Origin of the sequence: Curtobacterium sp. 9128 (assembly GCF_007673775.1) — a bacterium.
GTDB lineage: Bacteria > Actinomycetota > Actinomycetes > Actinomycetales > Microbacteriaceae > Curtobacterium.
Genome location: NZ_VEAF01000004.1, coordinates 400,713 through 458,162 on the forward strand (window position 1 = coordinate 400,713; position 57,450 = coordinate 458,162).

The 57,450-nt window shown below is 71.8% G+C and carries 54 protein-coding genes (1 of these 54 cut by a window edge); 35 read left to right on the forward strand and 19 right to left on the reverse strand.

Translation table 11 applies throughout. The features are described from left to right. Positions 1-109: the 3' portion of a M48 family metallopeptidase gene (locus FS641_RS10780; protein ID WP_144763571.1), read on the forward strand. 983 nt of this gene lie to the left of the window's left edge; only the last 109 of its 1,092 coding nucleotides appear in the window; its start codon lies beyond the left edge, outside the window; the stop codon is at positions 107-109. Positions 110-194: 85 nt separating this feature from the next. On the opposite strand, the gene FS641_RS10785 is transcribed toward FS641_RS10780, so the two are convergent. Next, complete coding sequence (locus FS641_RS10785) at positions 195-467, reverse strand: HPr family phosphocarrier protein (protein WP_144763573.1); 273 nt, start codon at positions 465-467, stop codon at positions 195-197. A 71-nt stretch (positions 468-538) separates the two neighbouring features. Then, positions 539-1,309 carry a DeoR/GlpR family DNA-binding transcription regulator gene (locus FS641_RS10790; RefSeq protein ID WP_144763575.1) on the reverse strand — a complete coding sequence of 257 codons (771 nt, stop codon included), beginning with the start codon at positions 1,307-1,309 and terminating at the stop codon, positions 539-541. Positions 1,310-1,601: 292 nt separating this feature from the next. Between FS641_RS10790 and ptsP the strand changes: the two genes are divergently transcribed. The 4 genes from ptsP (at position 1,602) to FS641_RS10810 (ending at position 6,559) form a co-directional block, all read left to right on the forward strand. Continuing rightward, positions 1,602-3,257: a phosphoenolpyruvate--protein phosphotransferase gene (ptsP, locus tag FS641_RS10795; protein ID WP_144763577.1), complete on the forward strand. Its 1,656-nt coding sequence runs from the start codon at positions 1,602-1,604 to the stop codon at positions 3,255-3,257. 74 nt (positions 3,258-3,331) lie between these two features. Beyond that, positions 3,332-4,891 (forward strand): PTS mannitol transporter subunit IICB, encoded by a 1,560-nt coding sequence (locus FS641_RS10800; protein WP_186317698.1) that lies wholly within the window; start codon positions 3,332-3,334, stop codon positions 4,889-4,891. Positions 4,892-4,964: 73 nt separating this feature from the next. Continuing rightward, positions 4,965-5,402 carry a PTS sugar transporter subunit IIA gene (locus FS641_RS10805; protein ID WP_144763579.1) on the forward strand — a complete coding sequence of 146 codons (438 nt, stop codon included), beginning with the start codon at positions 4,965-4,967 and terminating at the stop codon, positions 5,400-5,402. Then, positions 5,399-6,559 carry a mannitol-1-phosphate 5-dehydrogenase gene (locus tag FS641_RS10810; RefSeq protein ID WP_144763581.1) on the forward strand — a complete coding sequence of 387 codons (1,161 nt, stop codon included), beginning with the start codon at positions 5,399-5,401 and terminating at the stop codon, positions 6,557-6,559. Before FS641_RS10805 ends, FS641_RS10810 begins: the two co-directional genes overlap by 4 nt. Before the next feature lie 67 nt (positions 6,560-6,626). Here the strand turns inward: FS641_RS10810 and FS641_RS10815 are convergent, their stop codons facing one another. Further along, positions 6,627-7,607: a diacylglycerol kinase family protein gene (locus FS641_RS10815; RefSeq protein ID WP_260855785.1), complete on the reverse strand. Its 981-nt coding sequence runs from the start codon at positions 7,605-7,607 to the stop codon at positions 6,627-6,629. A gap of 39 nt (positions 7,608-7,646) precedes the next feature. On the opposite strand from FS641_RS10815, the gene FS641_RS10820 reads away from it, so the two are divergent. Then, on the forward strand, positions 7,647-8,579 hold the full coding sequence (locus FS641_RS10820; RefSeq protein WP_144763583.1) for an NADP-dependent oxidoreductase: 933 nt from the start codon (positions 7,647-7,649) through the stop codon (positions 8,577-8,579). A gap of 87 nt (positions 8,580-8,666) precedes the next feature. Further along, positions 8,667-9,296, forward strand: coding sequence for a DUF805 domain-containing protein (locus tag FS641_RS10825; protein WP_144763585.1), 630 nt, complete (start codon positions 8,667-8,669; stop codon positions 9,294-9,296). 71 nt (positions 9,297-9,367) lie between these two features. Here the strand turns inward: FS641_RS10825 and FS641_RS10830 are convergent, their stop codons facing one another. The 6 genes from FS641_RS10830 to FS641_RS10855 form a co-directional block, all read right to left on the reverse strand. Continuing rightward, entirely contained in the window at positions 9,368-10,012 is a 645-nt protein-coding gene (locus tag FS641_RS10830) for a TNT domain-containing protein (protein ID WP_144763587.1), read from the reverse strand. Between the two features lie 51 nt (positions 10,013-10,063). Continuing rightward, positions 10,064-10,834, reverse strand: a complete 771-nt coding sequence (locus FS641_RS10835; protein ID WP_144763589.1) for a succinate dehydrogenase iron-sulfur subunit — start codon at positions 10,832-10,834, stop codon at positions 10,064-10,066. Beyond that, the gene (sdhA, locus tag FS641_RS10840; RefSeq protein ID WP_144763591.1) at positions 10,834-12,627 is read right to left on the reverse strand and encodes a succinate dehydrogenase flavoprotein subunit; all 1,794 of its coding nucleotides are present in this window, start codon (positions 12,625-12,627) and stop codon (positions 10,834-10,836) included. Before sdhA ends, FS641_RS10835 begins: the two co-directional genes overlap by 1 nt. A gap of 75 nt (positions 12,628-12,702) precedes the next feature. Beyond that, a complete protein-coding gene (gene sdhD / locus FS641_RS10845; RefSeq protein ID WP_144763593.1) occupies positions 12,703-13,149 on the reverse strand; it encodes a succinate dehydrogenase, hydrophobic membrane anchor protein in 447 nt (148 codons plus the stop codon). A gap of 13 nt (positions 13,150-13,162) precedes the next feature. Further along, entirely contained in the window at positions 13,163-13,627 is a 465-nt protein-coding gene (gene sdhC, locus FS641_RS10850) for a succinate dehydrogenase, cytochrome b556 subunit (RefSeq protein WP_144763595.1), read from the reverse strand. Between the two features lie 75 nt (positions 13,628-13,702). Next, positions 13,703-14,941: a glycosyltransferase family 1 protein gene (locus FS641_RS10855; RefSeq protein ID WP_260855786.1), complete on the reverse strand. Its 1,239-nt coding sequence runs from the start codon at positions 14,939-14,941 to the stop codon at positions 13,703-13,705. Between the two features lie 163 nt (positions 14,942-15,104). On the opposite strand from FS641_RS10855, the gene FS641_RS10860 reads away from it, so the two are divergent. From FS641_RS10860 to FS641_RS10920, 13 genes are all read left to right on the forward strand, one after another. Continuing rightward, on the forward strand, positions 15,105-16,217 hold the full coding sequence (locus FS641_RS10860) for a mannose-1-phosphate guanylyltransferase (RefSeq protein WP_260855787.1): 1,113 nt from the start codon (positions 15,105-15,107) through the stop codon (positions 16,215-16,217). A gap of 270 nt (positions 16,218-16,487) precedes the next feature. Continuing rightward, entirely contained in the window at positions 16,488-17,561 is a 1,074-nt protein-coding gene (locus FS641_RS10865) for a BMP family protein (RefSeq protein ID WP_144763599.1), read from the forward strand. Positions 17,562-17,642: 81 nt separating this feature from the next. Next, positions 17,643-19,163, forward strand: coding sequence for an ABC transporter ATP-binding protein (locus FS641_RS10870; protein ID WP_144763601.1), 1,521 nt, complete (start codon positions 17,643-17,645; stop codon positions 19,161-19,163). Beyond that, entirely contained in the window at positions 19,160-20,509 is a 1,350-nt protein-coding gene (locus FS641_RS10875) for an ABC transporter permease (protein WP_395879404.1), read from the forward strand. The genes FS641_RS10870 and FS641_RS10875 overlap by 4 nt, the downstream gene beginning before the upstream one ends. Further along, entirely contained in the window at positions 20,506-21,798 is a 1,293-nt protein-coding gene (locus FS641_RS10880; protein ID WP_395879406.1) for an ABC transporter permease, read from the forward strand. Before FS641_RS10875 ends, FS641_RS10880 begins: the two co-directional genes overlap by 4 nt. 136 nt (positions 21,799-21,934) lie before the next feature. Next, the gene (locus FS641_RS10885; protein ID WP_144763891.1) at positions 21,935-22,384 is read left to right on the forward strand and encodes a cytidine deaminase; all 450 of its coding nucleotides are present in this window, start codon (positions 21,935-21,937) and stop codon (positions 22,382-22,384) included. 1 nt (position 22,385) lies between these two features. Then, positions 22,386-23,672: a thymidine phosphorylase gene (locus FS641_RS10890; protein ID WP_144763603.1), complete on the forward strand. Its 1,287-nt coding sequence runs from the start codon at positions 22,386-22,388 to the stop codon at positions 23,670-23,672. A gap of 155 nt (positions 23,673-23,827) precedes the next feature. Beyond that, positions 23,828-24,943 (forward strand): adenosine deaminase, encoded by a 1,116-nt coding sequence (locus FS641_RS10895; protein WP_144763605.1) that lies wholly within the window; start codon positions 23,828-23,830, stop codon positions 24,941-24,943. A gap of 4 nt (positions 24,944-24,947) precedes the next feature. Beyond that, complete coding sequence (locus FS641_RS10900) at positions 24,948-25,394, forward strand: PTS sugar transporter subunit IIA (protein WP_144763607.1); 447 nt, start codon at positions 24,948-24,950, stop codon at positions 25,392-25,394. Next, positions 25,391-25,678 (forward strand): PTS sugar transporter subunit IIB, encoded by a 288-nt coding sequence (locus tag FS641_RS10905; protein ID WP_144763609.1) that lies wholly within the window; start codon positions 25,391-25,393, stop codon positions 25,676-25,678. Before FS641_RS10900 ends, FS641_RS10905 begins: the two co-directional genes overlap by 4 nt. Positions 25,679-25,687: 9 nt before the next feature. Beyond that, positions 25,688-26,527, forward strand: coding sequence for a purine-nucleoside phosphorylase (locus FS641_RS10910; protein WP_144763611.1), 840 nt, complete (start codon positions 25,688-25,690; stop codon positions 26,525-26,527). 62 nt (positions 26,528-26,589) lie between these two features. Then, complete coding sequence (locus FS641_RS10915; RefSeq protein ID WP_260855796.1) at positions 26,590-28,233, forward strand: phospho-sugar mutase; 1,644 nt, start codon at positions 26,590-26,592, stop codon at positions 28,231-28,233. 240 nt (positions 28,234-28,473) lie between these two features. Further along, on the forward strand, positions 28,474-29,436 hold the full coding sequence (locus FS641_RS10920) for a hypothetical protein (RefSeq protein ID WP_144763613.1): 963 nt from the start codon (positions 28,474-28,476) through the stop codon (positions 29,434-29,436). Positions 29,437-29,547: 111 nt separating this feature from the next. Here FS641_RS10920 and FS641_RS10925 read toward each other — a convergent pair whose 3' ends face one another. Both FS641_RS10925 and FS641_RS10930 read right to left on the reverse strand, forming a co-directional pair. Beyond that, positions 29,548-31,326, reverse strand: coding sequence for a biotin carboxylase N-terminal domain-containing protein (locus tag FS641_RS10925; RefSeq protein ID WP_144763615.1), 1,779 nt, complete (start codon positions 31,324-31,326; stop codon positions 29,548-29,550). Between the two features lie 79 nt (positions 31,327-31,405). After that, on the reverse strand, positions 31,406-32,185 hold the full coding sequence (locus FS641_RS10930) for a nucleoside triphosphate pyrophosphatase (RefSeq protein ID WP_144763618.1): 780 nt from the start codon (positions 32,183-32,185) through the stop codon (positions 31,406-31,408). Positions 32,186-32,199: 14 nt separating this feature from the next. On the opposite strand from FS641_RS10930, the gene FS641_RS10935 reads away from it, so the two are divergent. The 4 genes from FS641_RS10935 (at position 32,200) to FS641_RS18090 (ending at position 36,620) form a co-directional block, all read left to right on the forward strand. Continuing rightward, positions 32,200-33,459: a class I SAM-dependent RNA methyltransferase gene (locus tag FS641_RS10935; protein WP_144763620.1), complete on the forward strand. Its 1,260-nt coding sequence runs from the start codon at positions 32,200-32,202 to the stop codon at positions 33,457-33,459. 149 nt (positions 33,460-33,608) lie between these two features. After that, entirely contained in the window at positions 33,609-34,325 is a 717-nt protein-coding gene (locus tag FS641_RS10940) for a response regulator transcription factor (protein ID WP_144763622.1), read from the forward strand. Positions 34,326-34,332: 7 nt separating this feature from the next. Beyond that, positions 34,333-35,556 carry a sensor histidine kinase gene (locus FS641_RS10945; protein ID WP_144763624.1) on the forward strand — a complete coding sequence of 408 codons (1,224 nt, stop codon included), beginning with the start codon at positions 34,333-34,335 and terminating at the stop codon, positions 35,554-35,556. Continuing rightward, positions 35,553-36,620 carry a hypothetical protein gene (locus FS641_RS18090; RefSeq protein ID WP_186317700.1) on the forward strand — a complete coding sequence of 356 codons (1,068 nt, stop codon included), beginning with the start codon at positions 35,553-35,555 and terminating at the stop codon, positions 36,618-36,620. The genes FS641_RS10945 and FS641_RS18090 overlap by 4 nt, the downstream gene beginning before the upstream one ends. A 489-nt stretch (positions 36,621-37,109) precedes the next feature. Here FS641_RS18090 and FS641_RS10955 read toward each other — a convergent pair whose 3' ends face one another. Together FS641_RS10955 and FS641_RS10960 are read right to left on the reverse strand one after the other, a co-directional pair. Then, positions 37,110-37,400 (reverse strand): acyl-CoA carboxylase subunit epsilon, encoded by a 291-nt coding sequence (locus tag FS641_RS10955; RefSeq protein WP_186317701.1) that lies wholly within the window; start codon positions 37,398-37,400, stop codon positions 37,110-37,112. Positions 37,401-37,411: 11 nt separating this feature from the next. Then, positions 37,412-39,007: an acyl-CoA carboxylase subunit beta gene (locus tag FS641_RS10960; protein ID WP_144763630.1), complete on the reverse strand. Its 1,596-nt coding sequence runs from the start codon at positions 39,005-39,007 to the stop codon at positions 37,412-37,414. A gap of 74 nt (positions 39,008-39,081) precedes the next feature. On the opposite strand from FS641_RS10960, the gene FS641_RS10965 reads away from it, so the two are divergent. Genes FS641_RS10965 through FS641_RS10975 form a run of 3 tightly spaced genes read left to right on the forward strand, consistent with a single transcriptional unit; the run spans position 39,082 to position 41,847 of the window. Continuing rightward, on the forward strand, positions 39,082-39,930 hold the full coding sequence (locus tag FS641_RS10965; RefSeq protein ID WP_144763632.1) for a biotin--[acetyl-CoA-carboxylase] ligase: 849 nt from the start codon (positions 39,082-39,084) through the stop codon (positions 39,928-39,930). Between the two features lie 4 nt (positions 39,931-39,934). Then, a complete protein-coding gene (locus FS641_RS10970) occupies positions 39,935-40,483 on the forward strand; it encodes a PH domain-containing protein (RefSeq protein WP_186317702.1) in 549 nt (182 codons plus the stop codon). Between the two features lie 56 nt (positions 40,484-40,539). Continuing rightward, positions 40,540-41,847: a UDP-glucose/GDP-mannose dehydrogenase family protein gene (locus FS641_RS10975; protein WP_144763636.1), complete on the forward strand. Its 1,308-nt coding sequence runs from the start codon at positions 40,540-40,542 to the stop codon at positions 41,845-41,847. 12 nt (positions 41,848-41,859) lie between these two features. Here FS641_RS10975 and FS641_RS10980 read toward each other — a convergent pair whose 3' ends face one another. Then, entirely contained in the window at positions 41,860-42,348 is a 489-nt protein-coding gene (locus tag FS641_RS10980; protein WP_144763638.1) for a GtrA family protein, read from the reverse strand. Positions 42,349-42,478: 130 nt separating this feature from the next. Between FS641_RS10980 and FS641_RS10985 the strand changes: the two genes are divergently transcribed. The 3 genes from FS641_RS10985 to purE all read left to right on the forward strand — a co-directional run bounded on the left by FS641_RS10985 (position 42,479) and on the right by purE (position 45,690). Beyond that, on the forward strand, positions 42,479-43,615 hold the full coding sequence (locus FS641_RS10985) for a 5-(carboxyamino)imidazole ribonucleotide synthase (protein WP_144763640.1): 1,137 nt from the start codon (positions 42,479-42,481) through the stop codon (positions 43,613-43,615). A 162-nt stretch (positions 43,616-43,777) separates the two neighbouring features. Beyond that, positions 43,778-45,016, forward strand: coding sequence for a glycoside hydrolase family 6 protein (locus FS641_RS10990; RefSeq protein ID WP_186317703.1), 1,239 nt, complete (start codon positions 43,778-43,780; stop codon positions 45,014-45,016). 173 nt (positions 45,017-45,189) lie between these two features. Further along, positions 45,190-45,690: a 5-(carboxyamino)imidazole ribonucleotide mutase gene (gene purE / locus FS641_RS10995; protein WP_395879441.1), complete on the forward strand. Its 501-nt coding sequence runs from the start codon at positions 45,190-45,192 to the stop codon at positions 45,688-45,690. Between the two features lie 54 nt (positions 45,691-45,744). Here the strand turns inward: purE and FS641_RS11000 are convergent, their stop codons facing one another. The 5 genes from FS641_RS11000 to FS641_RS18095 all read right to left on the reverse strand — a co-directional run bounded on the left by FS641_RS11000 (position 45,745) and on the right by FS641_RS18095 (position 51,341). Beyond that, positions 45,745-46,422: a hypothetical protein gene (locus FS641_RS11000; protein WP_144763644.1), complete on the reverse strand. Its 678-nt coding sequence runs from the start codon at positions 46,420-46,422 to the stop codon at positions 45,745-45,747. A 114-nt stretch (positions 46,423-46,536) separates the two neighbouring features. Next, complete coding sequence (locus FS641_RS11005; protein ID WP_144763646.1) at positions 46,537-47,679, reverse strand: glycosyltransferase family 1 protein; 1,143 nt, start codon at positions 47,677-47,679, stop codon at positions 46,537-46,539. 214 nt (positions 47,680-47,893) lie between these two features. Continuing rightward, positions 47,894-48,745: a dTDP-4-dehydrorhamnose reductase gene (gene rfbD, locus FS641_RS11010; RefSeq protein WP_144763648.1), complete on the reverse strand. Its 852-nt coding sequence runs from the start codon at positions 48,743-48,745 to the stop codon at positions 47,894-47,896. After that, positions 48,742-49,728, reverse strand: a complete 987-nt coding sequence (gene rfbB, locus FS641_RS11015; protein ID WP_144763650.1) for a dTDP-glucose 4,6-dehydratase — start codon at positions 49,726-49,728, stop codon at positions 48,742-48,744. The genes rfbD and rfbB overlap by 4 nt, the downstream gene beginning before the upstream one ends. Further along, the gene (locus tag FS641_RS18095) at positions 49,725-51,341 is read right to left on the reverse strand and encodes a DUF2142 domain-containing protein (RefSeq protein WP_186317704.1); all 1,617 of its coding nucleotides are present in this window, start codon (positions 51,339-51,341) and stop codon (positions 49,725-49,727) included. The genes rfbB and FS641_RS18095 overlap by 4 nt, the downstream gene beginning before the upstream one ends. A 50-nt stretch (positions 51,342-51,391) precedes the next feature. On the opposite strand from FS641_RS18095, the gene FS641_RS11025 reads away from it, so the two are divergent. The 5 genes from FS641_RS11025 to rfbA all read left to right on the forward strand — a co-directional run bounded on the left by FS641_RS11025 (position 51,392) and on the right by rfbA (position 57,334). Then, positions 51,392-52,483 carry a glycosyltransferase family 4 protein gene (locus FS641_RS11025; protein WP_144763652.1) on the forward strand — a complete coding sequence of 364 codons (1,092 nt, stop codon included), beginning with the start codon at positions 51,392-51,394 and terminating at the stop codon, positions 52,481-52,483. A gap of 29 nt (positions 52,484-52,512) precedes the next feature. After that, positions 52,513-54,024 (forward strand): DUF2142 domain-containing protein, encoded by a 1,512-nt coding sequence (locus tag FS641_RS11030; protein ID WP_144763654.1) that lies wholly within the window; start codon positions 52,513-52,515, stop codon positions 54,022-54,024. A 105-nt stretch (positions 54,025-54,129) separates the two neighbouring features. Further along, on the forward strand, positions 54,130-55,797 hold the full coding sequence (locus FS641_RS11035; RefSeq protein WP_144763657.1) for a DUF2142 domain-containing protein: 1,668 nt from the start codon (positions 54,130-54,132) through the stop codon (positions 55,795-55,797). Between the two features lie 52 nt (positions 55,798-55,849). Further along, a complete protein-coding gene (locus tag FS641_RS11040; RefSeq protein ID WP_144763658.1) occupies positions 55,850-56,458 on the forward strand; it encodes a dTDP-4-dehydrorhamnose 3,5-epimerase family protein in 609 nt (202 codons plus the stop codon). A gap of 12 nt (positions 56,459-56,470) precedes the next feature. Further along, on the forward strand, positions 56,471-57,334 hold the full coding sequence (gene rfbA, locus FS641_RS11045) for a glucose-1-phosphate thymidylyltransferase RfbA (RefSeq protein ID WP_144763660.1): 864 nt from the start codon (positions 56,471-56,473) through the stop codon (positions 57,332-57,334). Positions 57,335-57,450 lie beyond the last annotated feature (116 nt).

Genomic DNA, 57,450 nt, shown 5'->3' on the forward strand with positions numbered 1-57,450 from the left:
GATCACAGGAGCACCGCTCCCGGTCGTCGGCTGGTGCGGTGCGGTGACCGGGGCGGTGTGGTTGGCGACGATGGCTGACCTGACGTGGCTGGACCGGTGGTACCGGTGACCGCCTGACGGACGGGAGGCCCGGTGCCAGCTGGCACCGGGCCTCCCGTCAGTGGGTGGTCGCGTCCACGACGCGACGCACGCGGTCAGGCCGCGTCGTGGTCCGTCTGCAGGAAGTCGACCAGGCTGTCCGCCGTGGTCTCCGCGTCGTCGCCGGTCACGGTGATGGTGACCTCGTCGCCGTTCTCGACGCCGAGCCCGAGGAGCCCGAGGATGCTGCCGGCGTTCGCGGACTTGTCGCCCTTGCTGATCGTGACCTGGTGTCCGGATGCGGTGACGCTCTGGACGAAGAGGGACGCCGGACGGGCGTGCAGACCGGATCCGCTGGCGACGGTGACGGTGCGGGTGGCTTCGGACATCGATGAACTCCTAGTCGATGGATGGTGCGCTCATGGTAGCGAGCAGGTGGTCGGTGGGGCCGGGAGGACGGTCAGGGACGGCCCGGCCAGAAGACCTCGGTGCCGGCGGCCTCGACCTCGCGGACGAGGTCGATGTTGACGCCGGGGTCGGTGATGATCGTGTCGATCGCGGCGAGCGGTGCGACGCGGCCGAACTCCTCGCGGCCGAACTTCGTGTGGTCGGCGAGCAGGATGCTCCGGCGCGCGGACTTGATCATCGCGGACTTGACCGCGGCCTCCGCCATGTTGTGCGTGGTCAGGCCGCGCTCCGGGGTGATGCCGTTGATGCTGATGAACGCGACGTCGACACTGACCATGCCGATGAGCTGGTGAGTCCAGGTGCCGACGCCGGCGAGGGAGTCGTTCCGGACGTTCCCTCCGAGCAGGTGCAGGTCGATGCCCGGGCGGTTCGCGACGGCCATCGCGACGGGGAGCGAATGCGTCACGACGGTGAGACCGCGGTCCGTCGGGAGCATCTCGGCGAGGCAGATCGTCGACGTGCCGGCGTCGATCATGACCGACCCGTTCTCGGGGAGCTCCTCGAGCGCCGCCTCGGCGATCACCATCTTCTCGGACTGGTTGATCCCACCGCGGTCGCCGACGCCCGGGTGGAGCGTGATCCGCTCGACCGGGATCGCACCGCCGTGGGCCCGGCGGACCAGGCCGCGGCGCTCCAACGAGGTGAGGTCGCGGCGGATGGTCTCCGGGGTCACCTCGAGCAGTTCGGCGAGGTCCTTGACGTCCACCCGGCCGTCGGCCCGCGCGCGTTCGACGATGCGCTGGTGGCGCTCTGGTGCGTACATCGGACCTCGATGTCTCGTGGCTGGGGCGGATGGTGTCGGTCCGCCGGTCGGAGTCGGGCCGGAACGGACACGGACGGATGCGGTTCGGCGGGATCGACCCCGAAGTGGGGGAAGGTCAGACGAAAACGGGCATCTGTTTGTGCATTTTTATCCCCGGATGTGTTTGTTTGTCAACGCGGATCGGGGTATGGTGCTGCACAAGCCGCACGGACGTGGTCCGTTCCGTGTCGTGCCCGAACCGCCAGAACGACCAGCCCCCACCGCAAGCGCGCGTGAGATGAAGGAGTCTCGAATGTCCGAACTGCTCGGAACCGGCGTCGGCCGCGGTGTTGCCCGTGGCCCCGTGCTCCGGATGGCGGACCCGCTCGGCGAACCGTCGACGGCGGCGCTCGAGGGTCCGGCGGACGACGCGAAGCAGGCGGTGCACACGGCGCTCGCCGCGGTGGCGGAGGACCTCACCAAGCGCGGACAGCTCGCCGGTGGGGACGCGCAGGCCGTGCTCGAGGCGCAGGCGCTCATGGCGCAGGACCCGACCCTCCTCGACGACGTGCACACCCGCATCGACGCCGGCACGAACGCCGAGCGCGCCGTGTTCGAGGCGTTCGGCCAGTTCCGCGACCTCCTCGTTGCGATGGGCGGCTACATGGGGGAGCGCGCGACGGACCTCGACGACGTCGCCCAGCGCATCATCGCCAAGCTCCGCGGCGTGCACGCCCCCGGCGTCCCCGAGTCGGACACCCCCTTCGTCCTCGTCGCCCGTGACCTCGCCCCCGCCGACACCGCGCTCCTCGACCTCGAGAAGGTCCTCGCGCTCGTCACCCGCGACGGTGGCCCGACCTCGCACACCGCGATCCTGGCCCGCGCCAAGGGCATCACCGCGATCGTCGGTGTCACCGGCGCGGACGACCTGACCGACGGGCAGGACGTCGTCGTCGACGCCGCCGCCGGCACCGTCGTCACCGAGCCCTCCGCCGACCTCGTCGCCGAGGTCGAGCAGCGCATCGCCGACCGCCTCGCAGCCGCCGCGGCACCCCTGACGGCCGGTGCCCTCGCCGACGGACACGTCGTGCCCCTCCTGGCCAACCTCGGCAGCCCCGCCGACGCCGCGGGCGCGGTCGCGCTCGGGGCCGAGGGCGTCGGGCTCTTCCGCACCGAGTTCCTCTTCCTCGACTCGCCGAAGGCCCCGACCGTGGACGAGCAGAAGGAGTCCTACAAGCAGCTCCTCGCCGCGTTCCCGGGCAAGAAGGTCGTCGTCCGGGCCCTCGACGCCGGTGCCGACAAGCCGCTCCCGTTCCTCACGGACAAGGACGAGGAGAACCCGGCGCTCGGTCGCCGTGGCCTCCGTGCGCTGCGGAACCACCCCGAGGTGCTCCGCGACCAGCTCACCGCGCTCGCCCAAGCCGACGCCGAGACCGAGGCCGACCTCTGGGTGATGGCGCCGATGGTCGCCGACGCCGAGGAGACCGAGTACTTCGTCGACCTCGCCCGCGAGCTCGGCATCCGGACGGCCGGCGTGATGGCCGAGGTGCCCTCGCTCGCGCTGATGGCCGAGCAGGTGTTCCAGTCCGCCGACTTCGTGTCGATCGGCACGAACGACCTCACCCAGTACACGATGGCCGCCGACCGGATGCTCGGCACCGTCGCGGCGTACCAGGACCCCTGGCACCCGGCCGTCCTGCGCCTCGTCGCACAGCTCGGCTCCGCCGGCGTCGACGCGGCCAAGCCCGTCGGCATCTGCGGTGAGGCGGCGGCCGACCCGCTCCTCGCCGTCGTGCTCGTCGGCCTCGGCGCCACGACCCTCTCCATGACCCCCGCGGCCCTCGCCGACGTGCGCGCCGAACTCGGCAAGCACACCCTCGACGAAGCCCGCGAGATGGCCCAGGCGGCACTCGCCGCGTCCACGGCGGCGGCCGCGAAGTCCGCCGCCGCGGCGGTGCACGCCGCCTGAGCCGACCGCTCCACCACCCCAGCACCACCCGTCCCGCACATGCAGCAGCACCACCACACAGAAAGTCACCGCACATGACAACGTCGTCCGTTGCAGCGCCCGACGCCCCCGCGAACTCGCGGGGCGGCGCACGCGTCGCCGTTCAGAAGTTCGGCACGTTCCTCTCCGGCATGGTCATGCCCAACATCGCGATCTTCATCGCGTGGGGCATCATCACCGCCTTCTTCATCGAGACCGGTTGGACGCCCGTCGGCATCCTCGGCGGCTTCGGTGAGACGAACGGCGTCGCCAACATCGGCCTCGTCGGCCCGATCCTGACCTACCTCATCCCGCTCGCGATCGCGATCCAGGGCGGCCGGATGATCTACGAGACCCGCGGCGCCGTCGTCGGGTCGATCATGACCATGGGTGTCATCATCGGCGCCAGCGGCACGACGATGATCCTCGGTGCCATGATCTGTGGTCCGCTCGGTGCGTACCTCATCAAGCAGATCGACAAGATCTGGGACGGCAAGATCAAGCCCGGCTTCGAGATGCTCGTGAACAACTACGCGGCCGGCATCCTCGGCTTCGTCCTCGCGATGATCGGGTTCTTCTGGCTCGCCCCGCTGTTCAAGCTCATCGCCGAGGGCCTCGGCGCAGCCGTGAACTTCCTCGTCCAGCACTCGCTGCTGCCGCTCGCGAGCGTCATCATCGAGCCCGCCAAGGTGTTCTTCCTCAACAACGCCATCAACCACGGCGTGCTCGACCAGCTCGGTGCGCAGCAGGTCCAGGAGTCCGGCAAGAGCATCCTGTTCCTGCTCGAGGCGAACCCCGGCCCGGGTCTCGGCATCCTGCTCGCCTTCACCTTCTTCGGTGTCGGCATCGCCCGCTCGACCGCCCCCGGCGCGATCATCATCCAGTTCCTCGGCGGCATCCACGAGATCTACTTCCCGTACGTGCTGCAGAAGCCGGTCCTGTTCATCGCCGTGATCCTCGGTGGTGCCACCGGTGTCGCGACCAACGTCGCCTTCCACTCCGGCCTCGTCGCCCCGGCATCGCCCGGTTCGATCTTCGCCGTGCTCGGGTCGACCGCGAAGGACAGCTTCGTCGGTGTCATCCTGTCGGTGCTCTTCTCGGCCGCGGTGTCCTTCGCGGTGGCGTCGTTCTTCCTCATCGCCACCCGCAAGCGCGACATGGCGAACGGCGGCGGCGACATGGCGGCGGCGTTCGACAAGATGCAGGCCACCAAGGGCCGCGACGCCAACGCCGCGACCGCCGGCCTGTTCGGCACCAACGCCCCGGCGAACGAAGAGGAGTCCGAGGCGGCCCTCGGCGGCGTCGGCTCGGCGTCCGCCACGGCGACGGCCACCCGCGTCGAGAACGTCGTGTTCGCCTGCGACGCCGGCATGGGGTCCAGCGCGATGGGCGCCAGCGTCCTGCGCAACAAGGTCAAGAAGGCGGGCATCGAGGGCGTCACGGTCGTCAACAAGGCGATCGCGAACCTCGACGGCACCGAGGACCTGATCATCACCCAGGAAGAGCTGACGGACCGCGCCAAGCAGAAGAACCCGAACGCACAGCACGTGTCGGTCGGCAACTTCATGAACGCGCCGCAGTACGACCAGGTCGTCGACCAGCTCAAGAACCAGTAACGAAGTGCAGAATCGGAGGGGACGGGCCACGGCCCGTCCCCTCCACCACGTCCACGAACCAAGGAGAACCCCGATGCCCGTCCTGCAGGAGAGCCAGATCCGGATCCACACCGAGGACACCGCGCCGACCAAGTCGGAAGCGATGAAGGAGGCCGCGGAGATCCTCGAGGCTGCGGGCGCGGTCACCGCCGACTACTACCCGGCGATGCTCGAGCGTGAGAAGAGCGTCTCGACGTACATGGGGAACTTCCTCGCCATCCCGCACGGCACGAACGACGCCAAGGACGCCATCAAGTCGTCCGCGCTGTCGTTCATCCGCTACGCGGCGCCGATCGACTGGGACGGCAACGAGGTGCGCTTCGTCGTCGGCATCGCCGGGGTGAACAACGAGCACCTCGACATCCTCTCCAAGATCGCGATCGTGTTCTCCGACGAGGACGAGGTCGCCAAGCTGACCAGCGCCCCCGACACCGCGGCGATCCTCGCGATCCTCGGCGAGGTCAACGAGTGAGCGCGACGCGGACCGCCGTCCACTTCGGCGCGGGCAACATCGGCCGCGGCTTCGTCGGCCTGCTCCTGCACGAGGCCGGCTACGAGGTCGTGTTCGCCGACGTCGCCGCCCCCCTCATCGACGCCCTCGCCGCCGCGGACTCCTACACCGTGCACGAGGTGGGTGCCGGTGCGACCGACCACGAGGTGTCGGCCTTCCGGGCCCTCAACAGCGCGCAGGACGAGGCTGGCGTCGTCGCCGAGATCGCGGCCGCCGAGATCGTGACCTGCGCCGTCGGGCCGAACGTCCTGAAGTTCATCGCCCCGGTCATCGCGAAGGGCCTCGAGCAGCGCGACGCGTCGGCCGCCCCGATCGCCGTCATGGCCTGCGAGAACGCCATCAACGCCACCGACCGGCTCCACGAGTTCATCGTCGAGGCCCTGCCGGCCGAGACCCGCGACGCGACGCTCGCCAAGGCCGTGTTCGCGAACACCGCCGTGGACCGCATCGTCCCGGCCCAGCCGGAGGGCGCCGGACTCGACGTCACCGTCGAGACCTACTTCGAATGGGCCATCGACCGCACGCCGTTCGGCGGTGCGGAGCCGGAGATCCCCGGCGTGCACTACGTGGACGGGCTGGCCGCGTCGATCGAGCGCAAGCTCTTCACGGTGAACACCGGACACGCCACCGTCGCGTACCACGGCTTCCTCGCGGGGGCCGACAAGATCTCCGACGCGGTCGCGATCCCCGCGGTGCGCTCGGAGCTCGAGGCGGTGCTCGCCGAGACGAGCGACCTGCTGGTCCGCCGGCACGAGCTCGACCCCGAGGTGCACCGTGCGTACGTGCAGGCGATCATCGCGCGGTTCGAGAACCCGCACCTGCCGGACACCGTGACCCGCGTCGGTCGGCAGCCGCTCCGGAAGCTGTCCCGCGACGAGCGGTTCGTGTCCCCGGCGGCCGCCCTGGCCGAGGACGGCACCGAACCGGTCGCACTCCTCGACGCCATGGGTGCGGCGCTCCGCTTCGACGTCCCCGACGACGAGCAGAGCGTCGAACTCCAGGCGCTACTCGGCTCCGAGCGGTCCGACGAGGACGTGGTCACCGCGATCACCGGGCTCGACGCGCAGCACCCGCTGCACGCCGCGTTCGCCGAGCGGGTCCGGACCGCGCGGTCGTAGCGACCTCAGACGGATGGGAGGTTCCCCACCGGGGAACCTCCCATCCCTCTGTACATTCGCTGCGCGGTCAGGCGCCCCGCAGCGTCAGCCCGCCGTGGCGGACCGTCAGGACCGCCGCCGTCACGGTGCCGAAGGGGTCTCCGTCGAGCTGGATCTGCTGCGGCTCGTCGAGGGTCATCGCGAGCCGTCGGGCCGTCGTGTAGCGCAGCGCGCGGGACGCGGGCAGGAACCAGGCGAGCAGCCGGCCGAAGCGCGTGCGGTGGTGGAACCGGTTCATCGACAGGCCGTAGCCGACCCGGGTCCAGCCGAGCGCGCCGTCCGGTCGGAACGCCACGGCATCGAGCACGCCGTCGTCCGGCTTCGCTGCCGGCAGCAGGAGCATGCCGGCGGTGAGTGTCCCGCAGTTGCCCACGATCACGGTGTGTGCGCGCATGCGCTGCTCCGGTGCGTCGTCGAGGCGGTAGCGCACGTCGATGCGGCGGTTGCCGATCACCGACCGAGCGATCGGGTCGGAGTAGGCGACCCAGCCGAAGCGCTTCTTGAGGCGGGCGTTCGTGTTCGCCGCCATGTTCGCGTCGAGGCCGATGCCCGCCATCACCAGGAACGCGTGCTCCGTGGTCGTGCCCTCGGCCGAGGTGAGCTCCGCGAAGGCGATGTCGACCCGACGGTCGTCGCCGTGGAACGCACGGTGCACGGCGCCGGCGACGTCGTTCAGTCGGACGCCGAGGTTCCGGGCGTACAGGTTGCCGGTGCCGGTCGGGACGAGCGCCAGCGGGATGCCGGCCTCGTGGAGTTCCTCCGCGGCGACCCGGAGCGTCCCGTCCCCGCCGGCGACGAGCACCACGGCGGCGCCGCTGTCGCGGGCAGCACGCGCCGCAGCCCGCCCGTCGTCGTCCTGCGCGGTCTCGAACCAGCGGGTCGCAGCCCAGCCGCTGGTCTCCTGTTCGGTCGTGACCGCGGCGCGGAGCACCGCGATGTCGATGCCGGACGGGTTGACGACGACCGCGGCGAAGGGCAGCGCGGCGGGGGAGGGTTCGGGGGACGACACGGAGCCGACAGTACCGGCAGGGGGCGTAGCGTCCGGTGCATGACGAAGCAGTGGGTGGCACCCCGTGCCGGTGGCAGTGAGGTCCTGGAGTCCGTCGACGTCGATGTCCGGCCTCCCGGACGCGGCGAGGTCACCATCGCGGTGCGGGCGGCGGGGATGAACCCCGCCGACACGAAGCACACGCGGGCCGCAGCGCCGGACGCGTACCCGATCCCGATCGGGTACGAGGTCGCCGGCGTCATCAGCGCGATCGGGCCCGAGACGGAGATCGCCTCGGGTGGCGGCTCGGTCGGCGACGCCGTGCTGGCCTTCCGGGTGCAGGGCGGTTGGACGGAGGAGCTCACGGTTCCGGCGGCCGACGTGTTCGCGAAGCCGGACGCGCTCGGGTTCCCGGAGGCGGCGAACCTGCTGCTGGCCGGTACGACCGCGGCCGACGTCATCCGGGTGACCCGCGCCTCCGGGCAGGACACCGTGCTCGTGCACGGCGCGTCCGGCGCGGTCGGTGTGAGCGTCCTGCAGCTGCTGCGGCCCCTCGGCGCCCGGGTGATCGGGACGGCGTCGGAGCGCGGCGCGGACACGATCGCCGACTTCGGCGGTGAGTGGATCGCGTACGGCGACGGCCTCGAGGACCGTGTGCGTGTACTCGCGCCGGACGGGATCGACGTGGCGATCGACTGCGTCGGCACCGACGAGGCGGTCGACGTGTCGCTCGCGCTCGTCGCCGACCGCAGCAGGATCGTCACCATCGCGGCGCAGCAGCGCGCGGCGGCGGAGGGGATCCCGATGGTCGGGGGAGCGCAACCCGAGAGCAAGGCGTTCCGCGACTCGGTGCGCCAGCGGCTGATCGACCTGGCCGCCGAAGGGCAGCTCGTCGTCCCCGTCGCCAGGACGTTCCCGCTCGCCGATGCCCGGGAAGCCGCTGAGCTGCTCGAGTCCGGCCACCCGGGCGGCAAGCTCGGGCTCGTGCCCTGAACGGGGGTCAGTGTGCGGCAACGGCCTGCGTGGGCTTCTGGTTGACTCTGCATCGACCCGATCACCACTTCACTCCCAGGGGGACCCGTGACCGATCAGTACCCGCCGCAGAACCCGTACGGGCAGCAGCCCGGCGACCAGTCCAAGCCCTCCGGTCAGTACGGCCAGCCCGGTCAGTACGGCCAGCCCGGTCAGTACGGCGGGCCGGGTGACGGCCACACGCCCCAGTACGGAGCGCCGGCGCCGACCGGACCCGGTGGTGAGCCGCCGCTCTGGGCACCCTGGTACGGCATCTCGTTCCCGAAGGCGTTCGTCCGGTTCTGGAAGAAGTACGTCCGCTTCGACGGGCGCGCGAGCCGGAGCGAGTACTGGTGGTGGGCCCTCTGGTCCGTCATCGCCAGCATCGTCCTGAACATCCTCGACGGCATCCTCGCCAGCGCGACGGGCTCCACGGTCACCACGTCCGGCTCCGGCTCCGTCGGCTTCTCGACGATGTCGACCAACCCGGTCGCGTCGCTGCCGAGCACGCTGTGGGGCCTCGCCACGCTGCTGCCGAGCATCGCGCTCCTGATGCGCCGCCTGCACGACGCCAACCTCAGCGGCTGGTGGTGGCTCCTCGCCTTCATCCCGATCCTCGGCTGGATCGCGCTGCTGGTCATGGTGCTGCAGTCGTCGAAGCCCGAGGGGCAGCGGTTCGACCGCCCCGAGCGCGGCTGAGACGACAGCACGACACGACGAAGGGCCCCGGCGATGCGCCGGGGCCCTTCGTCATGTCGTCCGGACGGACCTCAGACGACGCGCACCCGCACGAGGGAGCCGTCGACGACGAGGTCGCGGATGGTCGTGGTCGGGTCCGCGACGAGGAAGCGCAGCGCGCCGCCCGGCTGGTCGAACCACGGCTGCACGAACCGCACCGAGACCAGGAACGGACGGTCGACCACGTAGCGGTGCACCTCCGGCGCGGCGGTGACGTGCGGCGGGAGGGAACGCGAGGGCATCGGGGTGTCGAGGGGGTGGAGTAGGTAGCCGTCGGGACCGCCGACGCGGTCGACGGGGACGCCCGCGGGGATCTGGATGGTGAGCCCATCGGGGCCGGACTGCGACACCTGCTGCGCGAGCTGCGGGTACGTCGACGCGGCACGGTCACGGAGTCCGTCGAGCTCGTGCCGCTGGATGTCCCGCGGCGCCGGGAACGGGCGGTTCAGGAACCGCCGGAGCATCTCGACCGCGTCCGACTCGCCCCGGGCGGACGCCAGACGGCGGGCGGTGCCGTAGTCGACGACCTCGAGGGCGAAGGTGTCCGCGTCGTCGGTCCGGACGATGCGGAGCGCGCCCTCGACCGGCGGCTCGTGCAGGGTCTCCCCGGGGAGCTGCACGTACCGGAGCGTGTAGCCGAGCTGGTCGAGGATGGGACGGGTCTCCGCGAACGTCATGAGCGGGAGCCTAGCGGTCCGACCTCGGACGGCCCTGGTGCCACGACGGACCTACGCGCGACCGCGCATCACCGCCTGCTTGACCTCGGAGATCGCCTTCGTGACCTGGATCCCGCGCGGGCAGGCGTCCGTGCAGTTGAACGTCGTGCGGCAGCGCCAGACGCCCTCCTTGTCGTTGAGGATGTCGAGCCGGACGTCGGCGGCGTCGTCGCGCGAGTCGAAGATGAAGCGGTGGGCGTTCACGATCGCCGCCGGGCCGAAGTACTGCCCGTCCGTCCAGAACACCGGGCAGGACGACGTGCACGCCGCGCAGAGGATGCACTTCGTGGTGTCGTCGAAGCGTGCGCGGTCGGCGACCGACTGCACGCGCTCCTTGCCGGGCTCCGGGGCCTTCGAGGCCTGCAGGAACGGCTGGACCTCGCGGAAGGACTTGAAGAAGGGCTCCATGTCGACCACGAGGTCCTTCTCGAGCGGCAGGCCCTTGATCGCCTCGACGTAGATCGGCTTCGAGACGTCGAGGTCCTTGATCAGGGTCTTGCACGCCAGGCGGTTGCGGCCGTTGATGCGCATCGCGTCGGAGCCGCACACGCCGTGCGCGCAGGAGCGTCGGAAGGTCAGCGACCCGTCCTGCTCCCACTTGATCTGGTGCAGGGCGTCGAGGATCCGGTCGGTCGGCAGCATCATCACGTCGAAGTCCTGCCAGCGCGGTTCGTCGTCGACGTCCGGGTCGAAGCGGCGGACGATGATCGTGACGGGGAACGACCCGGGGGGAGCGGTGGCCGCGTCGGTGCGGGGTGCGTCGGAGACCAGGGTGTCGGTCATCAGTACTTCCTCTCCATCGGTTCGTACCGCGTCACGACGACGGGCTTCCAGTCGAGCGTGATGTGGTCGTCGGCGAGCGACGAGTGCGGGTCGCCCGTCAGGTACGCCATGGTGTGCTGCATGTAGTTCTCGTCGTCGCGCTTCGGGAAGTCGTCGCGCATGTGGCCGCCGCGGGACTCCTTGCGGTTCCGCGCCGAGTACACGACGACCTCGGCCAGGTCGAGCAGGAACCCGAGCTCGACCGCTTCGAGCAGGTCGGTGTTGAAGCGCTTGCCCTTGTCCTGCACGGAGATGTTCATGTAGCGGTTGCGCAGCGTGTGGATCGTCTCGGTGACCCGGGCGAGCGACTCGTCGGTCCGGAACACCTGCGCGTTCTTGTCCATCTCCTCCTGCAGCTCCTTGCGGAGCGCGGCCACCCGTTCGGTGCCGGTGGAGGCGCGGAGCTGCTCGAGCATGCCGCGGACGTTCGCCGCCGGGTCCTCGGGGAGGGGCAGGAACTCGGCGGTCTTGACCCACTCGGCGGCGTTGTTGCCGGACCGCTTGCCGAACACGTTGATGTCGAGGAGCGAGTTCGTGCCGAGGCGGTTCGACCCGTGCACGGAGACGCAGGCGCACTCACCGGCGGCGTACATGCCCGGCACGACGGTGTCGTTGTCCGAGAGGACCTCGGCGTTCGTGTTGGTCGGGATGCCGCCCATGGCGTAGTGCGCGGTCGGCATCACCGGCACCGGCTCGGTCACCGGGTCGACGCCGAGGTAGGTGCGGGCGAACTCGGTGATGTCGGGCAGCTTGGTCTCGAGGACCTCCGCGCCGAGGTGCGTGCAGTCGAGCAGCACGTAGTCCTTGTTCGGGCCGGCCCCGCGGCCCTCGGCCACCTCCTGCACCATGCACCTGGCGACGATGTCGCGCGGGGCGAGGTCCTTGATGGTGGGGGCGTAGCGTTCCATGAACCGCTCGCCGGAGGCGTTGCGGAGGATCGCGCCCTCGCCGCGGGCGCCCTCGGTGAGCAGGATGCCGAGGCCGGCGAGTCCGGTCGGGTGGAACTGGAAGAACTCCATGTCCTCGAGCGGGAGGCCGGTGCGCCAGACGATGCCGACACCGTCACCGGTCAGGGTGTGCGCGTTCGAGGTGGTCTTGTACATCTTGCCGAAGCCGCCGGTGGCGAAGATCATCGCCTTCGCGTGGAAGACGTGCAGCTCACCGGTCGAGAGCTCGAACGCCACGACGCCGGCCGGCTGCTTGCGCGTGACGCCGTCCTCGCCGACGACGTCGACCATGATGAGGTCGAGCGCGTAGAACTCGTTGAAGAAGTTCACGCCGAGCTTGACGCAGTTCTGGAACAGCGTCTGCAGGATCATGTGGCCGGTGCGGTCGGCGGCGTAGCAGGCCCGACGCACGGGGGACTTCCCGTGGTCACGGGTGTGGCCGCCGAAGCGCCGCTGGTCGATCTTGCCCTCTGGTGTGCGGTTGAACGGCAGGCCCATGTTCTCGAGGTCGATGACCGCGTCGATCGCCTCCTTCGCGAGGATCTCGGCCGCGTCCTGGTCGACCAGGTAGTCACCGCCCTTGATCGTGTCGAAGGTGTGCCACTCCCACGAGTCCTCTTCGACGTTCGCGAGTGCGGCCGCCATGCCGCCCTGCGCTGCACCGGTGTGCGAGCGGGTCGGGTACAGCTTCGAGATGACCGCGGTGTTCGCCTTCGGGCCGGCCTCGATCGCGGCACGCATGCCCGCGCCGCCCGCGCCGATGATGACGATGTCGAACTGGTGGTGATGGACGGTGATGTCGGTCACGTGTTTCTCTCGAGTCGTGGTGCAGGGACGTGGGCGTGACGCATCGGCGGGCGACGCGTCAGCGGAGGTGTGGCGTCAGCGCGCGGGGCAGAACGACGGCAGGTCGGCCGCGGCGGCACCGGCAGGGCACGGGTCGAAGGTCCAGCAGACCAGCGTGCCGAGTGCGATGAGCACGACGCACGCGACGAGGATCGCGCCGAGCAGCGTCTTCCGGATGCCGGGCTTCGCCACGTAGTCGTTGACGATCGTGCGCATGCCGTTCGAGCCGTGGATGAGCGCGAGCCACAGCATCAGCGTGTCCCACACCTGCCAGAAGGGGTTCGCCCACTTGCCGGCGACGAAGGCGAAGTCGATCTGCTTCACGCCCTCGCCCGCGACCATGTTGACGAACAGGTGTCCGAAGATCAGGACGACGAGCAGGATGCCGGACCCACGCATGTAGATCCAGCCCCACTTCTCCCAGTTGGTGGAGCGGCGGGCGGCCTCGGCGCTGCGCGGGGGTGCGATGGTCTCGGTGGTCATGGTGTGCCCCTGGTCAGTGGAAGTCGGCGACGAGGTTCATGAGCTGGCGCGGCAGGAAGCCCGCGATCGCCACGGCCCACAGGGCGATGACGATCCAGAACATGGCCCGCTGGTACTTCGGCCCCTTGGACCAGAAGTCGACCAGGATGATGCGCAACCCGTTGAACGCGTGGAACACGATCGCCATCACGAGGGCGATCTCGCCGAGGTTCATGATCGGCGTCTTGTACGTGCCGATGACCGCGTTGTAGGCCTCTGGCGAGAGCCGCACGAGCGCCGTGTCGAGGATGTGCACGAGCAGGAAGAAGTAGATCGCGACACCGGTGATGCGGTGCAGGACCCATGACCACATCCCGGTGCTGCCGCGGTAGAGGGTCCCCTGGGGGGAACGCCGCGCACGGGGCGCATCGATCGGCGCTCCGTCTATCGACACTGTCGGTACAGCTGTCGCCGTACCCCCTGCGGTCTGCTCGGCCATGAGCTCGCCCTCCGTTGAGACCGGGGCGCCGATCGGCGCACCGTTGCCGTCGTGTTCGTGTGGAACACGACCATCCTACGACCGCGCGCTGACGTTCTCGTTCCACCCCGCCCGGAGCGCACGCGCGGTGGCCGGTGGGACGCCGATGTTCCTGGCCGTGTCGTGGTGCGCGAGGAGCTGGTCGCCGACCGCCTCCCACGTCGTGCCCTCGACGCGCAGCCGGCCGGCGGACCCCATCCGTGCCGCGCGTGCGGGGTCGAGGTGCAGCCCGAGCACGGCGCGGCGGAGGGCCTGGGGCGCCTCCGGGTCGTAGAGCTCGCCGTCGAGCCCCGGTGCGACGAGGTCGAGCGGGCCGCCGGACGCCGGCGCGACGACCGGCAACCCGGTGGCGTGTGCCTCCTGCAGGGTCTGCCCGAAGGTCTCGGCGGGGCCCGTGTGGACGAACACGTCGAGCGCCGCGTAGGCGTCGGCGAGGGCGTCACCGCGGAGCGGGCCGGTGAAGGTCACGTCCAGGTGGCGGAGCCGTCGCTCCAGGACCTGCCGGGAGGGTCCACCTCCGGCGACCACGACGCGGATGCCCGGGATGCCGCCGAGTTCGGCGAGCCGCTCGACCTCCTTCTCCGGTGCGAGCCGCCCCACGTAGCCGACGACGGTCTCGCCGCGGGGTGCGATGCGCCGCCGGAACGCCCGCACGTGCGCCGAGTCACGCCGGGACGGGTGGAACAGCTCGGTGTCCACACCGCGGCCCCACCGCGCGACCCGTGGGACGCCGTCCGCGGCCAGCATGGCCGCGGTCGCGGACGACGGAGCGAGCGTCAGGGAGGCGCCCTGGTGGATGCGGGCGAGCACACGGCGCGCCAGCGGGGCGGCCGCTGCCAGGCCGTTGCGGCGGGCGAACCCGGCCACGTCGGTCTGGAAGACGGCGACGGAGGGGATGCCGAGCCTCCCGGCCGCCGTGATGGCGCGCCCGCCCAGCAGGAGGGGACTGGCCGCGTGGAGCACGTCCGCGCCGGAGGCGGCGAGGATCGTGTCGAGGACGGGGTGGGGGAGTGCGACCGGGAACTGGCGGTAGGCGACCGCGGGCACGCGGTGCACGTCGAAGCCGTTGTGGCGTTCGAGCTCGGAGCGGGACCGCAGCCCCGCCAGCCCCGGAGCATCCGGTGCGATCACGACCGCGCGGTGGCCGCGGCGCTGGAGGTGGTCGAGGACCGCCAGGACACTGGTGGTCACGCCGTTGAGGGTGGGCAGGAAGCTCTCGGTCACGACGGCGACGGTCCGCTGGACCCCGCCCCGTTCCACGCTGCGTGCGTTCATGGCACTCGTCATGCTCCGCCGACCGGGTGACGCCGACGGGGGCCGCGCGGTGAACGGCGACCGCGCCGGCGGTGAACAACGGGGGCGGACGAGTCGTGCGGGTTCCCGCACCGGCGTCGGGCGGTACCCAGGATCCGGCCCGGTCGGACGGTACGGTGAGCGGGTGACCGACGACCTCGACGACTTCTACGCGATCATCCCGGCCGGCGGGATCGGCTCGCGGCTCTGGCCGCTGTCCCGCGCGGACGCACCGAAGTTCCTGCACGACCTGACGGGGTCGGGCACGTCGCTCCTCCGACAGACGTGGGACCGACTGGCGCCGCTGTCCGGGGAGGACCGGATCATGGTCGTCACCGGTCGAGCGCACCGCGCCGCGGTGGAGTCGCAGCTGCCGGGCATCGCCGACCACAACGTCGTGCTCGAGAGCGAGCCGAAGGACTCCACGGCCGCCATCGGGCTCGCCGCCGCGATCCTCCGTCGCCGCGAGCCGGACGTCGTGATCGGGTCGTTCGCCGCCGACCACGTCATCAACGACGCCCGCGGGTTCCGGCGCTCCGTGCGCGAAGCGGTGCTCGCTGCCCGGGCCGGGTACGTCACGACCATCGGCATCACCCCGTCCGAGCCGGCCATCGGGTTCGGCTACATCCACGCCGGACAGACCCTGGGCATCGACACCGCGCCGCGGGCCCACGCGGTGCTCGACTTCGTCGAGAAGCCGGACCTCGACACCGCGACCGGCTACCTCGCCGACGGCAGCTACCTCTGGAACGCGGGCATGTTCATCGCGCGGGCCGACGTGCTCCTCGCGGAGATCGGCCGGAACGAACCGGAACTGCTCGCCGGCATCGAGGAACTCGCCGCGGCGTGGGACACCTCCGCCCGGGGAGCCGCCGTCGACGCCGTCTGGCCGGCCCTCAAGAAGATCGCCATCGACTACACGGTCGCCGAGCCGGCCGCCGCCGCCGGTCGGCTGGCCGTCGTGCCGGGCGACTTCGACTGGGACGACGTGGGGGACTTCGCGTCCCTCGCGAAACTGCAGTCGGGCGGGCGGACGAACAACCTCGCGGTGCTCGGCGACAACGCGCGCATCCTGGCCGACTCCTCGAGCGGCATCGTCGTGGCGCACAGCCAGCGGCTCATCTCGTTGATCGGGGTGGAGGACATCGTCGTCGTGGACACCCCGGACGCGCTCCTCGTCACCACGAGCGCGAACGCGCAGCGTGTCAAGGGCGTGGTGGACGCGCTGAAGATCAGCGGGCGGGACGACGTGCTCTGAGCGGTGGCCGGAGCGGAGACCGGCGCCGGCGACGGCCGCTGCCGGATCTCGACAGATCCGCGCCGGCCGTGTAGCGCTCCACCGTGAACCCCCACAACTGGGGACAGCCCGGTTGCTCCGCGTTACGAGCCTGTTTCGGCGCGGTCGCGATCCCGTAACCGATCCGCAGGAGCGCATGCACGGGCGCTGTACCGGCCGGGCGGTCGTGTACTGTCGCCACGATCGCCCGGCGCGCAACGGCCCGGGCCCGTGCACCCGGAGGAACAACCCGTGTCATCTCGTACCCGTCAGATCGCACTCAGCGGCCTCGCGCTCGCCGGCCTCGTCGCCACGCTGGCCGGCTGCTCCGCCGCTCCGTCCGACTCCTCGTCGGCGAAGTCCAGCAGCTTCCGCCCCTGCATGGTGTCGGACGCCGGTGGGTTCGACGACAAGTCGTTCAACCAGCTCGGCTACGAGGGCCTCAAGGACGCGGCGAAGGACCTCGGCGCGACCTACAAGTCGGCCGAGTCGAAGGACTCCACGGTCTACGACTCGAACATCGAGCAGCTCGTCAACCAGAACTGCAAGCTCATCGTGACGGTCGGCTTCAACCTCGCCGACGCCACGAAGAAGCAGGCCGCCGCGAACCCCGACACCGAGTTCGCGATCATCGACGACAACTCGATCAAGGCCAAGAACGTCAAGCCGATCACGTTCGACACCTCGCAGGCGGCGTTCCTCGCCGGCTACGCGGCCGCGTCGTACTCCAAGAGCGGTGTCGTCGGCACCTTCGGTGGCATGCAGATCCCGACCGTCACCATCTTCATGGACGGCTTCGCCGACGGCGTGAAGTACTACAACGACCAGAAGAAGAAGGACGTCAAGGTCGTCGGCTGGGACGTCGACTCCCAGAAGGGCTCCTTCACCGGTGGCTTCGAGGCCGGTACGCAGGCCAAGTCGGTCGCGCAGACGCTCCTCGACCAGAACGCCGACGTCATCCTCCCCGTCGGTGGTCCGATCTACCAGTCCGCTGCCGAGGCGGTCAAGGACGCCGACAACGGCTCCGTCCTCATCGGCGCGGACAGCGACCTCTACGAGGCCGACCCCCGCTACAAGGACATCGCGTTCACCTCGGTCGAGAAGGGCATGCGCCCGGCCGTCAAGGACGTCGTCGAGCAGGCCGCTGACGGCAAGTACTCCAACGAGCCGTACGTCGGCACGCTGAAGAACGAGGGCGTCGGCATCGCGCCGTTCCACGACTACGAGTCCAAGGTCGACTCGGGGCTCCAGAAGGAGCTCGACACGATCAAGTCCGGCATCATCGACGGCTCGATCACGGTCAAGACCGACGCGACCGTCAAGTAACATCTCGCGATGCGGGCGGGGGACACTCCTCCGCCCGCATTCGCGCGCCCCGCAGCACCCGACAGGAACGACACTCCCGACATGAAGCTCGAACTCCGCGGCATCACGAAGCGGTTCGGCCCCCTGGTCGCGAACGACCACATCTCCCTCACCGTCGAACCGGGCGAGGTGCACTGCCTCCTCGGGGAGAACGGCGCCGGCAAGTCCACCCTGATGAACGTGCTCTACGGCATGTACCAGGCGGAGGAGGGCGAGATCCTCCTGGACGACGTCGTCCAGGACTTCGACGGCCCCGGTGACGCGATGCGTGCCGGGATCGGCATGGTCCACCAGCACTTCATGCTCGTGCCGGTGTTCACGGTCGCCGAGAACGTCATGCTCGGGCAGGAGGAGACGGCGTTCGGCGGGCGCCTCGACCTCGCCGGAGCCCGGCGCCGCGTCCGCGAGATCTCCGAGCGCTTCGGGTTCGACGTCGACCCCGACGCCCGGGTCGAGGACCTGCCCGTCGGCGTCCAGCAGCGCGTCGAGATCATCAAGGCGCTGTCCCGGGACGCCTCCGTGCTCGTGTTCGACGAGCCGACGGCCGTCCTCACGCCGCAGGAGACCGACGAGCTGATGGGCATCATGCGCCAGCTCCGCGAGGCCGGCACCGCGATCGTCTTCATCACCCACAAGCTCCGCGAGGTCCGCGAGGTCGCCGACCGCATCACCGTCATCCGGCTCGGCAAGGTCGTCGGCGAGGCGTCGCCCACCGCGACGAACAACGAGCTCGCCGCGCTCATGGTCGGTCGCGCCGTCTCCCTCGTCGTCGAGAAGGAGCCGTCCACCGGTGGCGAGGACGCCCTCGTCGTCGAGGGCGTCACCGTGACCGACCCGTCCGGCATCGTGCTCGTCGACGACGTGTCGTTCACCGTCCGTCGCGGCGAGGTCCTCGCGATCGCGGGCGTGCAGGGCAACGGGCAGACCGAGCTGACCGAGGCGATCCTCGGCCTCGAGCACCTGCGCTCCGGGCGCATCACGCTCGACGGCAGCGAGATCAGCGGCCGCAGCGTGAAGCAGATCCTCGACGCGGGCGTCGGGTTCGTCCCCGAGGACCGCAAGGAGGACGGGCTGGTCGGTGAGTTCACCATCGCCGAGAACCTCATGCTCGACCGCGCGGACCACGCCGAGTTCGTCCGAGCCGGCACCATCCGGGCCGCCGAGCGCGACGCGTTCGCCGACGCGGCGATCGCCGAGTTCGACATCCGAACGCCCTCGCGTGCGACGGCGGCCGGTCGGCTCTCCGGCGGCAACCAGCAGAAGATCGTGCTGGCCCGGGAGCTCAGCCGCGAGCTCCGGCTGTTCGTCGCCGCGCAGCCCACGCGCGGCATCGACGTCGGGTCGATCGAGTTCGTGCACAAGCGCATCGTCGCCACCCGCGACTCCGGCGTCCCGGTCATCGTCGTCTCCACCGAGCTCGACGAGGTCGTGGCCCTGGCGGACCGCATCGCCGTCATGTACCGCGGCACGATCATCGGCATCGTCCCCGCCGACACCCCCCGTGACGTCCTCGGTCTCATGATGGCCGGGGAACTGCCCGAAGGAACGGAGCTGGCCGCGTGAGCACCCCCACGCCCCCCGAGAACGACCCCACGACGGACGTCACCACCGACGACCGGCTGCAGGACGTCGAGGGCACGCCTCACCTCATGACGGACTCCGCGGCCGACACCGAGCGTCGCGCCGGGGCCCCGACGGCAGCGGGGGACCGCTGGCACGCCGCCCTGCAGAGCATCATGAACGGCTCCGTGCTCGTCACGGTGCTCGCCGTCGTCCTCGCGCTCGTCGCCTGCGGCATCCTCATCGCCCTCACCGACCCCGGTGTGCAGCAGGCGTCCGGCTACTTCTTCGCCCGGCCCGCCGACACCTTCCGTGCCATCGGCACCGCGGTCGGCGGCTCGTACGCCTCGCTGTTCCAGGGGTCCGTCGTGAACTTCGGCGCGAGCTCGTTCGCTCAGGCGATCGTCCCGATCACCCGCTCGGTCGACTACGCCGTGCCGCTCATCGCCGCCGGTCTCGGCATCGCGCTGTCGTTCCGCGCCGGCCTGTTCAACATCGGTGGCCAGGGGCAGATCCTGATGGGCGCAGCGGCCGCCGGTTGGGTCGGCTTCGCGTTCGACCTGCCCGCGGTCATCCACATCCCGCTCACCATCCTCGCCGGCATCGTCGGCGGCGCGGTGTGGGGCGGCATCGTCGGCGTGCTCAAGGCCCGCACCGGTGCCAACGAGGTCGTCCTGACGATCATGCTCAACTACGTCGCGCTCTACCTGGTCAGCTACCTCCTGCGCACCCCGGGCCTCCTGCAGGCCCCCGGCAGCCCGAACCCGATCTCGCCCGCCATGAAGGAGTCGGCCGTGCTGCCGCAGCTCTTCGGCCCGCGGTACGGCGTCGACCTCGGCTTCGTCGTGGCGATCATCGCGGTGGTCGTCGTGTGGTGGCTCGTCAACAAGTCCTCGCTCGGCTTCCGCTTCCGCACCATCGGTGAGAACCCGCGCGCCGCCCGCGTCGCCGGCATGAGCGTGCCGTCGCTGACGATCTGGGTGCTGGTCATCTCCGGAGCGCTCGTCGGCATCGCCGGCGCCTACCAGGTGCAGGGCGCCGTCACGAGCGGCTTCACGTCGAACATCGACGCCGGCATCGGCTTCGACGCGATCACGGTCGCGCTCCTCGGCCGTTCGAAGCCGTGGGGCACGTTCTGGGCGGCGATCCTGTTCGGCGTCCTCAAGAACGGCGGCTACGCCATGCAGGCCGCGAACGGCATCCCGATCGACATCGTCAGCGTCATCCAGGCACTCATCGTGCTGTTCATCGCGGCTCCGCCGCTCGTCCGCGCGATCTTCCGGATCCCGCAGCCCGGCGCCCGTCGCAAGGCGTCCAGGAAGTCCCAGCGGAAGGCGGTCGCCGCGTGAGCACCCTCAGCCCATCGATGCCCTCGGGAGCGCAGGTCCTCGCCGACCGCACCGTCGAGTCCACCCGGAGCTGGAAGGCCCCGATCGCGTTCGCCGTCTTCACGGTCCTCGCGCTCGTGTTCTTCGTGCTGCTCGGTCGCGACGGGTCGGCGACGTTCCGACTGGCGAACGCCGGTGACTTCGTGCAGCTGCCGGACGTGCGCCTGCCGGCGACCGGCACCGGCATCGTCGTCACCGTGCTGCTGGCCCTGGCCACCGTCGTCGCGTTCCTCCAGGTGCGCGGCTTCCGCAAGGTGCCCCTCTGGGTCACGAGCGTCTTCGCGATCCTGTTCGTCGTCGGGTTCCTCACGTGGGCCGCGGCCGGCGCGACGATCCCGCTGCCCGGCCTGCTCGTCGGGGCGCTCGGGCTCAGCGTGCCGCTCGTCTTCGGTGCCCTCGGCGGTGTCATCTCCGAGCGCGTCGGCGTGGTCAACATCGCGATCGAGGGCCAGTTCCTCGCCGGCGCCTTCGTCTCCGCGATGATCGGCTCGCTGACGGGCTCCGCCTGGGTCGGTCTCGTCGGCGCGCTCGTGGCCGGTGTCCTGGTGTCGTTCGTCCTCGCGGCGTTCAGCATCAAGTACCTCGTCGACCAGGTCATCGTCGGTGTCGTCATCAACGCGTTCATCTCCGGACTGACCGGCTTCCTGTACTCGCAGGTGCTCTCACCGGCCGAGCAGACGCTCAACGTCGGGATCCGGTTCCCGGTCCTGCCGATCCCGGTGCTGCACCAGATCCCGGTCATCGGTCCGGTGTTCTTCGAGCAGAACGTCATCGTGTACCTGGCGTACGTCGCCGTGGCCGTCGTGACGTTCGCCCTGTTCAAGACCCGCTGGGGCCTCCGCCTCCGCGCGGTCGGCGAGCACCCGCAGGCCGCCGACACGGTCGGCATCAACGTGCTCAGCACGCGCTTCTGGAACGTGTCGCTCGCCGGAGCCATCGCCGGTCTCGGCGGTGCGTACTTCACGCTCGGGTCGGTCGGTCCGTTCGCGAAGGACATGACGGCGGGCGCCGGCTACATCGCCCTCGCCGCGGTCATCTTCGGTCGCTGGGACCCGATCCGGGCGACGCTGGCAGCGCTGCTGTTCGGTTTCGCGTCGAACCTGCAGAACGTCCTCGGGTCGATCAACTCGCCCGTGCCGAGCGAGTTCCTGCTCATGCTGCCCTACGTGGTGACGATCTTCGCGGTGGCCGGCCTGGTCGGACAGTCGCGTGGTCCCGCCGCGTCGGGCAAGCCGTACATCAAGAGCTAGCCAGGAGGCCCGACCCATGTCCGACACGAACGCATCCGGTGAGCAGACGGCGGGCGAGCCCGCCTGGACCGACCCGGCCACCGGGCCCACGCCGCCGGTTCCGGAGCGACGCGCCAGCGGCGGTCCGGCCGTGCCGGTGGGGAACCTCCAGTCCGGTACAGCGGGCACGTTCAACGCGAGCGTCGACGTCGACTGGACCGCCCTGCGGGAGGCCGCGACCGCGGCCATGGGCCGCGCCTACGCGCCGTACTCGTCCTTCCCCGTCGGCGCTGCGGCCCTGACCGACGACGGTCGGATCGTCTCCGGCTGCAACGTGGAGAACGCCTCGTACGGCGTCACGCTCTGCGCGGAGTGCTCGCTCGTGTCGCAGCTGCACATGACCGGCGGCGGGAAGCTCGTCGCGTTCACCTGCGTGGACGGCGACGGCGCGACGCTCATGCCGTGCGGCCGGTGCCGGCAGCTGCTGTTCGAACACTCCACCGAGGGCATGCTGCTCGAGACCGTCTCCGGCATCCGCACCATCGACGAGGTCCTCCCCGACGCCTTCGGCCCGCGGACCCTCGCCACCTACCACCAGGAGCACTGACATGGCCGTCGAGCCGTTCGACACCGTCGACCTCATCCGCACGAAGCGCTCGGGCGGCGCGCTGGGCACGTCGGAGATCGACTGGCTCGTCGACGCCTACACGCGTGGCTACGTCGAGGATCCGCAGATGGCGGCCCTCGCGATGGCGATCTTCCTGAACGGCATGGAGCGACGGGAGATCAAGGACCTGACGCTCGCGATGATCGCGTCGGGGGAGCGGATGTCGTTCGGCTCGCTCGGGAAGACGACCGTCGACAAGCACTCCACCGGTGGTGTCGGCGACAAGATCACGCTGCCGCTCGCACCGCTCGTGGCGTCCTTCGGCGTCGCCGTGCCGCAGCTGTCCGGTCGGGGTCTCGGGCACACCGGCGGCACGCTCGACAAGCTCGAGTCGATCCCGGGCTGGCAGGCGGCGCTCTCGAACGACCGCATGATGCAGGTGCTCGCCGACGTCGGCGCCGTCATCTGCGCGGCCGGGTCCGGGCTCGCCCCGGCGGACAAGAAGCTGTACGCGCTCCGGGACATCACCGGCACCGTCGAGTGCATCCCGCTCATCGCGTCGAGCATCATGTCGAAGAAGATCGCCGAGGGCACCGGAGCGCTCGTGCTCGACGTGAAGTTCGGCTCCGGCGCGTTCATGCCCACGTACGAGGCCTCGCGCGAGCTCGCGCAGACGATGGTCGACCTCGGGAAGGACGCCGGCGTGGCCACCTCGGCGCTCCTGACGGACATGGAGGTCCCGCTCGGCCTGACGATCGGCAACGCGCTCGAGGTGCGGGAGTCCGTCGAGGTCCTGGCCGGCGGCGGCCCGGCGGACGTCGTGGCGTTGACCGTGTCGCTCGCGGAGGAGATGCTCCGCCTGGCCGGACTGCCGGACGCGGACCCCGCCGCAGCGTTGGCGGACGGACGGGCGATGGACACCTGGCGCCGGATGATCCAGGCGCAGGGCGGGGACCCGGACGCCGCGCTGCCGGTCGCCCGGGAGCAGCACGTCGTGACCGCGCCGACCTCGGGCGTGCTCGCCACGCAGGAGGCGCTGCCGTTCGGGATCGCCGCGTGGCGGCTCGGTGCGGGCCGGGCACGCGCGCAGGACCCGGTGCAGGCGGGCGCCGGCATCGAGCTGCACGCCAAGCCCGGCGACGCGGTGACCGAGGGACAGCCGCTCTGGACCCTGCACACCGACGAGCCCTCGCGCTTCGACCGGGCGCTGGAGTCGCTCGAGGGGGCGTGGAGCATCGGGACGTCGGCCGAGCCGCGCGGGTCGATCGTGCGCGAGCGCATCCAGTAGCCCGACCGAGGTGCGCCGTTCTCCGGACCGGGTGCCCCGTTCTCCGGACCGGGCTGCGCCGGTTCGTCCACATGTGGCGAGCCTCCAGCCCGTCGTCCACGATCCTGTGGGACGTCACCGGCGAGGCGGACGCGCGCACCGATAGCCTGGTCGACATGAGCGCCGACGACGCACCCACGTACCGACTGCCCGACGCGGGCGCCGTGATCAACGACCTGCCCAAGGTCTCGCTGCACGACCACCTCGACGGCGGACTCCGTCCCGGGACGATCATCGAGCTCGCGGACGCCGCCGGTGTCACGCTGCCGACGACCGACGCCGCCGAACTCGGCACGTGGTTCAGCGACCAGGCGAACTCCGGCTCGCTCGTCGAGTACCTGAAGACCTTCGACGTCACCACCGCCGTGATGCAGACCGAGCACGGGCTGACCCGGGTCGCGCGCGAGTTCGTCGAGGACCTCGTCGCCGACGGCGTCGTGTACGGCGAGATCCGGTGGGCACCGGAGCAGCACCTGCAGGGTGGGCTCACGCTCGACCAGACCGTGGAGGCCGTGCAGGCCGGCATCGAGGAAGCCGTCGTCGCCGCCGACGGCGCGATCCGCATCGGTCAGCTCGTCACCGCGATGCGCCACGCCGACCGGGCGCTCGAGATCGCCGAGCTCGCCGTGCGCCACCGCGACCACGGCGTCGTCGGGTTCGACATCGCCGGAGCCGAAGCCGGGTTCCCGGCGTCGAACCACCGCGCCGCCTTCGATCACCTGGCCGCCGAGCTCTTCCCGGTCACCGTGCACGCCGGCGAAGCCGACGGCGTCGCCTCGATCCGTTCGGCCCTCGTCGACGGTCGGGCGCTGCGGCTCGGGCACGGCGTCCGGATCTTCGAGGACATCCAGCTCTCCGACGCCGGCGACGGCTCGACGCTCGCCTCCCTCGGCGAGGTCGCCTCGTGGGTGCGCGACCGGGAGATCCCGCTCGAGCTCTCGCCGTCCTCGAACCTGCAGACCGGCGCCGTCGCCGCGTGGGGCGACGACCTCGCCGACCACCCGTTCGACGTCCTCTACCAGCTCGGGTTCCGCGTCACGGTGAACACGGACAACCGCCTGATGAGCAACACCTCGCTCACGAAGGAGCTCGCGTTGCTCGCCGGCACGTTCGGGTACGACCTCGACGACCTCGCCGCGTTCCAGATCAACGCCGCGCTCGGGTCCTTCCTGCCGCTCGAGGACCGCGAGGAGATCATCTCGCTGATCACGTCCGGGTACGCGGAGGCCTGACCGGATGAGTCTGCCGCCGCTTCCCGACGAGGCCGTCGTGCTCGGGGCGTCCGCCCCGACGTGGCGTGACGCGCTCCGGCTCGCCGGAGGCGCGCTCGTCGCGTCGGGAGCGGCGACGGCTGCGTACACGGACGCGATGATCGCCATGGTCGAGGAACACGGACCGTACATCGTCATCGCCCCGGGTCTGGCCTTCGCCCACGCGCGCCCCGGTGCCGCGGTGCTCCGCGACGGTCTGGCGGTGGTCACGCTCGCCGAGCCCGTCGCGTTCGGCCACCCGCACAACGACCCCGTGTCGGTCGTCCTCGCGCTCTCGGTCGCCGAGATCGGCACGCACCTCGAGTCCATCGGCGACATCGCCAACCTCTTCAACGACCAGTCGACGACGTCGCGCCTGGCCGCGGCGGCGGCCCCCGCCGAGGTCCGCGCGATCATGGGGGTGTCCGCGTGAAGATCGTGACCATCTGCGGGGCCGGCATCGGCGCGAGCGGCATCCTCAAGGTGAACGCCGAGAAGGCCCTGACGGCGCTCGGGCTTTCGGCCGAGGTCGTCGCCGCCGACGTCGCGTCGGTGCGCGCGGTGTCCGAGGACGCGAACGTCATCCTGACGTCGCAGGAGTTCGTCGAGGCGATCGGCAGCACCTACGCCGAGGTCATCGTGATCCGGAACCACTTCGACCAGAGCGAGATCACCGCGGCGGTGGAGAAGGCGCTGGGGGAGTCACCGGCCCCGTAGCATGGGGCAATGGCCAGCACGACCACCGACTCCAACCCGCTCAACGACCCGACCGTCGACCCGTTCGACGTCGCCCGCGACGCCGCAGCCGTCATCGCGGACCGGTCCGGCATCGAGCGCCACGACATCGCCCTGACCCTCGGGTCCGGCTGGGGCAAGGCCGCCGACCTCATCGGCGAGACGGTGTCGTCGATCGACGCCGCCGACGTCCCGGGCTTCAGCGCGTCCGCGGTCCCCGGGCACTCCGGTACCGTCCGGTCGATCCGCCTCGCCGACGGCCGCCACGCGCTCGTCATCGGCGCGCGCACGCACTACTACGAGGGTCACGGCGTCCGTCGGGTCGTGCACAGCGTGCGGACCGCAGCGGCGACCGGTGCGACGACGATGGTGCTCACGAACGGTGCCGGTGGCATCAAGGAACACTGGACCCCCGGCACCCCGGTCCTGATCAACGACCACATCAACCTCACGGCCGACAGCCCGCTCGAGGGCGCCACCTTCATCGACCTGACCGACCTCTACTCCGCTCGGCTCCGTGCCGTCGCCCGGTCGATCGACCCGTCGCTCGACGAGGGCGTGTACACGCAGTTCCGCGGCCCGCACTACGAGACCCCCGCCGAGGTCCAGATGGCGAAGGCGATCGGCGGGCACATCGTCGGCATGTCCACCGCGCTCGAGGCGATCGCCGCGCGCCAGGCCGGGATGGAGGTCCTCGGCTTCTCCCTGATCACGAACCTCGCGGCGGGGATCCAGACGACGCCGCTGTCGCACGCCGAGGTCCTCGAGGCGGGTCGGACCGCCGAACCGGTGATCGCGGACCTGCTCGCGCGGGTGGTGGCGGCGCTGTGACCCCGTACACGGGAGCGTCCGACGGCGCGATCGGGGACGGCGACCTCGTCACCGACACCGGCGTGCTCGACGCGGCACGCGCCTGGCTCGTGCAGGACCCTGATCCGTCCACCCAGGACGAGCTCTCCGCCGTCGTCGCGGTGGCGGCGTCGGGGGACGCGTCCGCGCTGGCGCTGCTCGCCGACCGGTTCGCCGGGCGGCTGCAGTTCGGGACCGCCGGCCTCCGTGCCGAGCTGGGCTGGGGACCGCTGCGGATGAACCGGGCGGTCGTCTCCCAGGCTGCTGCCGGGCTCGGCCGCTTCCTGATCGACGCCGGCCGCGACCGCAGCGTCGTCATCGGGTACGACGGGCGGGTCAACTCGGACGTGTTCGCGCGCGACTCGGCGGAGGTCATGCGCGGCCTCGGGCTCGACGTGACGCTCCTGCCGTCCGCGCTGCCGACGCCCGTGCTCGCCTTCGCGGTGCGGCACCTCGGCGTCGGTGCCGGCGTGATGGTCACCGCGAGCCACAACCCGCCGCGGGACAACGGGTACAAGGTGTACCTCGGCGGCGAGGACGACGGTTCGCAGATCGTCCCGCCGGTCGACGGTGCGATCGCCTCCGCCATCGAGCAGGTGGCCGCGGGCTCCGTCGCCGACCTCGCCCGGGCCACGGACTACACCGTCGCCGGCCCGGAGCTCCTCGACGCGTACGTGGCCGCCACGGCGGCGATCGTCCCCGCTCCGGCGCTGCCGGTCGACGAGCAGCCCGCCGTGGTCTACACGGCGATGCACGGCGTCGGGTGGGAGACCGCGCGCGCGGTGTTCACCGCCGCCGGGTTCGCCGAACCGGCGGTCGTCCCGGAGCAGATCGAGCCGGACGGGGCGTTCCCGACCGTGTCGTTCCCGAACCCCGAGGAGCCGGGCGCGATGGACCTCGCGACGGCACGGGGAGCGGCACTCGGCGCGGACCTCGTCATCGCGAACGACCCCGATGCCGACCGCCTGGCACTCGCGATCCCGACGGGCGACGGCGGGTACCGCCGGCTCTCGGGCAACGAGGTCGGCTGGCTGCTCGGCTGGCGCGCGGCGTCCCGCGCTGCGGCCGCCGGGACCACCGGGGTGCTTGCGGCGTCGATCGTCTCGTCGCCGGCACTCGCCCGCGTCGCCGCACGGCACGGGCTCGGGTACCGGGACACCCTGACCGGCTTCAAGTGGGTGTCCCGCGTGCCCGACCTGCTGTTCGGGTACGAGGAAGCGCTCGGCTACCTCGTCGACCCGCAGGTGGTGCGCGACAAGGACGGCATCTCCGCTGCGCTCGAACTGCTCTCGCTCGCCACCGAACTGCACGCCGCCGGGAAGTCGATCGGTTCGCAGCTCGACGCGTTCGCCGCGGAGTTCGGGGCGTTCGCGTCCGGGCAGGTCGCCACGCGAGTGGACGACCTCGCCCGCATCGGGGAGGTCATGCAGGCGCTCCGGACCACGCCGCCGGCGTCCCTCGGACCGCTGGCCGTGGTGTCCACGACGGACTACGCCTCCGGGGTGGACGGCTTCCCGCCGTCGGACATCCTGCGCTACGACCTGACCGGTGAGGCCCGGGTGATCGTCCGCCCGAGCGGCACCGAGCCCAAGGTCAAGGTCTACATCGACACCGTCGCGGCCACCCCCGCCGAGGCCCAGGCGCTCGTCGACGCTCTCGCCGACGCGATCCGCCCGCGCGTGTCGTAGCGGCGCCGCGGGCCGGGCGCAGCGGCCGCGCTCGGCCGCGGCGGGCGCGGGCGGGCCGGTCGTCCCGCGCCACCGTCGCGCCCTGCGACGGACATCGCGCCCCGTCTTCACGGGGTGCGATGTCCGTGGAAGGGCGCGACGAGCGAAGGCCGTCCCTCCACAGTCACGGCGACGCCTCGACCCTCCACGGACCTCCGTGAGGGCACTCGGTGATCCGCGGATGGAGCGAGGCTCGGCTCTGTGGACATCGAACTCATCTTCACGGCCGGGATCGACGCGACGGCTGCAGCGTCCGTCCGCCGGGGTGCTGCGCACGGGGACTTCGTCCGGATCCGTCGGGGCTGTTTCGCGAGCGCTGCACAGTGGGACGCGGCGAGCGACCGAGATCGCCACGTCGCTCGTGTCCGAGCGGCGCGCTCGTGGAGCCGGATCGCGGACGGTGTCGTCGTCGCGCACCGATCCGCGGTCGCGATGCACGGGTTGCCCTGGATCGGCGGGTACGGCGACCGCGTCGTGCTGGCCGATCCGGCGCGTGACCGCGGGCAGAAGAAGGCCGGGTCACGTCGAGTCGGAACGGGCGGCCGTGTTCCGAGCTGCGTGACGATCGCCGGGGTACCGACGACGACACTTGCGGCGACTGCGGTCGACGTGGCCCTCGCCGACCACCCTTGGCGCGCCATCGTGGTCCTCGATGCCGTCCTCCGGCGCGGTGTCGCGCGGGACACGTTGTCGGCGGAGCTCGAAGCCCGCGGAGCACCTCGCGCAGGAAGACGCGCTGCCGAACTCGTCGACCTCGCCGACGGCGCTGCCGAGTCGCCCGGGGAGAGCATCACCAGATGGGGAGCCCACGTCCTCGGCGCGCCTCGTCCCGTTCTGCAGCAGGAGTTCCGCACCGACTGGGGGACGTCGGAACGTGTCGACCTGTGGTTCCCCGCGTCCGGCACGATCATCGAGTTCGACGGCGCTGCCAAGTACACGGACCCGCGGCTGCGGAGGGGGCGGTCGGCGGAGGAAGTGGTGTTCGAGGAGAAGCGCCGTGAAGACGCCCTCCGTTCCAGAGTCGAGGTCCATCACTTCGGCAGGGTCGTCTGGGCCGACGCGATGCCGGGCGGACAACTCCCGCGTCGCCTGCACGAAGCAGGCGTCCCGCTCGGACCGAACTGGGCCTCAGCGTGGCGGTCCGCTGCCCTTCGCACCCTCTGACGAACATTGCGCCCCGTGCTGCGGGAGTGCGATGTTCGTGAGAGGGCGCGAGACCGGAACACGGGCTCCCGCCGCGCGCGCGGGCGCGGCCAACCCGGGTCGCGCGCCCCGCTACGCGATCTCGAGCAGGACGTGGCCGGAAGAGATCGTCTGGCCGACGGGGGCGTCCAGCCCGGTGACGACGCCGTCCTTGTGGGCCTGCACGGGCTGTTCCATCTTCATGGCCTCGAGCACGACGAGCAGGTCGCCCTTCACCACGGTGTCGCCCTCCGCGACGGCGAGCTTCACCACGGTCGCCTGCATCGGCGAGGTCACCGCGGCACTCGAGCTCGCCAGGCCGCCGCGGACCGCCGAGGACCGACGACGCGGGGGAGCGGAGGGCCCAGCCGGACGACGACCGGCGGCAGCCGCACCACCGCCGACGATGGCCGGCATGGTGACCTCGATGCGCTTGCCCTGCACCTCGACGACGACGGTGTCGCGCGCCGCCGGTGCCGGCAGGGCCTCCGGGGAACCGCTCCACGCCGGGATGTCGTTGACGAAGTCGGTCTCGATCCACTGCGTGTACACCGAGAACGGCTCGTCGTCGGGCGTCGCGAACGCGGGGTCCGCCACGACCGCCCGGTGGAACGGGATGACGGTGGGCAGCCCGGCGACCTCGAACTCGGCGAGGGCACGGCGCGAGCGCTCGAGGGCCTCGGCACGGGTGGCTCCGGTGACGACGAGCTTCGCGAGCATCGAGTCGAACGCGCCGGAGACGACGTCGCCGGAGACGACACCCGAGTCGACGCGGACGCCGGGGCCGGAGGGTGCGTGGAACACGTGCACGGGACCGGGCGCCGGGAAGAAGTTGCGGCCGGCGTCCTCGCCGTTGATGCGGAACTCGAACGAGTGACCGCGGGGCTCCGGGTCGTCGTAGTCGAGCACGCCACCCTCGGCGATGCGGAACTGCTCGCGGACCAGGTCGATGCCGGTGACCTCTTCGGAGACGCAGTGCTCGACCTGCAGGCGGGTGTTCACCTCGAGGAAGGACACGGTGCCGTCGGCCCCGATGAGGAACTCGCAGGTCCCGGCACCGACGTAGCCGACCTCGCGGAGGATCGCCTTCGACGACTCGTACAGGCGGTCGTGCTGCGCGGGCGTGATGTACGGCGCCGGCGCCTCCTCGACGAGCTTCTGGTGGCGACGCTGCAACGAGCAGTCGCGGGTGGAGACGATGACGACGTTGCCGTGCTCGTCGGCCAGGCACTGGGTCTCGACGTGTCGCGGCTTGTCGAGGTACTTCTCGACGAAGCACTCGCCGCGACCGAACGCGGCGATCGCCTCGCGCGTCGCGGACTCGAACTGCGCCTCGATCTCGTCGCGCGAGCGGACGACCTTCAGGCCGCGGCCGCCACCGCCGAACGCCGCCTTGATCGCGACGGGGAGTCCGACCTCGTCGGCGAAGGCGACGACCTCGGAGACGTCCTGCACGGGCTCGATGGTCCCGGGAGCGAGCGGTGCGCCGACCTTCTCGGCCACGTGCCGCGCGGAAACCTTGTCGCCGAGGCGCTCGATCGACTCCGGCGAGGGGCCGATCCAGGTCAGCCCGGCGTCGATGACGGCGCGGGCGAAGTCGGCGTTCTCGGCGAGGAAGCCGTAGCCGGGGTGCACGGCGTCGGCGCCGGAGCGACGGGCGACCGAGATGATCTTGTCGATGACCAGGTACGTGTCCGCGCTGGTGGTGCCGTTCAGCGCGTAGGCCTCGTCAGCGAGGCGTGCGTGCAGGGCGTCACGGTCCTGGTCGGCGTAGACCGCGACCGAGGCCTTTCCAGCATCGCGGGCCGCGCGGATGATGCGGACGGCGATCTCGCCGCGGTTCGCGATGAGGACCTTGCTGATACGGGGCATGGTAAGTCAGCGTATTCGTGCAACGGGTACGCGAATTGACCGGCATCCACAAAGAACCACCCCGATGGAGTGTGGATGTCTACAGCGCCCAGAGGTCGTGCCACGCGACCCCGAACCCGCGGAGCAGCATCGAGCGGAGCACCGGCAGCGACAGCCCGACGACCGCGGAGGGCGCCCCGTCGATCCGCGTGATGTACGCAGCGGCACGGCCGTCGATCGTGAACGCCCCCGCGACCTCGAGCGGTTCACCCGTCGCCACGTACGCGTCGATCTCGTCCGCGGACACGTCGTCGGCGAAGGTCAGGACGGCGCTGTCGACCGCGACGACACGGTCACCGTCGGCGACCAGCGCGGATCCGCCCGGCGCGACCCCGCTGATCGACGCGGCCCACGACCCGAGACCGGCACCGGGGCTGACGGGAGGCTCGGTGCGGGCTGCACCCGGTCCTCCCGTCGGTGCCGCGGTGGCGTCACGGTCGCGGCGCCGGTCGACGACGCAGTGGCCGCTCCAGAGGGTGCCGCCGCCGGCGGCGAGCATCTGCCGCCAGCGCTCGCGCGCCACCTCGGGGTCGTGCGGCTTGCCGTACAGGTGTCCGTCGACCTCGAACGCGGAGTCGCCGCCGAAGACGAACCCGTCGACGGGGGAGCCGGCGACCGCAGTGTCCGCGACGGCCGACGCCTTCGCGACGGCCAGGAGCGACACGAGCTCCGGGCCGGTGAGGTCCCGGCCGAGGGAGGCGCTCGCCGCGGCCGCCGCGGCGTCCTCGTCGACGCCCGGCGCCACCAGGACGGGCTCGATCCCGGTCTGGGCCAGGAGCGCACGGCGGGCGGGGGACGTACTCGCGAGGTACAGACGCATGGGAACATCGAACCATGGGTGAATCCGTCGGAACGCTGCTCGAACTCGACGTCACCGGGATCGCCCACGGCGGCATCTCGGTGGCACGGCACGAGGGGCGCGTGGTCTTCGTCTCCGATGCCGTCCCCGGGGAGCGGGTCGTCGCCCGTGTGACGGAGGACCGCAAGAAGTCGTTCTGGCGGGCGGACACCGTGCAGGTGCTCACCCCGAGCGAGCACCGGGTCGACCACGTCTGGGCCGAGGCCGGACTCGATCGCGACCCCGCCGTCCGACCCGGGGGCGCGGAGTTCGGGCACATCGCCCTCGCGCACCAGCGCACGCTGAAGCACGACGTCCTCGTCGACGCGTTCTCTCGGTTCGCCCACCTGGACCTCGCCGCGGTGCTCGGCGGCGACGTCGTCGTCGAGTCCGCACCGGGCGACGACGCGGCGAACGGCCTCGGCTGGCGGACCCGCGTCCGTCTGCACGTCGACCAGGACGGCACCGCCGGGCCGTTCGCAGCGCGGTCGCACGACGTCGTGCCGGTGACGTCGCTGCCGCTGGCCACGGCCGCGGTGCAGGAGAGCGCCCCGCTCGGCCGGGCGTCCATGCCCGGCGCGTCGGTCGTCGACGTGCTCGCGCCGAGCGGTTCGGACGGCGCGCGGCTCGTGATCGACGCGCAGGCGCCGACGGTCGTGACCGAGGTCGTCGGCACCCGGACGTTCCAGGTCGACGACAACGGCTTCTGGCAGGTCCATCACCGTGCCGCCGAGGTCCTCACCGGCGCCGTCCAGGACCTCGTCGACCGCGAGCGACTCGACGCCGAGGGGACCCACCTCGACCTGTACGGCGGGGTGGGGCTCCTCGCCGCAGCGCTCGGTGACGTCGTCGGCCCGAAGGCCAGGGTCACCAGCGTCGAGAGCGCGCCGCGGGCGACCGAGCACGCGCAGGAGAACCTCGCCGAGTGGATCGGCGCCCGCGCGGAGACGGGCCGGGTGGACCGCTGGCTCGCACGCACCGCCTCCACGGCGTCCACCGCCGAGAAGCAGCGCTTCCGTGCGGGCACCGTCGTGCTCGACCCGCCGCGTGCCGGCGCCGGGCGCGAGGTCGTCGTGCAGATCGCCGCGCTGCAGCCGGCGCAGGTCGTCTACGTCGCCTGCGACCCCGTCGCCCTGGCCCGCGACGTCGCGACGTTCGCCGACCTCGGGTACCGCCTGGAGGCGCTCAGGGCCTTCGACCTGTTCCCGCACACGCACCACCTGGAGGCCGTGGCGCGGCTCGTCCCGGTCGCCTGAGCGCGGGTGCGAGCTCGCTGGAGCGCGGCCGCGAGCTCGCCGGAGCGAGGGTGCGTGGCGAGATCTGAACCTGGGACGGACCTGGGTATCCTTGGTTGCTGACGGCAACCCGGTTTCAGGGGCCGGGCCCGTCGGAACGAGAGGTCACCGTGCCAGCAGACACGACCACAACAGCAGGGACGACCGGACTGGCCACCAGGCCCGTCCGCGTCGCGATCGTCGACGACCACGAGTCCGTCCGGCTCGGCATCCAGGCCGCATGCCAGAACGAGGGCTTCGACGTCGTGCTGACCGCGGCGAGCGTGCCCGAGTACATCGCGAACCTCGACGGCCGTGAGGTCGACGTCGTCGTGCTCGACCTGTCGCTCGGCGACGGCTCGACCGTGACGGAGAACGTCAAGGGCGTGCAGGGGACCGGCTCCGCCGTCCTCGTGCACAGCATCGCCGACCGTGTCGCGAACGTCCGCGAGGCACTGGCTGCAGGGGCGGCCGGCGTCATCCCGAAGTCGTCCGCCACGAAGACGGTGATGGCCGCGGTCGCCACCGTCGCGCGCGGCGACGTGCTCAACAACCTCGAGTGGGCGAGCGCGATCGACGCCGACCGGGACTTCGCCAAGGCGCAACTCGGCCGACGCGAGCGCGAGATCCTTCACCTCTACGCGTCCGGGCTCCCGCTCAAGCTCGCCGCGCAGCAGCTCGGCATCGGGTACTCCACGGCCCGCGAGTACCTCGACCGGATCCGCGTGAAGTACGTCGAGGTCGGCCGGCCGGCCCCGACGAAGGTCGACCTGCTCCGTCGTGCGGTCGAGGACGGCATCCTCCCGGGGTTGGACTCCGGGATCGATCCGGACGCCGACGGACGCTGACCCGCTCATGACGACCGAGGTCGCGCCGTTCGGGGTCGATCCGGCGCGGAGTGTCCGGGCGACGATCACCCAGGCGTCCACCGAGCGCGCCTTCGCGATCCTCCTCGCCGTGGCCGCGATCGGTCTCGGTGCCGCGTTCGCCCCCGCGGTCGTCACGCAGCTCTCGGTCCTCGACCCGGTCTGGGGCCCCGTCTCCGCGCTCGTGGCCGGTGCGTCGTTCCTGTTCGTCGGCGTGTCGGCCTTCGTGCAGCGACTGGCGCAGCCGGCACAGATCACCTGCGCCGTGGTGTTCCTCGTCGTCCTCGTGGTGTGGCCGGCCACCGTGCAGGGAGCGCTGCCGGACGCGCAGCTGCCCTGGCCGTGGTGGTTCTGCAACGTCGGGACGATCGGTGCCGCGATGGGCTTCGCCACCTGGCGGGCCGTCGTGTACAACGCCGTCGTGCCGGCGGTCTACGTCCTCATCCGGCTGACCCCGGCCGGCGGTGACGTCGGCGTCAGTCGGGCGGTCCTCGACGGCGTCTACACGGCGATCCTCGGCGGGGCGGCACTCGTGCTCATCGTCGTGCTCCGGCGCGCTGCCGAGTCCGTCGACACCGCGCAGGCGATGGCGGTGCGGCGGTACTCCCGCGCGATCCACGAACACGCGACCGAGGTCGAGCGCGTCCAGGTCGACTCGATCGTGCACGACAGCGTGCTGACCACCCTGCTGTCCGCGGCGCGGGCGGAGACTCCAGAGGCGAAGACCCTCGCCGCCCGGATGGCGCGGAACGCGATCGACCACCTGGCGGCAGCCGCGACCGACGGACCCGGGGAGGTCCCTCCGGTTCCGCTCACCGAGCTGCGGCGCCGGATCGTCTCCGCGGTGTCGGCGTTGGCAGCGCCGGTCGTCGTCCGACCCTGCACACTCACGGACCGTTCGGTCCCGGCTGCCGTGGCGGACGCCCTCGCGTCGGCAGCGCTGCAGGCCGCGGTGAACAGCGTGCAGCACGCGGGTGCCGAGGCGTCGCGGTGGGTGGTCCTCCACGACGACGGCGGCACGGTGCGCGTCGAGGTGGGCGACGACGGCGCCGGGTTCGACGTCGGGGCGATCCCCGCCGAACGGCTCGGGGTCCGGCGGTCGATCGTCGAGCGTGTCGCCGCGGCCGGTGGGTCCGCCGACGTCCGGACCGCGCCGGGCGCCGGGACCGTGGTCGTCCTGACCTGGTCCGACCCGACGGAGCAGGCAGCATGAAGCTCTCCGTGTCCACGGGCGTCGCGACGGGGCTCGCCGCGGTGTTCTCCGTCTACCACCTGGTCCTCGCCGCGACGACGCTGCCCCGGGTCTCGGACGTCGGACCCGTCCTGGCGTGCATGGTGCTCTACGCGGCAGCGACCGGCGCGGCACTGTTCGTCCGCGGTACCGCGCTCCCGGTCTGGGCGGCGTGCTTCGCGCTCGCGACCGCCGTCGTGATGCCGGTCGTCGAGGTCCCCGTCGTCGACGTCGTCGACGCGCCCAACTACACCACGTGGTGGGTCGCCGCGGTGTGCACGCTCATGGTCGTCCTGGTCGTGCGTGGACGGGCTCCCTTCGCCTGGGCCGGAGCACTGTTCCTCGTCGTGCACACGCTCGTCTGGGCCGGCCCCGGCGCCCTCGGGTCGCTCGGGGTGCTCGGCAGCGTCCTGTGGGTGGCGGTGGCGACGGCGTACACCGCGGCGATGAACCGGGCCACCCGGGTCACCCGGGACTTCGTCCGTGCCGAGCAGGAGACCGCCGACTGGCAGGCGGCGCAGGACGCGCACGTGTTCGAACGACAGTTCCGCCTGAGCCAGACCACGCGGATGGCCCTGCCGATGCTGCAGCGGATCATCGACTCGTGCGGTGACCTCAGCGACGACGAGCGCACCGAGTGCCTGCACCTCGAGCAGGCGATCCGCGACGAGATCCGCGGCAGGTCGCTGCTGTCCGACGACGTCCGCCAGGAGGTGATGCGGCTCCGCCGTCGCGGTGCGGTGGTGCAGCTCCACGACGACGGCGGGCTCGACGAGCTCGAGATCGACGACGTCCGCCGGATCCACGCCCGCCTGGCGGACGCGCTCCGGCAGGCGTGGGACGCGGACAACGTGATCGTCCGGACCGTGCCGGAGGGTTCCGGGGCGGCGGTCACCGTCGTCGGACTGCGGCTGAGCGGTGCGGCGAGCGAGTCGGCGGCGCTCGGCGCCGGGCTCGACGACGACGAGGACGGCGACGAGGACGACTCCGTCGCGCTCTGGCTGGAGATCCCCAGGCACGCGGAACCCGAGCCGTCCGAGGCGTAGCGGGAGCGACGCCGTCGCGGCCGGGGTGCGTGCGCTCGACGCGGTCGGGGTGCGTGCTGTCGACGCGGAACGACATCGTCGACGTCGTTCGACAGCGACGTTGTCGTTCCGAGTCGATCCGGCGCCGACGGGGGGGAAGGCCAGGCGCCGACACGCGCCACCAACGGGGAACGGGCCGGTCAGGAGACCCGACCGACCCGTTCACGACCCGAGGCAGGGCGGCAACCCGAATGTCGCCCTGGCTCGCAGCGGCCGGTGACGTCGTACCCTAGTCGGTCACCGTCCGGCGGTGTCCTCCGAGGAGGACATCGAACACCAGTAACTATGCCTGGTACTGCGCTGCGTGTCAGTCATCATTATGGGGGACAAAACGCGGCTCTGGTGACTCGGTTGAGCCGGTGCGTCCCCCGATCGGGGGGAGACGGAACGGGGAGTACACCCCGATGTGCCCCGTTCCCCGGTGACGACAGGGGTGCAGCGGCGGATCCGTCAGCGGAGCGAGCGGACCCAGGCCCCGGATCCGTGCGGCAGCGGCCCGCGCAGACCCCGTGCGGACGCGTCCCACCCGGCGCGCGGGGAGACCACGACCGGGGGACGACCAGCGGCCGCGACCTCGTCCGCCTGGCGCTGCAGCACCGCGACGACCGCGGCCAGCTCCTCGGGTGTCGGCTCGCCGGAGACCACCTGGACGTCCGCGACGGGCGTCGGCTCGTCCGCGGGCACGGCCGCGGCGTGTCGGCCAACCGGACGGCGGGAGCCGGATGCGATCAGGTCGGGCATGTCGTCGCCCATCAGAGCGGGATGTTCCCGTGCTTCTTCGGCGGCAGGCTCGCCCGCTTGCCGCGCAGGGCCCGGAGCGCCTTGATCACCGAGACACGAGTCGCGTGCGGCTGGATGATCCCGTCGAGTTCGCCGCGCTCGGCTGCGAGGTACGGCGAGGCCACGTTGTAGGTGTACTCGTTCGCCAGGCGGGAGCGGACCGCGGCGACGTCTTCGCCGGCCTCCTCCGCGCGCTTGATCTCGCTCCGGTAGAGGATGTTCACCGCACCCTGGCCGCCCATCACGGCGATCTCGGCGGTCGGCCAGGCCAGGTTGACGTCGGCGCCGAGCTGCTTCGACCCCATCACGATGTACGCACCGCCGTAGGCCTTGCGGGTGATGACGGTGACGAGCGGCACGGTGGCCTCGGCGTAGGCGTACAGCAGCTTCGCGCCGCGGCGGATGACGCCCGTCCACTCCTGGTCGGTGCCGGGGAGGTAGCCGGGGACGTCGACGAGCGTGAGGATCGGGATGCCGAACGCGTCGCAGAACCGCACGAAGCGCGCCGCCTTCTCGCCGGCGTCGATGTTGAGCGTGCCGGCCATCTGCTGCGGCTGGTTCGCGATGATGCCGACGGTGCGGCCTTCGACCCGACCGAAGCCGATCAGGATGTTCGGGGCGAACAGCGGCTGGACCTCGAGGAAGTCGCCGTCGTCGACGACGTGCTCGATGATCTGGGTGACGTCGTACGGCTGGTTCGTGGAGTCCGGGATGACGACGTCGAGCTCGCGGTCGGCGTCGGTCGTCTCGAGCTCCGGGGCGACGTCGTACGCCGGGGCGTCGGAGAGGTTGTTGTCGGGCAGGAACCCGATGAGCGAGCGCGCGTAGTCGAGTGCGTCGGACTCGTCCTCGGCGAGGTAGTGCGCGACGCCGGACACGGCGTTGTGGGTCTGCGCACCACCGAGCTCCTCGAAGCCGACGTCCTCGCCCGTGACCGTCTTGATGACGTCGGGGCCGGTGACGAACATGTGGCTCGTCTTGTCGACCATGATCACGAAGTCGGTGAGGGCGGGGGAGTACACCGCGCCGCCGGCCGCCGGGCCCATCACGATGGAGATCTGCGGGATGACCCCGGAGGCCTGCGTGTTGAGGCGGAAGATCTCGCCGTACTTGCCGAGCGCGACCACGCCCTCCTGGATCCGGGCGCCGCCGGAGTCGAGGATGCCGATGATCGGGACGCCGGTCTTCAGCGCGTGCTGCATGACCTTGATGATCTTCTCGCCGGCGACCTCGCCGAGCGAGCCGCCGAAGACGGTGAAGTCCTGCGCGTACACCGCGACCTGACGGCCGTGGATCGTGCCGAAGCCGGTGACGACGGCGTCGCCGTACGGCCGCTTGGCGTCCATGCCGAAGGCGTGCGTGCGGTGCCGGACGAACTCGTCGAGCTCGACGAACGAGTTCTCGTCGAGGAGCTGTTCGATGCGCTCGCGTGCCGTGGTCTTGCCCTTGGCGTGCTGCTTCGCGATGGCGGCTTCGCCCGCGGCGGTCACGGCCTCGTGGTAGCGGGCGCGGAGGTCGGCGAGCCGGCCGGCCGTCGTGGAGAGATCGGGGGTGTCACCTGAAGTCACCCGCTCACCCTACCGGGGGACGCACAGGCCCCCGTTGGAGGACCCCCACGGTTCCTGCCCGTACATTTGCGTGCATGTCCACACCCGCTCTCCCGCGTTCGCGCGCCGCCGTCGAGTCCGTCGGAGCCGTGTTCGACGCTCGGCACCGCACCGGGTCGACGAACGCGGACCTGCTGGCGGCGGCCGCGGACCTGCCCGACGGCAGTGTGGTCGTCACGCTCGACCAGACCGCCGGACGCGGACGGCTCGACCGGTCGTGGTCGGCACCGGCCGGCGAGACCCTCGCGGCGAGCGTCCTGGTCCGTGCGGCGCTCGACGACCGGGACCGGGGATGGCTCCCGCTCGTCGCCGGCGCGACGATGCGCGACGCGGTGGCAGCGGTGGTGGGCGCCGGCCCTGGGACCGGCGCCCGGGTGGCGGAGCCGAGCGCAGCCTCCAGGCCGGAACCGGGACGGCGGGTGCTCGTGAAGTGGCCGAACGACGTGCTGGTCGACGGACGCAAGGTCTGCGGGATCCTCTGTCAGGTCGCCCCGGACGGCTCGGTCGTCGTCGGCGCCGGCGTCAACCTCACCATCCCGGCTGACCGCCTGCCGACCCCGACGTCCACCTCCCTCGCCGTCGCCGGCGCGACCGCCGACGCTCCCGACCTCGCCGACGCGGTCCTGTCCGCCTTCTGGTCGGACCTCCGGGAGGCCGTGGTCGCCCTGGTGGCCGGCGGTGCGGCCGCCGAGACGGTCCGGTCCCACGTCCGGGCCGGCTGCGGCACGATCGGCACGCGGGTGCGTCTCGAGCTGCCGGACGGGAGCGCGGTCGAGGCGGACGCCATCGGCATCGACGACGACGGTCGCATCACGATCCGGGATCGAGACGGGTCGGTAAGGGGCGTCGCCGTGGGCGACGTCACCCACCTGCGCTATGCATGACGGCATGACCGCCGAGCCGCCACCGGAACGTGTCGTCGCCCGGCTGCGACCGCACGCGCGTCGGCTGGTCCGACCCGCGGTGTTCGTCGTGCTCGTCGCGGTCGCCGGCGGATTCGGCTTCGGGGTGTTCCAGGCCCAGCTCGCGTGGCTCAACGCGGTGGTCGCCGGACTCGTGCTCGTGCTGCTGCTCGTCGGCGGCGTCGTGCCCCTGGTGCGCTGGATGACCGAACGGTACGTGGTGACCACCAGGCGGCTCGTCGTGGTGCACGGACTCGGCACCAGGACCCGGCGGGAGCTGCTGCACTCGCGCGGCTACGACGTCACCGTGCGGCGCCGTGGTCTGCAGGGACTCTTCCGGTCCGGAGACGTGCTCGTGTTCCCGGGGGACGACCCGGCCATGGTGCTCGCGGACGTCCCGCACGCCGACCTCGTGGTGGCCGTGCTGCACGACATGGTCGAGGCGTACGAGGCCCGCCGGCGTCACCGCGAACCGGACTGGGACGAGATCGTCGGCGGACCGGACCGCCCACCGTGGGGCGACGTCCGCAGCTGAGACACGGTTCCCCTTCCACTCGGTGGAAGTCCGTCGCGGTCCGGTACCGTCGTCCCGTGCGTATCTCTGTGATCGGTTGCGGGTACCTCGGTGCCGTGCACGCCGCGTCCATGGCCAAGCTCGGACACGACGTCGTCGCGGTGGACGTCGACCCGGTGAAGATCGAACGACTCGCCGCGGGCGACGCGCCGTTCTTCGAGCCGGGCCTGCCGGAGACCCTCGGAGCGGCGCTGGCGTCCGGACGGATCCGCTTCACGACGGACTACGCCGAGGTCGCCGGCGCCCGGGTGCACTTCGTCGCCGTGGGGACGCCGCAGGGGCTGAACGGCGCCGCGGACATGACGTACATCGACACCGCGATCGCATCGCTCACGCCGTACGTCGCCGACGGCGACTTCGTCGTGGGCAAGTCGACCGTGCCGGTCGGCACCGCGGCCCGACTCGCCGCCGGCCTCGCGGAGACCGTCCCCGGCGCGACGCTGGTGTGGAACCCGGAGTTCCTCCGCGAGGGCTTCGCCGTCCAGGACACCATCTCGCCGGACCGGTTGGTCTACGGCGTGCCGTCCGGCGACGCCGGGACCGCTGCGGTGGCCGCGCTCGACGAGGTCTACGCGACCACCCTGGCGGAGGGAACCCCGCGACTCGTGGTCGACCTCGCGACCGCCGAGCTCGTCAAGGTCAGCGCGAACGCGTTCCTGGCGACCAAGATCTCGTTCATCAACGCGATGGCGGAGATCGCCGAGGTGGTCGGCGCCGACGTCACGGCGCTCGCTGACGCGATCGGGCACGACGTCAGGATCGGGCGCAGGTTCCTCAACGCCGGGCTCGGGTTCGGCGGGGGCTGCCTGCCGAAGGACATCCGCGCGTTCCAGGCGCGGGCGACGGAGCTCGGCGTGGGGGAGGCGCTCGACTTCCTCGCCGACGTCGACGCGATCAACCTCCGCCGCCGCGAACACGTGGTGACCCTGACGGAGGAGCTGCTCGGCGGCTCCGCGGTCGGCAAGCGCGTGGCGGTCCTCGGGCTGGCGTTCAAGCCGAACTCGGACGACGTCCGGGACTCACCCGCGCTCGACATCGCGGCGCGGCTCGTCGAGCAGGGTGCGACGGTGGTGGCCCACGACCCGGAGGCCAACGCCACGGCCGCACGCATCCGTCCGGAGCTGACCTACGTCGACTCGGCGGACGCCGCGCTCGAGGGAGCCGACGTCGTCCTGGTGTTGACCGAGTGGGACGCGTTCCGCAAGCTGGACCCCGCCCGTGCCGCGGCGCTCGTCGGATCGCGGGTGGTCGTCGACGGACGGAACTGCCTCGACCGCGACGCCTGGACCGCGGCCGGGTTCACGTACCGCGGCATGGGGCGGTAGCGGCAGCAGGGGTCAGCGGGTGCCGGCCGGCGACGGGGCCGCCGTGTCCTCGTCGCTCGTCGTGACCGCTGCGGTGGTCCGGCTGGGGTGGTAGACCCACACGCGGTAGAGCCAGAAGCGGAACGCGGTGCCGAGCACCAGGCCGATGACGTTGCCCGAGATGTTGTCCGCCAGGGCCGACGTGTACCCGAGCACGTAGTGGGAGATCCCCAGGCAGCCGAGCGAGATGACCATGCCGCCGAGCGACACGACGACGAACTCGACACCCTCGCGCGCCGCGACGGCACGACGCTGGTCGCGGAACGTCCAGTACCGGTTGCCCATCCAGTTCACGAAGATCGCGACGATCGTCGAGATCACCTTCGCGATGAACGGACCGGCGTGGACGTCCTCCGGCGCGAGCACCGTCGCACGGAGGACGTTGAAGACCAGGGTGTCGACGACGAAGCCGACGGCGCCGACGACGCCGAACCGGGCCAGCTGCGCAATGAGTCGCCGCACGTGTTCTCCAGGGTCCGTAGAGTTGTCGCTGACCGCCTCGACGGTCCGAGCCGGTGAACACCCGGCCGAACAGCGATTGTAGACAAGGCGCGCTCACCGTCGGGTGGGAGCGACGGAAGGAACACACAGCATGGTGTTGCGGGTCGGTGTGATCGGTGGGGGACAGCTCGCCAGGATGATGGTCCCAGCGGCCGTCGAACTCGGCCTCGACATCCGGGTGCTCGCCGAGGGCCCTGGCATGTCGGCAGCGATCGCCGCCACCGCAGAGGGGGACTACCACGACGCCGCGACGGTGCTCGCGTTCGCCCGGGACGTGGACGTCGTGACGTTCGACCACGAGCACGTGCCGCAGGACGTCCTCCGTGCACTGGTCGAGGCGGGCGTCGCGGTCCGACCCGGCCCGGAGCCGCTCGCGGTCGCCCAGGACAAGATCCTGATGCGCACGCGTCTCACCGAACTCGGGCTGCCGGTGCCCGACTGGGCCGCCGTCCACGACGCCGACGAGCTCCGGGCGTTCATCGCCGACCACGGCGGCCGTGCGGTCGTGAAGACCCCGCGCGGCGGCTACGACGGCAAGGGCGTCCGGGTCGTGTCCGACCCCGCGGATGTGGACGACTGGTTCATCGCCGTTGCGGAGGCCGGTGGCGGCCAGGCACTGCTCGTCGAGGAGCTCGTCCCCTTCACCCGCGAGCTCGCCCAGTCCGTCGCGCGTCGTCCCTCCGGTGAGGTCGTCGCGTGGCCGCTCGTCGAGACCGTGCAGCGCGACGGTGTCTGCGCCGAGGTGGTCGCCCCGGCCCCGGACAGCGCCGGGCGCCTCGCGGACCTGGCGGAGTCGATCGCCGTGCGGATCGCCGAGGAGCTCGGGGTGACCGGCGTCCTGGCGGTCGAGCTGTTCCAGACGGACGACGAGCGCATCCTCATCAACGAGCTCGCGATGCGCCCGCACAACACCGGGCACTGGTCGATCGATGCATCCACCACCAGCCAGTTCGAGCAGCACCTGCGTGCCGTGCTCGACCTGCCGCTCGGCGCCACCGGCACCACGGCCCCCTGGTCGGTCATGGTGAACGTCCTCGGCGGTCCCGCGGACGGTGACCTCGCGGGCAGGTACCCGGCGGCGCTGTCGGCCTTCCCCGAGGCCAAGTACCACTTCTACGGCAAGGCGCCGCGTCCAGGGCGGAAGATCGGGCACGTGACGGTGAGCGGCGACGACGTCGACGACGTCGTGTACCGCGCGCGAGCGGCGGCGGCGCACTTCGACGACTGACGGCGTCCGCGCGGCGGGCATGCGGTGTCGGATGTCGCCGGTGCCGGTGCCGGTGCCGGTGCCGGTGCCGGTGCCGGTGTCACTCGTTCTGGCGTCTGGTACCCGCGCGGTCGGCGTGGTCCCATGGATCGGTCAGGGGACCACCGATCACAGGGATCAGACATGCGCACCACCACCGCCGGCATGCTCGGCGCCACGCTCGCCGTCGTGCTCGGCACGCTCGCGGCGGCCGGTACCGTCGCGACGTCAGAGGCCGCACCGGCGGGGTCCGGCGCAGCCTCCGGTGCGGCGACTGCGAAGCCGTCCGTGACGGCGACGGCGAAGCCGACGGCGACCACGACTGCGAAGCCGACCGCGACCGCAACTGCGAAGCCGACCGCGACCGCGACTGCGAAGCCGACCGCGACCACGTCGCCCTCGGCGCCCGCGCGGACCCCTGCGGCGATCCGCTCGGCGTCGTCGACACAGCTCTACGGGAACGGCCCGTACACGTCTCCCACCAGTGAAGCCGCCAAGAACGCCGCGGCGCTCGCCGCGAGCGACCCGGCCGGGGCTGTAGCGGCGTCGACGATCGCGCGGTACCCGGTCGCCACGTGGCTCGGCGAGTGGACGACCGGGACGACCCTGACGAAGACCATCACGAGCGCCACCGCGGGCGCGGCGGCGACCGGCACGACGGCCGTGTTCGTCACCTACGCGATCCCGGAGCGGGACTGCGGCGGCTACTCGTCAGGGGGTCTCGACGAGGCGCGCTACGACGCCTGGGTCGACCAGATCGTCGCCGGTCTCGCCGGCAAGCGCGCGGCCGTGATCGTCGAGCCGGACGCGCTCGCGATGCTGAGCGACCCGCGGTGCAGCCCGTCGCTCGCGCAGCAGCGCACCCGCATCCTCGCGCGTGAGGTCGCGGCGCTGACCGCAGCCGGCGTCCCCGCGTACCTCGACGCCGGCAACTCGAACTGGGTCCAGCCCCAGGTGATGGCGGCACGGCTCACCGCCGCTGGCGTGCAGAACGGCCGCGGCTTCGCCACCAACGTGTCGAACTACTACCCGGTGGCACAGGAGCGTGCCTACGCCGACAAGGTCTCGGCGCTCACCGGCGGCTCCCACTACGTCATCGACACCTCCCGCAACGGCACCGGATGGCGGGGCACCTGGTGCAACGGGCCTGGCGCCGGTCTCGGCACGACGCCGCGGGTCGTGTCCGACGGCTCCGCGCTCGACGCGTTGCTCTGGGTGAAGACCCCGGGCGCGAGCGACGGCACGTGCAACGGGGGTCCGGCCGCCGGTGTCTGGTGGTCGGCCTACGCCCAGCAGCTCGTGGCGAACGCCGCGCTGGGGACGTCGGCGACGACGCCCGCGCGCGCACCACAGCCGCTCCGTGCATCGACGGTGAGTCGGTAGGGGCCGTCGGCGGCGCACCGTGCGCGGACGGGGCCCGTCAGCGGCGCACCGTGCGCGGACGGGGCCCGTCAGCGGCGCACCGTGCGCGGACGGGCTCCGTCAGCGGCGCACCGTGCGCGGACGGGCCCCGTCAGCGGCGCACCGTGCGCCGGTAGGCTCGACTCGTGACCGACATCACCCAGCCAGCGCCGCTCGTCTCGATCATCATGGGGTCGGACTCCGACTGGCCGACCATGCGCGCCGCCGCGGACATCCTCACCGAACTGGGCATCCCGTTCGAGGCGGACGTCGTCTCGGCGCACCGCACCCCGGACAAGATGATGCGCTTCGGCAGGTCGGCAGCAGCGCGCGGCATCCGCGTCGTGATCGCCGGTGCCGGCGGTGCCGCACACCTGCCCGGCATGGTCGCCTCCGTCACCACGCTGCCGGTCATCGGTGTGCCGGTGCAGCTGGCGCGCCTCGACGGCCTCGACTCACTGCTGTCGATCGTGCAGATGCCCGCCGGGATCCCGGTGGCGACGATGGCGATCAACGGTGCGGCGAACGCCGGACTCCTCGCGGCCCGGATCATCGGATCGGCGGACCAGGCCGTCGCGGCGCGGCTCGCCGAGTACGCGGCCGGGCTCGAGGCCGTCGTCGAGCGGAAGGCGCAGGCGCTCCGCGACGCCCTCTGACCCCTCGGACGCACGGTGCGCTGGAGACGCGCCGGTCCGGTGGACGCGCTCCGGTCAGGAGGCCGTGGTCGCCCCCGTCAGACCGTCGACCGTCACGGTCCGGGTGGCGCCCAACACCGTGAGCGTCGCGGTCCAGACCGGTGCTGCACCGGTGCCGCCGAGCACGAGCGAGGACAGCACCGCGCCGGAGGTGGACTTCTCCGCGTCCGCGGCCGCCGTCGCGGCGTCGATCTTCAGCGCCGCAGCGGGAGCCGTCACCTGCGCGTCGGCGGACTTCGGGAACGGTCCGGAGGTGACGCGTCCGAGCGTCGCCGACACCACGGACTGGGTCTCGGAACCGTCGCTGCCGACGACCACGACCGTCCAGCTGTCACCGGCTCCGGTCAGCGAGACCACGGTGCCGCCACCGGCCGCCGCGAGCCCCTGCTTCGTCACGGTGGTCCAGTCGATCGAGGTCGGGTTGTCGACCCCGCTCCCGTTGCCGGTCCCCGGGCCGGTGCCGTCGTCAGGAGCGCCGGTCTGGTCGTCGGAGGGCTTCGACCCGGGTGTCCCCGAGGAGCCCGACCCGGCAGATCCGCTCGCGGTCGACCCCGGCGACGCGCTGGTCCGGCCGGACGCCGAGCTCGTCGGTGCCGGGTCGCCGCCCTCCGTGCACGCGGCGAGGACCGTCGTCATGCCGATCCCGAGGACGATGGAGGTGGTCAGGACCGTGAGGCGGTTGCGGCGAGCCATGTGCCGATGATCGCAGGTGCCGGCGGCGGGGAAGACGGGCGACACGGGTGCCGTGCGTGATCGATGCCGACCCGTGACGATCCCGTGGCTGGACGTCCCCGTGGCAGCGTCGACTCAGAGGTCGGCGTGCAGCTGCCAGGTCTCGAGCGCCGAGTCGTGCCAGTCGAACATCCGGGCACGGTCCGGACCCGCGATCGCGAGCCGCGCTGCGAGGTGCGGGTCGTTCACGACCTGGAACACGGCCTGGGCCAGCCGCTCGGGGTAGGTCTCGCGCGGGTTCCTGGCGACACAGACCCCGGCGTCCGAGGCGACCTCGCGCACGGCGGCGTCGTCGGAGTGCACGACCGGGGTCCCGAGGCTCATCGCCTCGACCACGGGCAGCCCGAAGCCCTCCGCCAGGCTCGGGAACACGAAGACCGTCGCGCGGTCGTACACGACGGCGAGGTCGGCGTCGTCCACGCGGCCGAGGACCTTCACCCGGTCGGGCGCGAGACCGGCACGCTCGGCGGTGCCGACGACGTCCACGTCCCCCCACCCGTCCGGACCGGAGACGACGAGCGGGACGTCGGCGGGGGCGTCCGGGTGTGCCATCGCCTCGATGAGGGCGGTGAGGCCCTTCCGGGGCTCGAGGGTGCCCACGGCGAGCACGTAGCGGTCGGGGAGCCCGAGGCGCTCGGCGCGGAGGTCGGCGTCGACCGGCAGCCGGAGCCGACCGCTCGGGGCGCCGCCGATGACCCGGAGGCGCTCGTCGAAGCGGTGGATCTCGTTGAGCTCGCCGGCCACCGCGTGGGTCGGGACGACGACGGCGTCGGCGTACTTGAACGCGCGCTTCACCATCGCCTTGTGGAAGTGGACGCCGCGCGGCGTCAGGGTCTCCGGGTGCGTCCACGGCACCGTGTCGTGCACCGTGACGACCGTCTGCCGACCGGGCTCCTGGAAGCGGTCGTGCTTCACGAGCGGCGCGAGCACGCTCGGCGCGTGCACCATGCCGTGCGACGCGCCCCGCGCCAGGCCGCCCTGCCATGCGAGCGCGAGCTCGCGCCGGGGCAGCGCCAGACGGTCGAGGCGGGCGAGGCCGGGGAGCAGCGTGCGGAGGTGGTCCATCTCGGAGGGGGAGGCCGCGGAGACGATGGCCTCGACGTCGCACCCGCTCGGTGCGGTGGCGATCAGCTGCCGGGTGAGCTCTTCCGCGTAGCGGCCGATGCCGCCGGGGACCGGGGCGATCACCTGGTCCACGATCACGCGGAGAGTGGTCATCGGATGCGCCTCCTGCTGGCCGTCGGTGGGAACGGCACAGCCGTCGGTCGGAGCGGTCGGGCCGCTCGTGGGCAGACACTACCAGTGGTGTCCGGGAGGAACCGGTCGCCGGCAGCGCCCGCTGAGCGGCGGGAGCGGGCGCACGACGCGGCACCGAGGCGGACCGTCGGGGTCAGGTGTGGTCTGCACCCGACCCCGACGGTCGGCACGCCGGTCAGGCGGACAGGACCCCGGCCTCCGCGGCGGCGTGCAGGGCGTCGCGCCAGTCGCGCATCGGGGGGATGCCGGCTCGGGACCACGCGTCGTGGCCGAGCACGCTGTACGCGGGGCGCGGAGCCGGACGGACGAACGCGGAGCTGTCCGTCGGGAGCACGCGCTCCGGGTCGAGCCCGGCCTCGCTGAAGATGGCCCTCGTGAAGTCGAACCAGGAGCCCTGCCCGGCGTTCGTGCCGTGGTAGATGCCGGCCGGGGCGTCCGCGTCGAGCATCGCGACGATCTGCCGGGCGAGGTCGCCGGTCCAGGTGGGCTGGCCGACCTGGTCCGTGACGACGCTCACGGTCTCGTGCGACCCGGAGAGCCGGATCATGGTCTTCGCGAAGTTCGGGCCGTGCGCGCCGTAGAGCCACGCGGTCCGGACGATCCACGACGAGTCGGGCGCGATCTCGCGGACCGCGGCCTCGCCGGCGGCCTTCGTGCGGCCGTAGGCGCCGATCGGGTCCGTCGGTTCGTCCTCGGCGTAGGGCGACGTGCCGTTGCCGTCGAAGACGTAGTCGGTCGACACCTGCACGAGCTTGGCGCCGGCTGCGACCGCGGCGGTCGCGAGCACGGCGGCTCCGCGGGCGTTCACCGCGTACGCGTCGTCCTCATGGGACTCGGCGTCGTCGACCTTCGTGTACGCCGCGGCGTTGACGACGACGTCGTGTCCGGCGACCGCCGCCGTGACGGCGTCCTGGTCGGTGACGTCGAGGTCGGCACGCCCGAGGGCCGTGACGTCACGCCCGGCGAGGGCGTCCTGCAGGTCGCGGCCGAGCATGCCGGTCGCGCCGGTGATGAGGTAGCGGGTCATGCGATCGCCGCGCGCTCCTTGAGGGGCTCCCACCAGGCGCGGTTGTCGCGGTACCACTGCACGACGTCGGCGAGGCCCTGCGCGAACGGCACCTGCGGCTCGTACCCGAGCTCCGCCTGGATCTTGGAGATGTCGACCGAGTAGCGGAGGTCGTGGCCGAGCCGGTCGGCGACGCGGTCGACGTACGACCAGTCCTTGCCGGTGGCCTCGAGCAGCATCTCGGTGAGCTCCTTGTTGGTGAGCTCGGTCCCGCCGCCGATGTTGTAGATCTCGCCCGCGCGGCCCTTGACGAGCACCATCGCGATGCCGCGGGTGTGGTCGTCGACGTGCAGCCAGTCGCGGATGTTGTTGCCCTCGCCGTACAGCGGGACGTGCCGGTCGTCGATGAGGTTCGTGACGAAGAGCGGGATGACCTTCTCGGGGAAGTGGTACGGCCCGTAGTTGTTCGAGCAGCGCGTGATCGACAGGTTCAGCCCGTGGGTGCGGTGGTAGCTGCGGGCGAGCAGGTCGCTGCCGGCCTTCGACGCCGAGTACGGCGAGTTCGGCTCGAGCGGGCGGTCCTCGGCCCACGAGCCCTCGCTGATCGAGCCGTAGACCTCGTCCGTGGAGACGTGCACGAAGCGCTCCGTCCCGTGGCGGAGGGCGGCGTCGAGGAGGCGCTGGGTGCCGACGACGTTGGTCTCGACGAAGATGCCGGAGTCGCGGACCGAGCGGTCGACGTGGGACTCGGCGGCGAAGTGCACGATCGCGTCGACGGTGGGGACGACCTCGTCGAGCTTCGCGGCGTCGCGGATGTCGCCCTGCACGAAGCTGTACCGCGGGGAGTCGGCCACCGAGCTGAGGTTCTCGAGGTTGCCCGAGTAGGTCAGCGCGTCGTAGACGACGACCTCGGCGCCCTCGAGCCCCGGGTAGGCGTCCTCGAGGGTACGGCGGACGAAGTTCGAGCCGATGAAGCCGGCTCCTCCGGTGACGAGGATCTTCACGGGGTCTGGTTCCTTACGGTCGGTTCGACGGTCGTCGGGGAGTCTAGCGGCAGTGCGTCGCCCGGCACGGGACGTCGTTTCAGGACCGCGGTGACGGCCACGACCGCGGTCGCCGCCAGTGCGAGGGCGAGCGCCCCGACGACGACGGCGACGACCCGGACCGGGAGCGGCGCGGCGGCGCGGAAGGCGTCGAGGCCCGCTCCGGTCGGTCGGAAGGACCCGTTCTGCCAGAAGACGCCGACGACGAACCACAGTCCGACGACGGCGACGAGCACGGCGAGCACGACGATGGTCGCCGCGAGCGCCCGACGGACGGGGCCGGTGGTGGCGAGGCGGCTCCACGCCAGCGCGCTCAGGGCGATCAGCCCGACGAGGGTCGAGTAGTAGTACCGGCCCTGCGTCCCGCCGACGACGGTGGAGTCGACGTAGGTGCGCCACACCGTCCAGGTCTGCGCCGCGAACACCAGGACCGGCAGGGCGGTGAGCACGATCGCCGGCACCAGGCGGCCGTCACGACGGAACGCCCACCCCACGAGCACGACGAGCAGCACGATGCTGACGACGGCGCTGGTCAGCGGGGCGATCGCGAACTGCGCGCGCTGACCAGGGCTGCCCCAGAAGGTGCGCGTGATGGTGCCCCACGACACGTTCAGGAACACGCCGAGGTCGGGACCGGTGCCGGCGGGGAAGGGCTTGTGCGGCTGGTACGACGTGAAGCCGTCCGGCTGCAGCGTGTGGAACACGAGGAGGTTGCGCACCCACCACCACCCGCCGACGACCCCGGCGACCGCGAGGACCCCGACGGCCCTGATCACGGCCACCACCCGGGTCTGCGACCGGAGCCCGGCGAGCAGGACCGCGGCGCCGACGATCGGGACGGCGGGCAGACCGGTCCCCTTCACGACGATGAGCAGCCCGGTCAGGAGACCGAGTGCGACCACCGTCCGGACGCGGTCGTCGCCGGTGAGCACTCGCGTCACGAGCAGCACCACCGCGGCACCGAGGAGGAGCACGGGGGCGTCGTTCGTCACCGAGGCGCCGATCGAGGGCAGCTCCGGGATCCCGAGCACGACCACCGCGGCGACGACCCCGGCGATTGGCGACGCGGTGAGCCGTCGCGTGGTGGCCCAGGCGAACACGGGCAGGGCGGCGGAGAACGCCACGTCGAGGAAGCGGAGCAGCAGGACCGCGTGGTCCCAGCGCAGGTGCTGGAAGTGCACGGCGTCGAGGAGCGCCGCCGCGAGCGCGTAGTAGGTCGGCGGGTGCTGCGTCATCTGGTTGACCTGGTCGCCCGTCCCCGGGTGCGCGGCGAGCAGTGCCGCCCAGGACGGGTTGGTCGAGCCGCCGCCGGGCGCGCCCCACACGGCGAGCGTCGCGTTGAGGTACCGCAGCGTCCCCGGGTCCGCCCAGCCGTGGCCGAGCGCGAGCTGGACGACGGCGTCGACGTGGGCCGGTTCGTCCGGCGCCTGGAACATCGGCGTCAGCAACGCGTAGGCGGTGAGCAGCAGCAGGAACGCCACCGTCGTCACGCCGACCGCGACGACCTCGATACGCCGGACGGGAGGCACGCTCGGCACGGTCACGGAGGCGCGGCTCGTCGGGGTCGCTCGCATGAGCCCCGATCCTACGGTGGGTGCGTGGGCCGGCATGCCACGATGGGCGGATGGCTGCCTTCCGTTCGACCGTCGCACGACTCCTCGGCCGCACACCCGCGCCGGAGGCACCGATCGATGCGCCCCCGCCCCCGCTCATCGGGTTCGTCGTGCACGGCGCCGGTGGGGTGCACCCGGCCTCCGCCCACATCCGCGTCACCGGCAGGATGAGCGCGCTCGCCGCGTCCGGCGCCGCGACCGTCGCGCAGGTCGACCCGGTCCGGTGGGCGGACGGCACCGACACCGCCCACCTCGACGCGATCCTGGTCCAGCGGGACGCCTTCCCGCTCGCCGCCCTCGACGCCGCGTTCGCCCGCGCTGCGGCGGAGGGCACCCGCATCGTCGCGGAGGTCGACGACGACTTCTTCAGCGAGGCGGCGAGGACCCGGCTCGCACGTGCCGAGTACGACCCGGCGCGGCTCGCGGCCGTCGAACGGCTCGTCCGCGGCGCGGACGCGGTCGTCGTCTCGACCGAACGGCTCCGTGCTGTCCTCGCCGACCAGGGCGTCGACGCGGTCGTCGTCCCGAACGCGGTCCAACCCGGGATGTGGGGTGGCGCGCCGGCGGAGCCGGACCCGCACGGCCCGCGCCGCGTCCTCTACATGGGCTCCGTCACGCACGCCGAGGACCTCGACCTGCTCCGTCCGGTCGTCGACGGGCTGGTCGACGACGACGGCCGACCGGTGCGGCTCGAGGTCGTCGGGGTCACAGCAGACGGTGCCGACTGGTACGACCGGCTGCCCCTGCCGGAGGGCGCCACCCACTACCCGGAGTTCGTCGCCTTCCTGCGACGGCAGGCGTCCCGGTGGTCGGCCGGTGTGGCGCCGCTCACCGCCGACCCCTTCAACGACGCCAAGAGCGACCTCAAGTTCCTCGAGTACTCGATGCTCGGCCTGCCGTTCGTCGGGTCGGACCGTCCGTCGTACGCCGGTGTCGACGCGCACGGCGGGCTGCTCGCCGACGACGGAGCCGCCGCCTGGCGCACAGCCCTGCTGACCGCGTTCCGGGAGCGCGAGGAGCGGGTCGGGGCGGCCCAGGCGTACGTGCGGGCCGAACGGTCCATCGGCGCGGACGCCGCGTGGCGTGGTGCGTTGGGCCTCTGACGGCACACACCCGCCGGTAGGCTTCCGGCGTGCTCACGCGACCGGTCATCACCACCCTCGTCGCCTGGGCGTCGATTTTCCTCGTCCTGGCGGCGTGGGCGCTCGCCAGTCCGATCGGCTCCGGGCCCGACGAGTCGAACCACTTCGCGAAGGCGGCGGCCACGGTCCGCGGCCAGTGGACCGGGACGCCGACCGACGCGCAGGGGGTCACGACGGTCCGGGTCCCGCAGTCCGTCGCCGACCCCCAGGGTGCCGTCCCGTGCTTCGCCCGGGACGCCGACCGTCCCGCCACCTGCGCCCCGCCGTTCTCGGACAGCGCCGCCACGGTCACGGTCCCCACCGGCGTCGGCGACTACTACCCCGCCTACTACCTGCTCGTCGGGTGGCCGACCCTGGTGCTCGACGGCGCGCACGGCTACCTCGCGGTCCGACTCGTCTCCGCCCTGCTCGTCGCCCTGCTGCTCGCCGTGGTCGTCGGGGTCGGCGCAGCGCTGCGCCGACCAACGGCCCTGCCGGCCTGGGCGGCGGTGGCGATCACGCCGATGACCGTCTACCTCGGCGGCCTCGTCACGCCGAGTGCCGTCGAGATCGCGGGGTGCGCGGCGCTCGCCGCGGTCACCTGGCTCGTCCTGCACGACGGAGCCGGGCGCCGACTGCGCTGGTGGCTCGTGCTCCTCGTCGCGACCGGCGTGCTGGCCGGGTCGATGCGGACGAGCTCGCCGCTCATGGTCGTGCTCGTCGTCCTCGGCGTGCTGCTCACCGACGCCCCCCGGGCGGTCCGACTGCTGCGGGAGCGTTCGGTGCTCGTCGCGCTCGCCGCCGCGGTCGTCCTGCTCGTGCCCGCGGCCGTCTGGGCGGTCGCGATCGCCGGGCCCGCCGGCTACATCCCGTCGACCCCGGAGCGCTACGGGTTCATCGCCGGTGCCCTGCGGACGCTCGAGCTCACACCCGACTACGCCGAGCAGATGATCGGCATCCTCGGGTGGTTCGACCTGCCGTTGCCCGCTGGAGTGCTGATCGGGTGGACGATGGGGATCGGGTTCGTCCTGCTCGCCGCGCTGTCGGCACGCCGACGGGCCGTGCCGGGCGTCGTGCTGCTCGTCCTGGCGACGGTCCTGGTGCCGGTGGTGCTGCAGGGGATCGGCGCGGGGGAGTACGGCATCATCTGGCAGGGGCGGTACGGGCTCCCGCTGCTCGTCCCGATGGTGCTCGTCGCCGGGCTGGTCGCCGAGCGGAGCGCGCTCCGTCACAGGACGCTCCCGACGCTCACCGTCCTCGTGCCGGTGCTCGCCACGATCGGGCAGGCCGTCGTGTTCGTCGTCGCGCTGCACCGGTACACGGTCGGACGGTCGGCGTCGTGGGGATCGATGTTCACGGAGTCGGCGTGGCACCCGGCCGGCGGCACCGGGCTCGCACTCGTCCTCGCCGGAGTCGGGCTCGTCGGGACGGTCGTGCTGGCCGCCGTCGTCCCCGCACGCGCGCGGGGCCCCCGTCGGCGACGCGACGTCGACGCCCGCACGACGGTCGCTTTCGACCGCTAGCCACCGACCGCGACCGCGAGGGACGCTCGGGTCCGGCCGCGCTGGCACTATCGTGGTCCGGGTTGCCCGTGCGCCCGGGCAGGACCACGCCGACCGAGGAGACCCGTGTCCGACACCGACCCGAGCCCGACGAGTGGCCAGCCGACCGGCGAGCAGCCGACGCCGGAGCAGCCGACGACCGGGCAGCCGACGACCGACCAGCCGAGGCCCGGGCCGTCGACGCTCGACGAGCCGACGTCCGACGCGCCGACCACCGCGCGTGCGACGACCGAGCCGTCCGCGACCGGCATCGACGACCGCTCCCGCCGCCGCGCCGCGGTGCGCCCCGGCTTCACCGGCCCCGGGGCGCTCTGGCAGTACGTCGCGTTCCTGGTGCTCTTCGTGCTCGGCGGTGCGACCTTCATCGCGGTGACCCCACCCGGGCTGAACCCCGACGAACCAGCGCACGTCTTCCGGGCGTACCAGGTCGCCCACGGGGGTCTCGTGGCGCAGGAGGCCGAGGGCATCCAGGGGATCCGCGACGGCGATCCCGGCGGGTACATCCCGACCGCGTGGACGAAGCTCTTCGACGACGCGCACTTCACGCGCGGGTTCGAGGACCAGCCGTCCTTCCGCGACCTCGACTGGTCTGCGCTCGGCGCGATCCACGACGACGGCACCACCGGGTGGCAGACCTTCACGAACACCGTGCAGTACCCGCCGGTCGCCTACGTGCCCCAGGCCGTCGCACTCCGGATCGGTGAGGCGCTCGACCTGGGGGTCCTCGCGCAGCTCGAGCTCGGCCGCGCGTTCGGGCTCCTCGCGGTCGCCGGGCTCCTCCTCGCCGCGGTCCGGCTGACTCCCGTCGGTCGGCTGACGTTCTTCGCCGTCGGGCTGCTGCCCTCGGTCATCGGGCAGGCGGCGGCCTTCAGCGCCGACGGCGTCACGATCGCGCTGTGCTTCCTGGCGACGGCCCTGGTGCTCCGATGGTCGCTGCGGACGGGCGCGCCGACCTGGTGGCGGTGGATCGGCCTCGGGGTGCTCTTCGTGGCCATCGCGCTCGTCAAGCCCACCTACGCGCCCATCGCCGTGATCGCGGCCGTGATCCCGATCCTCAACCCGGCTGCCCGCCGTCTGTGGCACCTCGTCGGCGCCGGAGCGGTCATCGCGATCGCAGCGGGCGTGACGCTCGGGTGGTTGCGCGCCACGTCCTGGGTCACGCAGGGCGTCAACCCGCTCAACCACCCGGACCAGCAGCGCGCGTTCCTGCTCGAGCACCCGCTGGTGTTCGTGAAGGCGGTGTTCCGGTCGGTCGTGCTCGACTACCCGACCGGGCTCACCACCGAGAAGGGCGAGATCTGGCGCGGTGTCTTCGGTGCGTTCTCCTGGCTGCGGGCACCCCTGCCGATGGTGTTCGTGATCCTGCTCGTGATCGCACTCGTGCTGTCGATGCTCGTCGTCGAACGCCACGAGCGGCTGCCGGTCGCGACACTGCGCCGTGGCGTGCTCTGGCGCGTCGTCGTCGCGGTCGCGATCGCGATCGTGGTGGCCGGGGTCTGCCTCGCGCTGTACATCTACTACACCGCCGACCAGGGGCAGTGGCTCCAGGGCCTGCAGGGGCGGTACTTCCTGCCGGTCGTGCCCGCGCTGCTGCTGCTCTTCCTCGGCGGACGACTCGTGTCCACCCGCGGTGTGCGGCCGTTCGTGTTCGCCGCCGCCGCGGTGTCGCTCGTCGCCGCGGTCGTCACGATCGACCTGCACTTCTACCAGTCGGTCACCCCGTTCTTCGGGTGATCGTCGGTTGCGTCGGGACACCCGATGCGAGCGGCATTGCTAGGGTGTCCGGGTGCAGATCCGCGAACTGAAGATCCAAGGCGCGTGGGAGTTCACCCCCGTCCAGCACGGCGACGCACGGGGAGCGTTCCTCGAGGCCTACCGCGCCGACGTGCTCGAGACGACGGTGGGACACCCGCTCGACCTCCGTCAGGTGAACATGTCGATCTCGGCGCGCGGTGTCGCCCGCGGGATCCACTACGCCCTCGTCGCGCCGAGCCAGGCGAAGTACGTCACCGCCGTCCGCGGCGCGTTCATCGACTACATCGTCGACATCCGGGTCGGCTCCCCGACGTTCGGCCAGTGGGACTCGGTCCGGATCGACGACGTCGACCGCAAGGCCGTCTACCTGTCCGAGGGCCTCGGCCACGCGATCGTCGCGCTCGAGGACCAGAGCACCGTGAACTACCTCGTCAGTGCGCACTACGACCCGGAGCGCGAGAAGGGGATCAGCATCCTCGACCCGACGGTGGCGCTGACGCTGCCCGACGGCATCGGCGAGCCGGTCCTGTCCGAGAAGGACACCAGCGCGCCGACGCTCGAGCAGGCCGCCGAGCAGGGGCTGCTGCCGACCTACGAGGAGTGCGTCGCCTACACCGAGTCACTCCGGACGAAGAAGTAAGGGGAGCGCGACGTGAAGGGCATCATCCTGGCCGGCGGTTCCGGCACCCGTCTCTGGCCGATCACCAAGGGCATCAGCAAGCAGCTGATGCCGATCTACGACAAGCCGATGGTCTACTACCCGCTGTCGACGCTCATGATGGCCGGCATCCGTGAGGTCCTCGTCATCACGACGCCGGAGTACAACGACCAGTTCAGGGCCCTGCTCGGTGACGGCTCCGCCCTCGGCATGGACATCCAGTACGCGGTGCAGCCGAGCCCGGACGGCCTCGCGCAGGCGTTCGTCATCGGCGAGGAGTTCATCGGCGACGACAGCGTCGCCCTCGTCCTCGGCGACAACATCTTCCACGGCACCGGCCTCGGCACGAACCTCCGGAAGAACACCGAGGTCGACGGCGCGACGATCTTCGCCTACCACGTGGCCGACCCGAAGGCGTACGGCGTCGTCGAGTTCGACGACAGCTTCACGGCGGTCTCCATCGAGGAGAAGCCCACCGAGCCGAAGTCGAACTACGCTGTGCCCGGCCTGTACTTCTACGACAACAAGGTCATCGAGATCGCCAAGACCATCGAGCCGAGCGCCCGTGGGGAGCTCGAGATCTCGACGGTCAACGAGCGCTACCTCGAGGCCGGTGAGCTCGGCGTGCAGGTCCTCGACCGCGGCACCGCGTGGCTCGACACCGGCACGTTCGAGTCGATGATGCAGGCTTCGGAGTACGTCAAGGTCATCGAGGACCGCCAGGGCTTCAAGATCGGTTGCATCGAGGAGATCGCCTGGCGCAACGGCTGGATCGACGACACCCAGCTCGCCGACCTCGCCGCGCCGCTCGTCAAGGGCGGCTACGGCGTCTACCTGCAGAACCTGCTGCGCGGCTGACGATGGCCCGAGCGGGGCTGCGCCGGTTGCTCGGGCGTCCGGGGTCGCCGGAGCCGACCCCGTCGACACCGGACCCGACTGCCGGGGCCGAGCCGAGCCTCCCGGTCGACACGTCC

Excerpts from the sequence above, each read along its gene's own strand:
- FS641_RS10985 (WP_144763640.1), top strand. The coding sequence starts at position 42,479 with ATGGTGTTGCGGGTCGGTGTGATCGGTGGGGGACAGCTCGCCAGGATG.
- FS641_RS18090 (WP_186317700.1), top strand. The coding sequence starts at position 35,553 with ATGAAGCTCTCCGTGTCCACGGGCGTCGCGACGGGGCTCGCCGCGGTG.
- FS641_RS10790 (WP_144763575.1), bottom strand. The coding sequence starts at position 1,309 with ATGTACGCACCAGAGCGCCACCAGCGCATCGTCGAACGCGCGCGGGCC.
- FS641_RS10820 (WP_144763583.1), top strand. The coding sequence starts at position 7,647 with ATGACGAAGCAGTGGGTGGCACCCCGTGCCGGTGGCAGTGAGGTCCTG.
- FS641_RS10800 (WP_186317698.1), top strand. The coding sequence starts at position 3,332 with ATGACAACGTCGTCCGTTGCAGCGCCCGACGCCCCCGCGAACTCGCGG.
- FS641_RS11005 (WP_144763646.1), bottom strand. The coding sequence starts at position 47,679 with ATGACCACTCTCCGCGTGATCGTGGACCAGGTGATCGCCCCGGTCCCC.
- FS641_RS10805 (WP_144763579.1), top strand. The coding sequence starts at position 4,965 with ATGCCCGTCCTGCAGGAGAGCCAGATCCGGATCCACACCGAGGACACC.
- FS641_RS11000 (WP_144763644.1), bottom strand. The coding sequence starts at position 46,422 with ATGGCTCGCCGCAACCGCCTCACGGTCCTGACCACCTCCATCGTCCTC.
- FS641_RS10990 (WP_186317703.1), top strand. The coding sequence starts at position 43,778 with ATGCGCACCACCACCGCCGGCATGCTCGGCGCCACGCTCGCCGTCGTG.
- FS641_RS10830 (WP_144763587.1), bottom strand. The coding sequence starts at position 10,012 with ATGACGTTCGCGGAGACCCGTCCCATCCTCGACCAGCTCGGCTACACG.
- FS641_RS10835 (WP_144763589.1), bottom strand. The coding sequence starts at position 10,834 with ATGACCGACACCCTGGTCTCCGACGCACCCCGCACCGACGCGGCCACC.
- FS641_RS10955 (WP_186317701.1), bottom strand. The coding sequence starts at position 37,400 with ATGCCCGACCTGATCGCATCCGGCTCCCGCCGTCCGGTTGGCCGACAC.
- FS641_RS10965 (WP_144763632.1), top strand. The coding sequence starts at position 39,082 with ATGTCCACACCCGCTCTCCCGCGTTCGCGCGCCGCCGTCGAGTCCGTC.
- sdhD (WP_144763593.1), bottom strand. The coding sequence starts at position 13,149 with ATGACCACCGAGACCATCGCACCCCCGCGCAGCGCCGAGGCCGCCCGC.
- FS641_RS10935 (WP_144763620.1), top strand. The coding sequence starts at position 32,200 with ATGGGTGAATCCGTCGGAACGCTGCTCGAACTCGACGTCACCGGGATC.
- FS641_RS10910 (WP_144763611.1), top strand. The coding sequence starts at position 25,688 with ATGGCCAGCACGACCACCGACTCCAACCCGCTCAACGACCCGACCGTC.
- sdhC (WP_144763595.1), bottom strand. The coding sequence starts at position 13,627 with ATGGCCGAGCAGACCGCAGGGGGTACGGCGACAGCTGTACCGACAGTG.
- FS641_RS10930 (WP_144763618.1), bottom strand. The coding sequence starts at position 32,185 with ATGCGTCTGTACCTCGCGAGTACGTCCCCCGCCCGCCGTGCGCTCCTG.
- FS641_RS10785 (WP_144763573.1), bottom strand. The coding sequence starts at position 467 with ATGTCCGAAGCCACCCGCACCGTCACCGTCGCCAGCGGATCCGGTCTG.
- FS641_RS10900 (WP_144763607.1), top strand. The coding sequence starts at position 24,948 with ATGAGTCTGCCGCCGCTTCCCGACGAGGCCGTCGTGCTCGGGGCGTCC.
- FS641_RS10870 (WP_144763601.1), top strand. The coding sequence starts at position 17,643 with ATGAAGCTCGAACTCCGCGGCATCACGAAGCGGTTCGGCCCCCTGGTC.
- FS641_RS10925 (WP_144763615.1), bottom strand. The coding sequence starts at position 31,326 with ATGCCCCGTATCAGCAAGGTCCTCATCGCGAACCGCGGCGAGATCGCC.
- FS641_RS11025 (WP_144763652.1), top strand. The coding sequence starts at position 51,392 with ATGGCTGCCTTCCGTTCGACCGTCGCACGACTCCTCGGCCGCACACCC.
- FS641_RS10970 (WP_186317702.1), top strand. The coding sequence starts at position 39,935 with ATGACCGCCGAGCCGCCACCGGAACGTGTCGTCGCCCGGCTGCGACCG.
- FS641_RS10945 (WP_144763624.1), top strand. The coding sequence starts at position 34,333 with ATGACGACCGAGGTCGCGCCGTTCGGGGTCGATCCGGCGCGGAGTGTC.
- FS641_RS10855 (WP_260855786.1), bottom strand. The coding sequence starts at position 14,941 with ATGAACGCACGCAGCGTGGAACGGGGCGGGGTCCAGCGGACCGTCGCC.
- rfbD (WP_144763648.1), bottom strand. The coding sequence starts at position 48,745 with ATGACCCGCTACCTCATCACCGGCGCGACCGGCATGCTCGGCCGCGAC.
- ptsP (WP_144763577.1), top strand. The coding sequence starts at position 1,602 with ATGTCCGAACTGCTCGGAACCGGCGTCGGCCGCGGTGTTGCCCGTGGC.
- FS641_RS10890 (WP_144763603.1), top strand. The coding sequence starts at position 22,386 with ATGGCCGTCGAGCCGTTCGACACCGTCGACCTCATCCGCACGAAGCGC.
- FS641_RS10895 (WP_144763605.1), top strand. The coding sequence starts at position 23,828 with ATGAGCGCCGACGACGCACCCACGTACCGACTGCCCGACGCGGGCGCC.
- FS641_RS18095 (WP_186317704.1), bottom strand. The coding sequence starts at position 51,341 with ATGCGAGCGACCCCGACGAGCCGCGCCTCCGTGACCGTGCCGAGCGTG.